Origin of the sequence: Acinetobacter sp. Brlt_5 (genome assembly GCF_051949055.1) — a bacterium.
Taxonomy (GTDB): Bacteria; Pseudomonadota; Gammaproteobacteria; order Pseudomonadales; family Moraxellaceae; genus Acinetobacter; species Acinetobacter indicus.
In genome coordinates this window covers 115,344-173,014 of the sequence record NZ_JAYJLP010000003.1, presented here as the reverse complement: position 1 = coordinate 173,014, position 57,671 = coordinate 115,344, and the positions used below count along the sequence as shown (strand labels likewise).

Here is a 57,671-nt window from a genome sequence, read left to right as displayed (position 1 = left end):
GCGGGCATTAACTTGCTGGAAGATCCTGAAAAATCCCGTAAGTTAATTTTTCCAACCACCCATAAACAGGTGCGTATTCTGATTTTACGTGCTTCTGATGTGCCGACCTATGTGGAAAATGGCGCAGCAGATTTAGGTGTGGCAGGTAAAGATGTCTTGATGGAACATGGCGCACAAAATGTCTATGAACCATTAGATTTAAAAATTGCCAACTGTAAACTGATGACAGCGGGTAAAGTCGGTATGGTTCGTCCAAAAGGCCGCTTAAAAATTGCGACCAAATATGTGAACCTGACCCGTCAATACTATGCCAGCCTAGGTGAACAGGTTGATGTGATCAAGCTTTACGGTTCGATGGAACTGGCACCGCTGGTCGGCCTGGGTGATTACATTGTTGATGTGGTCGATACCGGAAATACGTTACGTGCCAATGGTTTAGAACCACTGGAAGAAATCTGTAAAGTATCTTCCCGTTTAATCGTCAACAAAGCCAGTTTTAAACGTAAACAGGCGTTGTTAAATCCGATTATTGCCCAGCTAGAACAGGCTGTGGCTGATCGTGAACAGGCCAAACAGGCGTAAGTTGTTCAAATAAAAGACCGCTCTTGAGAGCGGTTTTTTATGGCGGTCTATGAGAACAGTCCTGTTAATACTTTTCTTCAATTTGAGCAAAAGTAATTTTCCATAAAAGTCCGTGGCCCAATGCGCGATTGATACCCACAAAAGCCTTGAAAACAGGTAAACTAATCTTTTCCATATCAACCTTGTGGGTAAATTGATGCGACGTTTATCGACTCAAGATCAGAACTTCAAGCAGGTGTTTGCTGACTTGTTGGCTTTTGAAACAGTGAGTGATCCAGAACTGTTAAAAACCGTAGACCAAATCATTGCTGATGTCCGTCAGCATGGTGATGCTCATGTTCTTAAATTAACTCAGCAGTTCGATCGACATCCCGCGCATCAATTTTCAGATCTAGAACTGACCCAGGACCAGCTTAAAGCCGCTTTTGATGGATTGAATCGTGAGGTGCGTGATGCACTGGAGCTGGCTGCAGCACGTATCCGTGAATTCCACCAGGCGCAAAAGCAAGATGGCTGGACCTATGTCGATGCCTTGGGAAATACCTTGGGTCAGAAAGTCACGCCACTGGACCGCGTGGGCATTTACGTGCCGGGTGGTCTGGCATCTTATCCATCTTCAGTACTCATGAATGCAGTGCCCGCGCATGTCGCGGGTGTGCCTGAAATTATCATGGTGGTTCCGGCGCCGAATGGTGAGTTGAATCCACTGGTTCTGGCGGCGGCCTATTTAGCGGGCGTGACACGTCTGTTTACCATTGGTGGTGCACAAGCGGTCGCGGCGCTGGCCTATGGTACAGAAACCATTCCATCGGTCGACAAAATTACCGGTCCAGGTAACCGTTTTGTCGCAGCAGCAAAACGTGCGGTATTTGGTCAAGTCGGTATTGATATGATCGCCGGACCTTCGGAAATTTTAGTTTATGCCGAAGGCGAGAATAATGCAGAGTGGTTGGCGATGGATTTATTGTCACAAGCCGAGCACGATACCGTCGCACAAGCAGCATTCATTACACCGGATGAGGAATTATTGAATGCAGTTGATGGCTGGATTGAAAAGCACCTAGAAGCATTGCCAAAAGCTGAGATCGCCCGTACCTCGATTGAAAACCGTGGTGCATTGGTATTGGTGAAGGATCGTCAGGAAGCGATTGAGTTAATTAATCAGGTGGCACCTGAACACCTGGAATTATGCATGGATGATCCGCAAGTGATGGCAGAAGATATTCGTCATGCCGGGGCAATCTTTATGGGACGTTATACCCCTGAAGCGATTGGGGATTACTGTGCTGGTCCAAACCACGTGCTGCCAACCTCAGGTACTGCGCGTTTCTCCTCACCGCTGGGTGTGTATGATTTCCAGAAACGTTCTAGCCTGATCATGTGTTCGCAAGAAGGGGTGAAAACTCTGGCCAAAACTGCGGATGTATTGGCGCAGCAAGAGAACCTGAATGCACATGCGAGATCAGCACGTTATCGTTATCAGTAATTAATGTGACTCTTTCCCATATAATTTTAAGCCCCTTCTCTTGCGCCATATATGGCTCAGGGAGAAGGTTGGGATGAGGGGATAAAGAAAATAAAACCTCTCCTTGTGCAGCAGTGCTGCTCATCTCCTAAAAGGAGAGGGAACTTTGAGAATTTAAAAATGAATTTCACAGCAGAACAAATGCGTTTCTGGAGTCCGGCAGTACGTGAATTAGAACCATACGTACCGGGCGAACAACCGAAAATCCAGAACTTACTTAAACTGAATACCAATGAAAACCCGTATCCGCCATCGCCAAAAGTGGTGGAAGCGGTGCAGAAGGTACTGGCAAACTCTGCGGATGCGTTGCGTTTATATCCAGACCCGGATGCCTCCGAGTTAAAACAGGCCATTGCCAAACAGCAGCAGGTGCCGGTTGAGCAGGTTTTTGTCGGCAATGGTTCTGATGAAGTGCTGGCACATATCTTTAAAGCCTTCTTTGTTCAGGATCTGCCGCTGTTGTATCCGGATATTACCTATAGTTTCTACCCGGTCTATAGCCAGTTTTTTGGGGTTAATACCCAGGTCATCCCTCTAAGTGACAATTTTGAAATTGTGGTGGATGATTATAAGCAGCCAAATGGCGGCATTATTATTACCAATCCGAATGCACCAACCAGTATTGATATGGGCCTGGCTGCCATTGAGGAAGTGCTTCAAGCCAATCCAAACTCAGTTGTGGTGATTGATGAGGCCTATGTAGACTTTGGTGCCGAATCTGCGGTCAGCCTGGTGGAAAAATACGAGAATTTAGTGGTATGTCAAACCACATCTAAATCGCGTTCTTTGGCTGGTTTACGGGTCGGTTTTGCGATTGCCCAGCCACATTTAATTGCTGCGCTGGAAGCGGTGAAAAACAGCTTTAACTCTTATCCAATGGATCGTTTCGCGATTGCAGCAGCTGTCGCATCGTTTGAAGATCAGGAATACTTTGAAGCGCAGAACCAGAAAGTGATTGCGAGTCGCGAAACACTGGTAGCTCAGCTGGCTGAGCTGGGTTTTAAGGTATTGCCATCGAGTGCCAACTTTATTTTTGCTTCACTGCCAAGTAAAGACGCGGGTGAATTGGCAGCTGAATTGCGTGAACGTGGCATCATTGTGCGTTATTTTAACAAGCCACGGATTAACCAATTCCTTCGGATCACCATCGGTACCGATGAACAAAACCAGCGTTTAGTGGATACTTTGAAAAACGAGATTTTGGCTTAAGTGAATCCACCCTAACCCTCCTTTGATAAAGGAGGGAACTCTTCCCTCTAGAAAAGGTGAGAAACAATGGTTCTCAAGGGGAGGGATTCATAAAAAAGCGACTCAATTGAGTCGCTTTTTTATTTATTCAGGTGTGTACCAGGTATTGAGTAAATCCAGCATCGCCGAAACCTTATCAAAACATTCCTGATATTCTGCATCACAATCAGAGGCAATGGTAATACCACCACCGGCCCATAACGAAACTTCGTGTTGATATTTTTGAATCGAGCGAATCAGAATATTCCAGGAACCGGTACCATCAAAATTAAAATAACCCATTGATCCGCAATAGGTCCCGCGTGGTGCACCTTCCAGCTCTTCAATAATCTGCATGGCACGAATTTTAGGGGCGCCAGTAATCGAGCCGCCCGGAAGTGCAGACAGCAATACATCTAGTGGATTGATCTCTGCTTTTAACGTCGCGGTGATTTCACTCACCATATGATGTACTTGTTTAAATGATTCAATATTGAATAACTTCGGCGTTTTTACTGAACCGGTTTCGGCATAGACACTCAGATCATTACGCAGTAAATCGACGATCATCACATTTTCAGCTTGATCTTTTTCAGAATTTTTTAAGGTCTGTTTAGATTGTTCATCTAATCGTGGATCTGTATAGCGTGGCATGGTGCCTTTAATCGGTTTGGTGAGGAGTTGCCGATGAGGCAGAAAATCAATAAATAATTCAGGTGAACAGCTAAGTAATTCAAAGTCATTTATTTTTAAATAACCAGCATAAGGAGCATGGGTTAGCGCCCAAAAATCTGCAGCGGTATTTAATAATAATCCTTCCGCAGAACCTTTAAATTCCTGGGTTAAATTAATCTGATAACAATCACCTGCAACAATATAATCCTGGACTTGATTAAAGGCCTGTTGATATTCAGTTTTATTCCAGCGTGCGGTACAGGCCTGAGTTAATTTAAATGAATTCTCCTGTTTTTGAGCCAACAAATTTTGAATATAAGTCAATAAAAATTCGGCTTGCTGCTCATCGCTGGTGAAATACCAGTGCCCATTTTCCAGAGTTAGAAAACTGTGAAATTGTCCTAGAAATAAACACGGTTGAGCTTTGCTTTGAGTATGAATGTGCTGTTGGGCGGCATAATCGTAGCTGATAAAACCGATCAGCCCACCTTTAAAATAACTGTCGCCAATACAACCAGTTGGCTGCAAAAAGTCATCTAAAGAAGGCGCTGCTGTTTCTTCAAGATAATGATTAAAACTGTGTTGCTTAAAATACTGCCATTTATTTTGTTGAATAAGGTAGTAATGTTTTGCCGATAAGCCAATAATCGGTTGGCCATTATTTTCTAAATAAACAAGATGTGAGAGTGAACCCAGCGCCTTTAAAATTTCTGCTGGGGTATAGGAGGATTCACAAAGTACTTGTTTGTAGAAAGATGAGGTGGCCATAAATTTGGAGAAAATCAACAATAAATATCTATTTTACCTGATTCTGCGCCAAGAAAATGCTTATGACCGTTTATCGGCAAGCTGAAAAATATGATCAATAGCAGTTGAACAAAAATTGACAGGGGGATAACTTTGTTAGTGCTATCCAGCCGCTCAAGGAAATACGTAGCAGGTTGCTAAAAACAAATAATCAACCCGCTGCACAAGAGTGGTAACAATCAAAAAAATAATACTCTTGGGAGAGTAAATATGAAAACATTTACTAAACTAGCTTTAGTATCTTCAATGGCATTAAGTGCAAATGCATTTGCAATGCAGGCAATGGATGATTCAGCACTTAGCGCAACCACAGGTCAAGATGGTTTATCGATTGGTATCGGTATTTCAAAAATTGAAATTGAAAAGCTCTTTATCCATGATAATGATGGTTTAAATGGTACCATTGATAATGCTGGTGCGATTGTTATTCAAGGGAATGGCATTGCTGGTGATGCGAATGAAAACTTTGGTATCGTCGTTGGTGCTAACTATGATGATGCAGGTGCTTATCTACTTGAATCTCGTAACTTGGCAGATTTAAAAATTGACTCTGATGCCGGTGCAGGTAGTGGTAACACAGCCTTTATTAACATCGCAGCTGATGTGTCTGGTCTGGATATTAAAATTGGTGAAATTGGTGTAACTGCTTCGGGTGTGCAAGGCAGCGCAAGCACAACCTCGACACTTCGCCGTGGTGGTGTAGATTCGAATTATAATGCCATTATTTCAGGCTTATCGCTTAAGACAGGCCCAATGTCAGCCAATATCCAGTTAGGTGCTGCGCCACAAGGGGCGATGATTAAACTGAATACTACGATGATTGGTGGTCTTGAAATTAATAATTTGGGTATTCTGGATAACTCAACGGCAAGTGCTGAGCGTGCAGCAGGTGAGATCTTTATTGAAAGTATTAAAATTGCCGATGCAGATGCTAATAACTTAACCATTACACAAGATGTGCGTGTTATGGGGGCAAGTGTCAGCAACCCGGATGACAAAGGTTATATCCAGATGATTAGCCATGGTGGTGCTAAAGATCACTATGTACAAGGTGTTCATTTAGGTAGCCGAGATGCTGCATCTATCGGTGATGTTGAAATTCAAGGTATGCAAACCTATTTCAGCCCAGCGGCTGGTCAATATCTTCCGGGGGCGGTTATCACTATTCGTGGTCACTAAGTCTTCTATTGAAAAAGCGCGTGTTTTCACGCGCTTTTTTTTACACAAAAACTGTAAAAGTTGGCAAAAATATAAAAAAATACTGTTTTTTTTCTAAAAAAAAGGTATCTTGCTAAATACATGGAAGTAGAGTTCTTACTCTAAAAATAAAAAATGAACTGGCAGAGCTGCCTGGAACTTGAAAAGTAAAAAATTATGTTAGAGATCGCATTAGGCTCGGCATTGATGTATTACGCTGCCACACAAGCCTTCGACTTAAAGGAACAACATCCGGAAACCGTACGCTATACGGAGACACTGGATTCCCGCAATTCTTCTTTTACCCGTATGCATCGTGAGCCTGTACGTATTCAACCTGCTTTACAAGATCAATTCCGGGGCATTGTACGTCAGGCTTATGACTATAGCTGTGGATCGGCCGCTTTAACCACGCTGTTAAATGGTTATGTCGGAACCCGATTGACAGAGCAGCAGACCATGAGTGGTTTGCTACGTTATGGGGAATATGAGCGCATTATTGAACGGCGTAGTTTCTCTTTGCTGGATATGAAACGTTTTGTTGCTGCATTGGGCATGGAAAGTGGCGGCTATCGTGGGGAATTTTCAGATCTGGTCAAGCAGGGCCAGCCCGCAATTGTGCCGATTTCCTATGCCGGTTTTAAGCATTTTGTGGTGTATAAGGCCTATAAGGATGGCCGGGTCTATGTGGCCGACCCGGCACTGGGGAATATCAGTTTTGATGAGCAGCGTTTTAAAGAGGTGTGGGAAAACAATACCTTGTTCCTGATTAATGTGGCGCCTGAATATCGTAAAGACTTCTTGGCTTTACAGGATAGTGATATGCGCCATGTTGAAGATGCCACTGTTAACCATCATGCCTTTGTCAATATTCAATATCCGCAATTCTATATGGACAAAATTGCTGATAAAGCCTCGACCATTCGTTTAGAACGAAACATGAATCCTGAGTCAGAGAATTTCGGCGAACATCAGTACAACTTTTTAAGACTCTATTATAAAAGTAAGTAAATATTTACTTTAAAAACGAAAAAAAAATTAAAAATTGGAAGGGAAGAAGATGAAATCTAAATGGATGAATAAAACCGTATTGGCCATCAGTATCCAAATGGTCTGGGGCGCAGCTGCTCATGCTGCAGAAGAGCCACAATTAGGACAATATGAAACAGTAGAAGAGCAGCAGCTTGCGTCAGAAGCCACAGCTCCAGCAGAAAACTCAAGCCCTGAAGAAGTTAGCACTGAAGCGGTTGCTGAGGCCAATATTGAAACAGCAACAGCGACTGCACCGAGTGCTGAGCAGGCTGCATCAACTGCGTTACAGCAGCAGGAAGGGGATGCTACCAAAGAAGCCAATCTGGAAGAAGTCTTTACCTCCAATGAACGCCAATATTCCTTAATCAAAAAAGGCAATATCTCATCTTATTACGATATTGATTATACCTATTATCGTGATACGCAAATTGATATGGAAATGGCGCAAGGCCAAATCTATCAGTTACGTGTTCAGGAAAATGCATCGCATGCATTGACCAATACTTTCACCGTTCAATATGGATTATTGGATAACCTGACCTTAACCGCCTCTTTACCTTTGGTGGCCAAGACCGATCAATTAAAAGATGCGAATACCGCGGGTCTGGGAGATATTTCTTTAGGCGCACGCTGGGAACTTTTCCCTTTAAAAGCCGGCCGTTTGCCACTAATTTTATTCGGAAATCTTTCGACCAAAACCGGTGATAGTCCGTATGAAATTAATAGCACTACCGAACTTGCGACCGGTAAGGGCTATTATTCTGCAGGGATTGGAGCCAGTACTCGTAAATATATCGATCCGGTGGTGTTGTTCGCTTCGGTCTCCGCCAATTATGGTTTTAAAGAGTCGGGCTTAAACCAAGTTCGTGGCCCACGTATTATTGAGGAATTTGAGCCGGGCATTAGTGGTGGTTTCGCCTTTGGTTTTGCCTATTCCTTTAACTACGATGTTTCAATGACCATGTCGTATCAGCAGAGTTTTAATACTGGCGCTGAATTCCTCTATCACACCGGCGAAAGCTATTCTCCGGCCGATCAGACCAGTTCTACCCTGGCCATTTCTTTAGGGGTGCGCGTTTCTCCTGAAACGATTGTCAATGGTACTGTTGGTATTGGTTTGACAGAAGATGCACCGGATGTGTCTTTAGGTCTGTCTTTCCCACTCGATATTCTGGGCTTTGGTAAGAAACTTCGCTAAGAGGCTGGTCGTATGAAAATAATTCGACTTCGCCCGTTAGTGTCTGCGCTGATCTTATCGGGCTGTTCGAGTGCTGCTTTTGCACAATTGGGACAAAACCTGTCTGTCGATATCCGTTCCTTGACCATGGGCAACGCGGTCACGGCAGATCCACCGGGCATTAGTGCCATTCATTTTAACCCGGCAGCCTTAACTAAAATTGAAGGCTTGCAAACCGATGTACAAGGGGTGCTGGCGCACTTTGATGTACAGCGTGAGTTTTCTGCGCCAGCCGACTATAACGTATTTGGTTATTCCGATGATCCACTGGTCTGTCATGATGGACCGGAAATTCTGGCTGACTTTTGTACCGACTTTAAAGGTGAAGTATCAGGTGATGTGGAATATGCATCGCTCTATGTGCCGGTACTGAAAAAGTTTGTTGATCTGGGTGAAGGCATGCCACTGGCCGCACCAACAGCAGGGATTGCCTACAATCCTCCGGGGTCTAAAACCACCTTTGCTACTGCGATGTATGCGCCGTTAATTGCCGGTTTTGGTGCTGAAGATGGCAATCCGGGTAACTTTATGGGACAGCAGGTGGCGCTGGAACGGATTACCTATCTGTCACCATCAATTGCCTATCAGGTCAATGATGAGCTATCAGTCGGGGCATCGGTGGGAATGTCCTACCAGGCCATTGCCATGAATACCGACTTGCGTTTCCCGAATGACCTGATCGGGATGCTGCGGATGATTGATGAAGTCGTCTGTACCCCGTTTAAAGAAAACTCCGATATTATTACCGATATTCTGTTGCTGGGGATTTGTAACGCACAGGAAGGCATGAATCCGTTTGGTCGTTTTGGACAAATGGATCTGGCCGTCGAGCAAAGTCTGAGCCCAAGCTATAACCTCGGGGTGTTATGGGAGCCACGTGAAGATTTCAGCTTTGGTATGGTCTATCAAAGCTCCGCCAAAATGCGGCTCAAAGGTAAATATCATATTGATAATGCCAAGGCGCCGAGTGAGCTGATTAAAGGCTTGATGTCTTCCCCAACCGGGCAAATTTTGGCGGCAATTTTAGGCTTCCCGAACTATATTCCGGCCAGTGAGTCAGGGCTGGTGGCGATGGATTTTGAATATCCAGCGCATTTCCAGGCCGGGATTAAATACAAGGTAATGCCAGATTTACAGGTGAACTTTGATGTCGGCTGGACCGATTATGCTGCTTGGGACAAGTTCAAGTTTGAATTTGACCGCCAGATTTCTGCCCTGAAAATTGCCAAATTATTGTCTGAACATGTCTCTGACAGCTCACTGGCCTTGCCGATGGGCTTCCAGTCACCATGGAGTTGGGGCATCGGGATTGAATATTCTGCTACCGACCGTTTAAAGCTGCGTGCCGGTTATGAACCACGAACCAGTGCGATTCCAGATGACAAGCGTAATACCATGGTACCCATTAATAATGCACGTCTGTTTGGTTTAGGTGTGGGCTATCGTTTTGATGCCGATACTGACCTGGATTTATCGATCGGCTTTCTGCAAAGCCGGGACAAAATTCCAGCCAATACCAGTAGCCTAGCCAACAAAGAAGGGGTGAATAACTTATTACTCAACCCGTATGCGGGACTGAATGTCAAAACCGCTAGCAACATTACAATTTTAGGTCTGAGCTATAGAACACGATGGTAAAAGTGACAAAGCGTTTATCTGGCTTGATTTGCCTGTCTTCACTCTGGGCGCTGTCTTTGGGCTCGGCCAGTGTAAGTTATGCCAATGAGTTTTATACCATTATTGGCCCGGATGGCCGGCCGATGGTGGTACAGCGTAAGGCCGAAACCCGGCCGGCCGCGAAAAAAGAAGCTGTGCCGGTAAACAAAACGCAGGCACAAAGTAGAGCATCGTCTGCTTTGAATCCGGCGCAGCCGCAAGCGCAAATTCCCGTTTCTGAACCTGTCAGAGCTCCTGCTGTTGCAGTCGTACCCACAGTTAGTACTGTACCGACTCAACCAGTCACTACGGTAAAACTCACAGAAAGTATCCCACAAAAAACACCAGATACAGCAGTTGTGGAACAGCCTGTCGTCACACCAGTTGTATCGGCAACCACAAAACCGGTATCAGCTTCATCATCTCCAACGATTACATCTGTCATCCCGCAAACTGAATCTCAGAAAGTATTGAAGACTGTGCAAGCTGATCAACCAGACCGTACTTCATCTTCCGGTTTTACCGAAATGGAAGGGGAGCAGTACGTCAATAATGAATACCTGGAACACAGTGAATTTAACCTGGAGGGGAAAAAGCGTTTTTATATGATGCCGGAAGGCGTAGTTGACAGTAAATTGGGCGGTGGTGCGACCCGGGTGCAGGTGGTAGAACGTGAAAAAGGAGTCGGACAATCGGTGCTGGATCGCCTGTTCAAGAAACGCCAGCCAGAAAGTGTCAAGCCAATGGTGCTGTCATCGACTTATTATCGTATTGCACAGGCCGATGCCATCAGCAGTTTAGGCCAGTCCTGTTTTAACAATAAAAAAATTAAACATGCCAAGACCCTGGCCGTACAGAAAGACGTCAATCTCTGGCCACGTGCACCATTAACAGATGAATTTGATTATGAGGTGGTGAAGCTGGAGGGAGATTTACGCCATCTTCAGGTGAATTCATACGCTTCTAAAACCCGGCAACCTACATTTTACTGGCCTTTTGCCGTTTTTCTGGATGCGCAAGGCTGTGTGATTGAAGGTGCAGGCGGCTACAAGAGCCAGGATACTCAATCCACCTTATTGCAACATGAGCAGGTGGAAGGGGTGATTCAATTGCCGGCTCAAACCCGTTATCTTCTTTTAACCCCGCTGGCATCGGCAATCGATATGGAAAACCGCCAGTTAAGTAATCAGGGCCAATTGAAAATTATTGCCTTAGATCAATAAAAAACATGAGACATCAGGATGAAGAAATCAAATATTTTAGCCTTGAGCAGTACCGCCTTGATGATGGCACTCAGTGGCTGTGGTGGTGAAAGTGCCAATGTCATTCCAGAGCCGAATATTGTGTCGGAAATTAATGGCAGTTGTGTTAGCGGGCAAAACTGTGTGGAGTTTGCCCTGGATTATCCGGTGGATGGCCTGAATTTCACCTGTAGCAGTGATCCAAGCAAAACCTATATTACCCTGATTGCGCCAACCACCAATGCCGCCACCGGTAAATGTAGTGCCGGTGATAAAGTCCATTTCTTTATTCAGGAAAAAACAGAAAAATCAATTAATCTGGGGACAGTAAGCCTAGCTGATATTGGTCTGGCCAATTCGGTCAGTGCCAGCTTGCCGCGTTTAACCCTGCTGGATATTGCCCGTGGCTTAACCGGACAGGCCGCAACCGAACTGACCCCATCGGATTCAACTGTTCAAGTGGCGCAGGCAATTACACGTATTTTACAGGCTTTATCAATTGAAAGTTCCAAGAACCAAGAACGGCCGACCATTGCCGGTGATGTGCAGCCACTTTATATTTCTGCGCTAAAAAAAGAACAGCTGGATGATATTTTGGGTTCGGTGACGTTGGAGGATTACCGTTCCGGTGCCTATGTCAGCAAGTTAAGTCCTTGGGTTGACTTGAGCACCGTCAGTGATGCGCAGGCCTTTGACGCGCTGAAAAACCTGGTTTATATGACCAACTCTGCCTCTTATCAGGCCAACTATCCGGTACTGGCTGTGGAGGGTTCGACCTTACCACAAGGTTTATATGGCTGTAATCAGGATGATTGTAAACAGAACTCGAATACCTTAAGACACCTGATTGGCCAGTTCCAGTTGATGACCGATCGCTCGGGTTATACTTTCGGTTATGGCATGCAGTGGCGTGGAACCATGTCGACCAGTAATGAAAACCCGTTATTGACCATTACGGCCGATTTCTTGAAACGTGTCCGTCCGGAACTGATGACCGCAGCGGCACAAAATAACTGGATTAATCCACTGAATGAAACGATCCAGGGGCCTTATCGTTTTAGCATCAACAGTAACCGGACTGAAGATTTTACCGTGACCCAGGGGAAACTGTATAACGATTATATGATTGCCGGCACCGAAGGTATTTATAAAACCCTGACCAAGTTCCCGACAGGAAAACCGGAAGAATATGGCCGCTGGACCCAGACCATTGGTACGGATCAGTTTAAGGGCTCACTGGATATCTATAAATATTTCCAGGTGAACTTCCTAGATAACCGGATCTTTACTTCGGCGAAAAATGTGGCCTTGGGTGAGCGTTATATTTTCCCGTTATATGCCACCCTGAATTTCAATTTTGCCAATAATGCCGCGCCAGTAATGAAACTCGGGATTGTGCTGGATGAGCAGGGCAATATCCGTACCGATATTGGCCCAAATCCGACCGCAACCGATCTGTCGGGAAGCTGTGCAGTCGCTACAGATAGCAGTACGCCAGAGATTGTGGATAGTAATAATGTCACGCAATATCGTATTGGTGTGCTGGGAGCAACCGATCTGAGCAATCAGGCGATTACCCTGCGGATGATTCTGGCCAATCCGGTCTTTAACCAGCTGAATGGTGCCGTAATTGGTCTGAATACCCGGGTTGACAATACCCAGGGCGAGCAGGCCATGGTGGTAGGTGGTGCGCGGCTGAATATGGGTAATCTGGTCAATCATACCTCGACCCGGATTAGCCTGAGTGACTTCTCCGGCAACAATACCGTGTCATGGAGTAACCTGTATACCTTGCAGCTCAAGACTTTTACCAATCAGGATAGCAACAATGCTACGGATGCCGATAAAGAACTGGCTAAACTCACCGGTGGAACCGTGAGCATCGAAGTGGCGGACTGTTATAACCCGGAACAGGTGCGTATCCAGTAACAGCAATATATTCATTAAAATACAAAAGCCCATCTACGGATGGGCTTTTTCTTGGCGGGGATATTTATTGTTAACCAGTATGATCCAAACGCGTACCCAAGGTTTCCAGGTGAGTCGGGAAATGCTGGTTTTTGCGGTCTTCAAAATAATGTCTTAAGGTATGTTCCACGCTTGGGAAGGCTAGTTCTGCCCATGGAATTTCATCTTCGCTAAACAGACGCGATTCAATAGTTTCTTCACCCGCCCCAAATTGACCTTCAATCAGCTGCGCTTTAAACAGCACATAAATCTGGCCAATCCGTGGAATGTTGTACATGCAGTACAGCTGCTCAATCTCGATTTCCGCTTCTGCTTCTTCACGGGTTTCACGTGCCGCGCCTTGTTCCATGGTTTCAAACAGTTCCATATAACCGGCAGGTAGGGTCCAGAGTCCATAACGCGGTTCAATGGCACGGCGGCATAATAACACCTGATCTTCCCACAGCACCAAAGCACCGCAAATCACTTTCGGATTCACATAATGAATACTGCCACAATGGCTGCAAACACGGCGTAACTGATGATCGCCTAAAGGAATTTTTTCCGTTGTTTTATGTCCACACGTTCCGCAAAAGTTCATATTCAGCATCAACGATAAAGTTGCTGATCAGCATAACTGAAAAAATGAACTTTGGCATCATTTCTATCCTTTTGCCCAGAATTTCAGCTATGATGAAAGTCAGGCAATCAGGATAATAAAAGATGGTAGAGCATTCATTGACACAGGAATTGCAACAGCGCTTACGCTTCTCGCGAAGTATGCGTGAGGCGCATGCGGCCGTGTTGATTGCGATTACCGATGAAGCTCAGCCGAAAGTCCTGCTGACCCGCCGCTCGGCCTATTTAAATAGCCATGCCGGTGAGGTGTCTTTCCCGGGCGGCAAGCGCGATCCACAGGATACCAGTAATATTGTGGTGGCACTGCGCGAAGCACAGGAAGAAACCGCGCTGAATCCTTTTGATGTGGAACTGATTGGCGATTTGCCAATGCAAAAATCGCGTAATGGCATGCTGGTCAAACCCATTGTCGGCCTGATTCCACCCGAGGTGCAGCTGTCAGCGCAACCGACCGAAATTGACCGTATTTTTTTCGTCTCTTTAAAAAATCTGATGGAAGCGCCGCCGGTGCCATATGAGGTGCGCTATGCCCATCAGTCCTTATATTTTCCCAGCATGCGTGTTGAAAATGAGATTGTCTGGGGATTAACTGCACGGATGCTGGTGGCTTTATTTCAGTATGGGCTGGATTATCAAAAAGAATGGCCATTTTTACTGAATTCACCGACGTTTCGATTTAAATCATCTAAATAGGGAATTTTAATGTTGTATAAATTTCAGGGCATTGCCCCAAAAGCATTACATCAACCATGGGATGGTTGGGTCGCCGAAACCGCAACGGTCATTGGTCAGGTCGAGCTGGGCCGGCAGGTGAGTATCTGGTTTGGCGCGGTGGTGCGTGGCGATAACAGCCTGATTCGCCTTGGAGATTTTAGTAATGTCCAGGAAAATGCAGTGCTGCATACCGATGCGGGTATTGAGATGCAGATTGGTAACTATGTCACTATCGGTCATCAGGCCATGTTGCATGGCTGTACCATCGGCGATAACAGCCTGATTGGTATTAACGCGGTGGTGCTGAATCATGCCGTGATTGGGAAAAACTGTATTATTGGCGCCAATGCGCTGATTCCGGAAGGCAAAGTCATCCCGGATAATTCGGTGGTGATGGGTTCTCCCGGCAAGATTGTAAAAACCCTGGATGAAGCAGGGGCAGCCCGCCTGAAACTGAGCGCCTTACATTATGCCGAGCACTTCAAGCATTTCCAGCAACTGGAAAAAGTCGAACTTTAAGATACCTAAAGGCCAGTTTGAAACTGGCTTTTTTTCTGTGTGAAAGCCGGTGAAGTTCTCGCCTAGTGTCTAGGAGTGGAGTATGATAACGGCCAGTTTTTAAAATTTAATTTTAAGGTTGTGCATGAAGTTACTGGCATTGGAAACTGCCAATGAGCAGTGTTCCGTTTCGATTGTAAATGACACGCAGGAACTGTTTTTTCAGTTGGATGAGCGCGCCAAGGCACAAACCCAAACCATTCTCCCGATGATTGAGCAAGGTTTTGCTCAGACCGAAACGGCCACTGCCGATTTAACCGCAGTGGCCTTTAGCCGTGGCCCGGGCTCGTTCAGTGGCGTGCGGATTAATGCCGCGGTGGCACAGGCACTGGCCTGGTCACATGATCTGCCGGTCATTCCGGTATCGACCTTGCAGGCACTGGCACAAGCGGCTTATCGGCTAGCAGGTTTAAGCGCGGTAACAGCAGTGCTGGATGCGCGGATGAATGAAGTCTATATCGCCAGTTTCCAGTTAGATGCAGAAGGCATTATGCAGCCGGTGAGCGAAGAACAGTTATTGGGCTATAGTGATGCGGCGGCCGTAGCGCAGTACCCATTGGTAGGCTCAGGTTCAACCTTATTGCAACAAGAACAAACACAATACAAAGACTTAAGTGCAACGGCGCAAGATATTGCTACCATTGCACGCGTATTGGCCCAACGTGAAGCATGGGTCAGTGCGGAATACGCATTACCGGTGTATTTACGGGATAATGCTTGGAAAAAAATTCCAGAACAAGGCAAATCATAACTAGGATTTTCTATGGATTTTTTACTGCTGCTGAAAGCGGCAATTATGGGAATTGTTGAAGGAATCACAGAATTCTTACCAATTTCCAGTACCGGCCATTTAATTTTGGCTTCAGAACTGATGAACTTCTGGACCAAAGAAAAAAGTGATGTTTTTGTAATTGCCATTCAAATGGGGGCAATTGCAGCAGTGATTTATGAATACTGGACCCGGCTTTGGGGCGCAGCCACCGGCATGTTCACCGGCGAAGAAACCGGACGCCGTCTGGGCTTTGGCCTGATTCTAGCCTCACTGCCGATTATGCTGATTGGTTTGACTTTCGGGCAAACCGTGAAAGCGATGTTGTTTAATGATATCGCCGTGGCCATTGGCCTGATTATTGGTGGTCTGATCATTATCTGGATTGAGAAACATCCACCTCAAGTACGGGCGCAGGAAGTTGAAGACCTGACCTATAAAGATGCGATCTGGATTGGTCTGATTCAGGTACTGTCTTTAATTCCGGGCACTTCCCGTTCGGGCGCGACCATTATTGGGGCGATGTTCCTGGGCGTATCGCGTAAAGCGGCGACGGAATTCTCGTTCTTTTTGGGGATTCCGGTGATTATTGGCGCAGGCTTGCTGGATTTATATCAAAGTTATGATGTCTTCCAGACCACGCAGGACTGGACCGTACTGAGCGTCGGGATTATTGTTTCCTTTATCTCCGCATTAATCTTAATTCGCGCGCTGGTGGCGTATGTGGCCAAACGCGACTTTATGATTTTTGCCTGGTATCGTATTGTGTCAGGCCTTCTGATTTTACTCTTTGCATATACAGGCTGGACCTTATGGTAAGCGAACTTCGCTGCTATACCGAACCCGCATTTTTTGAGAAAGCACAGCACTATCAGGCTGTGCTTTCTTCACGTGGGGTTACCCTTCAGATTGACGTCATCGACAAGCTGAATGCACGTTTTTTAAGACTGCATCCGGAGATGGCGCTCTGCGTTGATGCCGATGGCCTGTGGCTATGTGCGCTGGGCATGAAAATGCAACCGGACTGGCAGGCTGAAATTCCGCGTTTAAAACGCGCGTCATTAAAGTCAGAAATGCTGGCCCGTGCCTGTAACCTGGCGGAAAAACCGCAGCTGATTGATGCAACTGCAGGTCTGGGCCATGACAGTTTGCTGATGGCGCATCTGGGTGCTGAAGTAACGCTGGTAGAACGGCATCCGATTCTGTTTAGTTTATTGGAAGACAGCTACCAGCGCGCCCTACAGGACCCGTTTTTAAGCAAGGTTGCCGCACGCATCCACTTGGTCTTTTCTGATTCGGCTGATTACTTAAAAGCGCAGGCAGAAGCAGGGCAGGCTGTTGATGTGGTGTATCTGGACCCGATGTTTCCACAGCGTGACCAGAACCAGCAGGCGGTAAAAAAACAGGCACAAGTCAAAAAGCAGATGCAGCTGCTGCATTTGTTATTGCCGGAACATGGTGAAATGGATTTGGGCGATGCCTTGCTACCGCTGGCGCAAAAAATCGCCAAACGTGTGGTGGTTAAGCGACCACGTCTGGCGGTATATCTGGCCGGGCAAACACCGGATCATCAATGGACGGGAGATGCCTGCCGCTTCGATGCTTACTTCCAGCAGGATGCGACCAAAGTAAACGGGTAATCGCTTCAAAACTGGGCAAAGATTTGTTATATAGTTAAAAAAGAGCATTGATAATTATGACATCAGGCATAAACTAAGTCTGCACAAAGCGAGCCACTGCTAACGACAATCTTATGATCGACTTTAAACCCTCCATCAATTTTTGGCATGATTTTAAAAGCAACCAAACAGCGGGGATGTGGTTATTTTTTGGTTCGCGCCGATCTTTACAGATTGTCCGTCCTTCCATTTTGCAACTGATTTTCTGGGGTATTTTAGGCGGTCTGGCCAATACTTTATTTAGCTGGCTCAGTGCCGGTGAAACCGGTGATTTTAACCCGCAAGGTCTGGTCAGTTATGCATTGTGGCCGTTTATTGCCTTAATTGTCGGGATTTTCCTGTCCCAGCGCGTTAATAATCCACGCCTCATGCTGGTGCCGGCTTTACTGTGGCTGGTGTTAGATACCCACATCGCCTTATTGCAAAGCCTGATCCAATATCTGGGCATGATTGATGTATTGCCATATGTGTTCTATGACTATCTGCCGCTAATTTTTATGGTGCTGTTTGTCTGGCAGAGTCTGGCCGTGGTTTGGGTATTTTCCCGTGAACTGAAATGGCCGTGGTGGGAACGTGCGCTGATTGTTCTGGCCACGCTGTTTACCCTGGTGGTGTGGCAGATGTCGGTCAAGAGCCAGCCAATCTGGAAGGTGGAAGAGGTCCCGCCGACGTTTAGTGAAGAAGCCTTTTATGCACAAAGCAAGGTACTGAATCAGGCGCTGGAGAAGATTCAGTATGGCGAATTTGCGCAATCACACTGGTATTTTCTGGGGGTGGCCGGAGCCAGTTATCAGGATGTGTTTATGTCCGAAGTCGAGCGGATTCGGGAACAGTTCGATACTCGCTTTGGCACTTTTGGCCGCTCGATGATTCTGGTCAATAACCCGATGACGCGCAATGTCACCCCGATTGCCTCACGCACCAGTATGGAACTGGCGCTACGCCGTATAGGTAAGCAGATGAATCCGGAAAGCGATGTGCTGTTTTTATACATGACTTCACATGGCTTGCCGAACCAGTTTGAAATGGAAAATGCCCCGCTGGAACTGCAACAGGTTGATCCAAAATGGCTGCGCGATGCGCTGGATAAATCCGGTATCCGCTGGCGCGTAATTGTGATCTCGGCCTGTTATTCGGGCAGTTTTGTTTCAGCCCTGCAAAATGACAATACTTTGGTAATTACCGCATCGGCCGCAGATCGCGCTTCATTCGGCTGTTCCAACGAAGCCGATTATACCTATTTTGGCCGAGCCTTCTTTGATCAGGCCATGCGTGAAAATAACAGCTTTGCCGAGGCTTTTGCACAGGCCAAGCTGACCGTGGCAAAATGGGAGCAGGCACAAGGTTTTGAACCGTCTGAACCGCAATGGTCGATGGGCAAGAACATGCAGCTGATGTTGCCGCAACTGGAGCAGCGTTTATTCCCACAAGCCGTGGTCGCGCAGCCAAATGAAATGCCTTTAACTTTAGACAGCCCTTAAAACAGGATAAGACGATGGAATTAATACAGAACAATCGATGCTTTGATGGCGAACAGCGAATTTACCGTTTTAATTCCAGCAGCTTAAACGGGGAAAGCTGTTTTGGTATTTTTCTGCCGGCACAAGCCTTGGCCGGTCAGGACTGTCCGGCGCTCTTTTACCTGGCAGGTTTAACCTGTACCGAAGAAACTTTTGCAATTAAAGCGCATGCCCAGCGTCTGGCGGCACAGTTGGGCTTTATTCTGATTAGCCCGGACACTTCACCTCGCGGTGAGCAGGTGGCGCAGGGCGATCACTGGGATATCGGGCAGGGGGCAGGTTTTTATATTAATGCAACCCAGGCACCCTGGGCAGCGCATTACCAGATGGAACAGTTTGTTGCAGAAGAGCTGTATGCGCTGGTGTGTGAACAGTTTGCGGTGCAAACCGACAGCATTGGTATTTTTGGCCACAGTATGGGCGGCCATGGCGCTTTGACCTTGGCCTTTAAATATCCGGAAAAATTTAAATCAGTTTCTGCCTTTGCACCAATTTGTGCACCAAGCCAGTGCCCGTGGGGCGAGAAAGCTTTTAGTGCCTATTTAGGTGAGGATCGTCAAGGCTGGCAAGCGCATGATGCCACTGCACTGGTCCAGCAAAAAGGCAAGCAATTTGCCGATATTTTAATTGATCAGGGCTTGCAGGATCAGTTCTATAGCCAGTTGAATCCGGCGCTGTTCCAGGCCGCCTGTGCCCAGGCCGGACAGCCGCTGAGCTTACGTGAACATGCCGGCTATGATCATGGTTATTACTTTATTCAAAGTTTTATTGATGATCATCTGCAATTTCATGCAGTCCAATTACAATCCTAATATCATCCATCACGCAGAACACCGCTTTCGACCTGTTGCAGGGTGAAGGCGGTCTGTGATTTTTTGTTTTTTAATTTTTAACCGTGTCTTTATTTTAAAAAATAATTATAAGGCCTGATATGCAAAACCAAGATATACATCCGACTTTTACCGCAGAGGAACAAACCCAGCTGCCGCCAGCGCTTGTCGTTGATTCACCTGAACCGCAGCTGCTTGGACAGCGCCACCCTTTTCATTTTTATGGCACTGCCATGGAATATTTCGGCATCTGGATTGTCAATATTCTGTTGATTATTGTCACGCTGGGACTGTATGCGCCGTGGGCCAAAGTACGCCGCTTGCGCTATTTTTATGGCAATACCGAATTTATCCAGCGCCGTTTTGACTTTACCGGTGTGCCGAGCAAGATCTTAATTGGCCGGCTGATTGCAATTGGCCTGTATCTGGCCATTTCGCTGTTATCCAACTACTCGGTACGCGCCACCCTGATTGGGGTGCTGATTCTGTATTTGGCGGTACCCTGGCTGATTCGGGCCACCCTCCGCTTTAATGCACGTAACAGTAAATTTGGTAACAGCCGCTTTTTCTTTTCCGGCACTAGCAAGAAAGCCTATATCGAATTTTTAAAAGGGATTCTGGTGTATATCTTGACCCTGGGTATATTTTTCCCGGTGCTGATCTGGCTGTATAAGCGTTATTGCCTCGATCATCTTTATGCGGGGCAATTGCAGTTTAAATTACAGGCCGACTGGCCGGCCTATATGCGCGCCATGTATGTGCCGCTGTTTCTGTTTATCGGCTTGCTGGGGGCGGCAGCGCTGGTACTGGCCTTGCTGGCCGATTTTTCCAGTCTGAGTGCGGTGCAGTATGTCTGGATTTTTATGGGCATCTATCTGCTGGCGGCTTTATTCATCTGGCCGTTAATGCTGGCGCGGATTTTTATGACCAGCTGGAACAATACCACCCTCAGTCGTAGCCAGTTTCAGACCAGTTGCAACCAGTGGCGCTATGCCTGGATTGTGCTCAGCAACTGGATTGTGAAAATTTTAACCCTCGGCCTTATGACGCCGTGGGCGGCAATCCGTTTATATCGCTATCAGGTGGAGTCTTTAAGCCTGCATTTAAACAATGATCCGGACCTGCTGATGAACCAGTTACAGGGTGATCCAAGCGCGATTGCGGAAGAAATTAGCGATATCTTTGATATTGATGTGTCTTTATAAGGAAAGCCCTGATGCAACAGATGACGGTTGAAGCCGTGTTTTATGATGGTCAGAGTGCCAAGCCTTATACTGCTCAGGTATTGGCAGCTGATGCAGATAGTATCTGGGTCCAGTATGGTGAAAACTTTGCCTTGCAGCGCCGTTATCGTTATCAGGACATGCTGCTGATTGGTGCGTTGGGCCGTATCCAGCCGGTAATTGAACTCCAGGATGATGCACGTCTGGAGTTTCAGCAGCCTTTACCGGACTGGTTTCAGCTGAAGCAAAAGAATATCTATCAGTCGATCTGGAAGCTGGAGCGTACCCCCAGCCTGATTCTGTTTAGTACTGTTTTTATTGTAGCGCTGGCCTTTGCCACGGTGAAGTGGGGCATTCCGTGGGCCTCGCATGTGGTGGCCAATCAGTTACCGGAAACCACCCTGAACAGTGTCGGCAATGAAGCAGAACACTATGTGCTGGAGATGACGGGTCCAAGCCGTTTAAGTGCGGCGCGCCAGCAGGCAATTTTACAGCAGTATCAGGCATTGGTGGCAGAAGACCGGCCGGCGAAACTGCTGTTTCGAGAAGGGAATCGGTTGGGTGCCAATGCGGTGGCGATTCCCAACAATACTATTATTCTGACCGATGAACTGGTTGAGCTGGCACAGGATGACCGGGAAATTCTGGGGGTGCTGGCACATGAGCAGGGTCATCTGGTCGAGCGGCATAGTCTGCAACAGGCGCTGGCCAGTTTAGGTTTTGGGGTAATTCTGATTGCGATTACCGGTGATGGCTCCGATTTAATGACCAGCCTGCCTCTGGCTTTGGTAGGTGCCAGTTATTCGCGTAATTTTGAAGCCGAAGCCGATCATTATGCCTTAACCACCATGCAGCACAAGCAGGTGCCAACCATCCATTATGCCAACCTGTTACAACGGCTGGCAGATGAAAGCGGCGAAAGCGAGCAGGGTAAGTCGGTCTGGGATTTTCTGCAAAGCCATCCGGCCACGCAGGAGCGTATTGAAGCAGTCAAGGCCTTTGAAGCCAAGCAATCTGCCGAAGTAAAATGAGCAGATCTAAGTAGGTTTAATCGGCCTGCTGCCAGTCAGCACTTAACTGTTCCTGTCCCATGCGTTGCAGATGATCCAGCACCACCTGTTCCAGCCGGTTCAGGTCGGTGTGTTCATCTAAAGCAATAATTTCGGTATAGAGCGCATCAGATTGTGGCTGTAACACAATGGTCGCGCTTGGCATCAAAATACGCAGTTCCTGTGCTGTTTCCTGTACTTCAAATTTGTGTTTCCAGTGGTTACCCAGGCGTTTGGCCAGACGGGCCGCTTGTGTGGTGGCAATATGACTATAACGTTTCATGAAAAATCCTGTTTAGTAAGCCTTAAGCCTAAGAGAAAAGAGCGCCCAGACAAAGCCGCGTGTTGCAACACAGCGTTGTAGATTTGCAATCTTGCCGCAGGTGGCCATCTGCCGCCCCAGAGCCGGGGACAATTTGTTATAATGGCGCAGTCACTCAAATACTTAGCCAGGGTCTCCCATGTCCAAGCCATATTTAATTGCGCCTTCTATTCTTTCTGCAGACTTTGCCCGTTTAGGGGAAGAGGTAGAAAAAGTGCTTGAAGCCGGTGCTGATGTTGTCCACTTTGATGTCATGGACAATCACTATGTACCCAACCTCACCTTTGGTGCAGGTGTATGTAAGGCCCTGAAAAATTATGGGATTCAGGCGCCAATTGATGTGCATTTAATGGTCTCTCCGGTGGATCGCATGATTGGCGACTTCTTGGAAGCCGGTGCCGATATTATTACCTTCCACCCGGAAGCTTCGGACCATATTGACCGTTCGCTGCAACTGATCAAGTCGGGCGGTGCCAAAGCGGGTCTGGTTTTTAACCCGGCAACACCACTGCATTATCTGGATTATGTACTGGATAAAGTCGACCAGATTTTATTGATGAGTGTGAACCCGGGCTTTGGTGGCCAGAAATTTATTCCCATGACCCTGGAAAAATTACGTCAGGCGCGTCAGATCATTGATGCTTCAGGCCGTGATATTCGCCTTGAGGTTGATGGTGGTGTTGGCCCGGCCAATATCCGTGAAATTGCCGAAGCCGGTGCCGATATGTTTGTGGCCGGTTCAGCGATTTTTGGCAAGCCGGATTATAAAGCTGTGATTGATGAGATGCGTGCCGAGCTGGCCAAAGTCGGTGCCGTGAATACCTAATAAAACTGGATAAGTTATCCGCGCCCTGTGGATAACTTTGTGATTAACTCTATGGATATCTATGTTGATAACAGTATGGATAACCGGATTAATTTATAAACAGTTGTACATCAATCGTTTACCAATTAGACATAAAATGTATAAAAAGGACTCAAATGAGTCCTTTTTATTTGAGCAAAAGCACTAAAATTCCTGCTTTTTTATTCAGCTCTGCTTAAGAGTTATACTGCACAATAAATAACTTTATTATTTTATTGATATGCAAAACAATCTTCCCGGCAGCAGCAATTTAAAATTTAAAGTATTGTGTATAACTGTGAATTTCTCTATGCTGGTTTGCACAGGCGTTCAGCTGTTTTAAGCAGCTTCAACGCTGGGGTTTGGTCTTATGGGGTGAGGAAATCCTGTTGCATACACAGCGCAGACAACCGGTGTGGTTCAGCTATCTGATGGCATTTGTCATGGGATGGAGCAGTCTTGTGCTGGCGGTTGTACAACCAGCACATGCGGCCATGCAACTGTCCAACTCTGCCATGATTACCAGTGTGAAATCATCCCTTTCATCACCTGCTCCTTGTCATGCTGAAAAGGCAGATTCTCCTGTAGAGCAGCATCACCCAAGCCATCACGGCGACAGTCCATCTGCACAGTTATCCGACTGCGAGCCGGGGCATCATCCAGAGCAGCATTTAAACTGTCAGGATTGTCCACCCCTACATTGCCAGCCGGGTCTGAGCTATCTCAAGATTGCGCTCCCTGTGCTGGAACAGGCAAGCCCGACCTTTGAGTCTGAGCCGCACTTTCATCTCTATCATGCCCAGCATTTACCCGGTTACTGGCAGGAAATCCTGCGTCCACCGAAAACCTTATCCTGACTTTAAAAACTTTTCTTTTTTTATTGTTTTAAGGATAAATCATGTCAATTCAATTGCGTCAGGCCATCGTGCTTGGCTTATGTCTGTGCGCATCGTCCTGGGCGATGGCCGCAGTCCGGGAATATCATCTGTATATTGATGAGCAGCCGGTCAAGCTGACCGGAAAAACTGTCAAAAAAATAAGTGTGAATGGCCAATTCACGGCTCCCTTGCTTGAATTTGAGGAAGGTGATGAAGCGGTGATTCATGTGTATAACCAGCTTCTAAATCGTGATTCTTCCATTCACTGGCATGGTCTGTTATTGCCGGGTTTAATGGATGGCGTGCCGGGCTTTAACGGTTTTCAGGGCATTGCGCCGAAGGGACATTTTACTTATCGCTTTCAGCTACGGCAGCAGGGCACCTACTGGTATCACGCGCATTCCAAAGGTCAGGAACAGGATGGGCTGTATGGCCCGCTAGTCATTTACCCCAAAGGCAAACAGCCTGTGGCTGCGCATGAACAGGCCGAGCGGGATTATGTGGTGATGCTGTCCGATTTTCACGCATCTTCCAGCGACACGATTTTAAATAATCTGAAAAAGTCGGCCGAGTATTATCAGAACCAGCGTGAAACCCTGGCCGAGGTGTTGCAGCAGGTGAAACAGCAGGGCCTGAAACAGACCTGGCAGCAACGTTCCATGTGGAACCAGATGCGTATGCTTAGAACCGATTTGTCGGATGTCACCGGTTATCAGTTTTTAATCAATGGCAAAACACCGGAACAGGCCTGGACCGGGCTGTTCCGACCGAATGAAAAAGTGCGTTTACGTTTTATTAATGCCTCGGCCATGTCGTTTTTTGATGTACGCATTCCGCAGCTCAAAATGACCGTCATCAGCGCTGATGGCCAGCCGGTCCAGCCGGTGCCTGTAGATGAGTTCCGAATCGGGACGGCTGAAACCTATGATGTACTGGTGGAACCAAAAGCCGGCCATTACCAGATTGAAGCAGAATCAATTGACCGTTCAGGCTTTGCCATTGGTAGTTTATTGCAACAGGGTATGCAACCACCGCCACTGCACATGCCAACCGCACGACCACGTGCGGTATTGACCATGGAAGATATGGGACATGCTGCTCATGGTGCAGAAAGTACTGCGCCACATGCGGTACATAGTGCGTCATCCACATCTTCGACCTTGCAGCATCCATCGATGACACATGCTGCCATTAAAGAGACTGAATCTTTAACGGTAGCCGAAGATCATCCTGCAGTGCATTCATCGCATGCAACGCAGGCGCAGTCAAAATCTTCGGCCAGTTCGGTTCCTCAAGGTTGGGCCAATGCCTCAACACCCGCCGGACATAAAGCACTTCGCTATGCGGACTTAAAAGCCTTAAAGCCGCAGCCGGATACGCGCGCGCCGGTGCAAGAGCTGGTGATTCGTTTGGGCGGCACGATGGAACGTTATATCTGGACCATCAATGGCAAGAAATTTAGCGAGGCTGAACCGTTGCAGGTGGCCTATGGCGAACGGATTCGGCTGAAATTTATCAATGACAGCATGATGGCGCATCCGATGCATTTGCATGGCATGTTTATGCAGCTGGAAAATGGCCAGGCCGCTGCCGACCTGCCAAATAAACATACCCTGATTGTACCGCCTGGAAAAACCGTGAGCGCGTTATTGACCGCCGATGAGCTGGGGGAATGGGCAATCCATTGTCATCTGCTGTATCACATGAGTTCGGGCATGATGAATAAGTTAGTGGTGGCACAGGTGATGCCAGAGGAGACGGCTTCATTACCCGCAGCTCCATCTGCGCTGCCAGCTGCTGTTCAGTCTTCGGGAGATGCACATGCACATCACTAATTTTGCCCGTTTCAATTTGTTGGGAGCCATGCTGTTTGCGACACCGATGTTATCGGCGCAGACACAGCACCCATCTTCTCACGCTACAGAACATGAAGTTGTACCGCAGACGTCAGTAAAATCTGTCGATAAACATGCACAACACAAGCAGATGATGCAGGCTGAACATCAGCAACATCAGCAACATCAGCAACATCAGCAACATCAGCAACATCAGCAACATCAGCAACATCAGCAACATCAGCAACATCAGCAACATCAGCTCATGAGCATGCCTCATCTGGTGGAGAAGGCTGCAACGGGAACAACGCATGATCACCGACAGGAGCATGGCGGGCAGTGGTATCAGTCCAGTATGCTGGAATCAAAATGGATGCAGCATGCGGGTGGACGCGGAGTGTGGCAGTCCGAGCTGGAAAGCCGGGTCGGAACTGATGAGAACAAGCTGTTTTTCAAACTGCATACCCAGCAGGCCGAGTCGCAACAAGCTGAATATGAGGCACAGGTTTTATATAGCCGGATGATTTCTGATTTTTGGGATATCCAGGCTGGTGTAGCCTATCAGCAGGAGGATCAGACTTCGGCACAGCAATCGCGTGGTGTGGTTGGCCTGCATGGGCTAGCGCCGTATTTCTTTGAAACCGAGGCCTATCTGTCCCTTGCCGAAGATCAGCAGGTGCAGCTGAGTCTGGATACTGAGCGGGATTTTTTGCTGACCCAGAAACTGATTCTGGCGCCTTATTTGCAGGCCAAGCTGGTACTTTCAGATGAATCGGAACAGGCGCAGAAAACTGGTTTAAACCAGCTGCAGACCGGGCTTCAGATGCGTTATGAAATCAGCAAAAAAGTCATGCCGTTTGTAGATGTGGCCTATGGCTATCATAAAGGGCTGGCCCAGACAGCTGAGCAGGATGCGACGGAGTCGGAACAGGGCTGGCAATATGGTGCCGGATTACGGTTGAAGTTTTAAAGCATTTATCCATACACTGGATGGGCTTTGGTTCATCCTTTTGCTTGCTGGAGAAACGACCTATGCTCCAGTAAGCAATTTATTCACTCAAGTGAATAAGTTTGAATCGCCTTATCTGGGTTGTGATTTTCAGTCCCTCTTGAGCTGAAGCTTATTCCCCTTCAACGGCGTTCTACTGGCAGGCGGTGGATTTTTGCTATACTGATACCGTAATTTTGGAGGAACGACCTCCCTTAAAGACGTTGTCTTTAAGAAAAATCGTCAGGACGGCCTGACTCTATCTGAATAATGGAGGAGGGCGTGATGGCCTGGATCGTATTAATTTTTGCCGGTATTTTTGAAATTGTCTGGGCTTATTTTATGAAGCTTTCAGATGGTTTTACCAAACTTACCCCAAGCATTCTGACCATTTTCTTTATGGTGCTCAGTTTTGGCCTGCTGGCCTATGCCATGCGCAGTCTGCCACTGGGCGCGGCCTATACCATCTGGACCGGGATTGGCGCGGTCGGTTCTTTTCTGGTGGGTATTTTGGTACTGGGCGAGCCGGCATCGGCCATGCGTATGCTGGCGGCAGTGTTAATTATTTCCGGTCTTGTGCTGATGAAACTTTCATCGGCATAATCAAGCTAGACTAAACTGAACAGGAGAAGGAGATGAAACTTACATTTATGTATATGCCTTCTCCGGTCGGGCGTTTAAAACTGGTGGCCACAGACAGCGCGCTGGTCGCCGTGATCTGGGACAATGAAAATCCCAAACGGGTCCGGCAGGCCGAGCTGGTAGAGCAGCTGGATCATCCGATTTTGCTCGATGCGCAACAACAGTTGAATGAATATTTTCAGGGCCAGCGTCAGACTTTTGAACTGCCTTTAGATTTTGAAGGCACAGAATTTCAGAAAAAAGTTTGGCAGGCACTGCTGAATATTCCTTTTGGCGAAACCCGCAGTTATCGGCAAATTGCTGAGCAGGTCGGCAGTCCCAAAGCGGTACGGGCTGTCGGTGCGGCCAATGGCCAAAATCCAATTTCAATTATTGCACCCTGTCATCGGGTGATTGGCAGCGGCGGTAAACTGGTTGGCTTTGCCGGCGGATTAGACAATAAAGAGATTCTGTTAAAACTGGAACAACAACAAAAATAAATATAGATATTTTATGGTGTTGCATCACTTAGTGCAGGCCAATAAACAGCTTAAATCAGTAAGCATCCGTTGATTAAAAAATAGATCACCAGATTGAACATCTTCAGGTAGATAGAATCTTTCTGTATCCACCTGATAACGAAAATTAAACCAGCATTATCATTCCTGAATGAAACACCGTTTTATGCTAGAGTCGGGTCAAGATCATCACCATTAAAATAAAACCGAAATGCATGATGTAAATATTTTGAGTATGTTGATTTCACAGCTGTGGTGGCTGTTGCTGGTTCTGCTGGGCTTGAGCCTGCTGCGGGTGTTCCTGCCGGACTTAAAAGGCAAAATCGGGGAGTGGGCTGTTCAGCGACAGGCCAAGCAACATCTGGATGAGCGTTATATTTTACTTAATGATTTGACCTTGCCCGATCAGGATGGTGGCACCACACAAATTGATCATGTGCTATTAAGTCCTTTTGGCGTCTTTGTGATAGAAAGCAAAAACTATAAGGGCTGGATTTTTGGCAGTGCGCGGCAAAAAATGTGGACCCAGAAAATTTATAAAAAGAGTTATAAATTCCAGAATCCCTTGCATCAGAATTACAAACATACTCAGGTGTTGAGTCATCTGCTGGCTGATCTGCTGGAGCCGGAACATTTACATTCAATAGTGGTATTTATGCCGGGCTGCGAATTTAAAACAGAGATGCCAAAGCAGGTATTTCAAGGGACAGGCTGGGTAAATTACGTACAGGAGTTCCAGACCGAAGTCATCTCCGCCATGCGCTTAAAACGTTTGCAATTACGACTGGAAAAAGAAGTACTGGACCCGTCCTGGCAAACCCGGCGCGCGCATGTGGCGCAGCTTAAATCCAGACATCATCAAGACTGAACCCAAGTATCGTGTTGAGCTGAGTCGTCTACGCTTACCAAACTCTCCTGAACTGTTGAATAAGCACTATATTTTTCTGGCTCTGAGCTTGCTAGATTGGTGGATATTAGCCAATTTTTGCCAGATGTTCAGGCCGGAACAGGAGCGTTCACGATGTCAGAGCCTTATCTACCGTATACCCCGCAGGTTGAACAGGAACAGCCGAATGAAAGCCGCTTGATTGAAGATATTATCGAGCATATGGCCCAAGCCCGACAGCAGGTGTTTGACAAGCATCGCCATGCAGTCCGCGATGCGCATGCCAAATCACATGCATTTCTGAAAGGTATTTTGACCGTGCCAGTGTTGCCACCACATTTGGCGCAGGGAATTTTTGCCGAGCCTGGACATTATGATGTGATGGTGCGTTTATCGGCTGCACCAGGAGATTTACGCAGTGACCAGGTGCCGGTGCCGCATGGCTTTGCCTTAAAAATCCTGAATGTGCCGGGCGCACGCTTACTGGTCGATGACCCGAGTGATAGTAAAAATCAGGATATCCTGATGGTGAATATTCCGGTGCTGGCCTTTGGCACGCTGCGTAAATACCAGCAGATGCTGCCTCTGGTGACACGCGCGGAACAGGCACCCGATCCGATGTTAAAAGGCATGCGCAGTATGGCGCGCAGTTTAAATGCACTGGTAGATAAAGCCGGTTTAGAAGTGCCGGTGACTTTAAAAGGCTGGGCGCGCAGTCAGAACCATATTCTGGGCGAGACCTATCACACCATGGCCGCGCTGCGTTATGGCGACTATATGGCAAAACTCAGTGTGGCGCCGGAATCGACTTCGGTACGCCAGCTGACCAATATCCCGATGCAGATTAGTCATGACTCCAGCATCCGGGATCTGGTCCGCGATTTCTTTAAGCACCATAGCGCCGATTATGTATTGCGTGCGCAATTGTGTACCAGCCTGGAGCGGATGCCCATTGAAGATGCCTCGGTATTATGGCCGGAAGAAGAATCTGCGCATCAGACCATTGGCACTTTGCATTTTCCCAAACAGGACAGCTATAGTCCGGAGCGGCGGGTTTATGCCGATGATGTGTTGTCGTTTAACCCGTGGCATGGCGTGCAGGCGCATCAACCTTTGGGTTCAATTATGCGGGTACGTAAACAGGCTTATGAACGTTCCGCCTCGTTCCGGCACCGGATGAATACCCAGCCGCGAGCCGAACCGCAGCAGCTGGATGATATGCCGGATTAAAGGGCTTCAGATTCAGGCCGAAAAAATACCTGCCATGGGGCAGGTATTTTTTATAGCAGGTATTTTTTATATTAAGGATTAAAAGCGTTTTGGAATCTTCTGACCATTCGGTACCGGACTTTCTGCCTGTTTTAGTACCCCAAACAGCCAGGTTTCAGCATAATTCACAGCGGCTTGCAGTTCATCACCTAGTGCTAAACGGCCGGCAATAAAGCTGGCCAGCGAGCAGCCCGAACCGTGGTATTCGCCTTCTAAACGCGGGCAACGGGTTTCTGAAATCAGTTCACCATCTATATATAAAGCATTGCGGATGTGATCCGGGGTATCTTCATGGCCGCCTTTAACCAAAACCGCCTTGGCACCCATCGCAAACAGTTTCTGGGGGGCCAGTTCCAGATCATCTTCACCGGTCAGGGCACGCAGTTCTACCGTATTCGGGGTCAGTAAGGTTGCCAGTGGAATCAGCTCGACAAAGGCCTTGACCAAAGTCGCCTGATCACCCAGAGAGCCACCGCTGTTGGCGACCAGAACCGGGTCCAGCACATAGTAATAGTCCGGATGTTCTCTCAAGAAATCTGCCAGCGCTGCAATATTGTCGGTGGTGCCGAGCATTCCCGATTTAACACAGCGAATTGGCAGATCGTTCACCACGGCATTGGCCTGGGCCAGTAGCAATGCTTTGGAAGTGGCTTCAAAGCCAAACACCTGCTGCGAGTTTTGCACCGTGAGGGCGGTACAGGCAATGGCCGCATGTGCGCCACTTTGACCAATCGCTTCAATATCAGCCTGTAAGCCCGCGCCCCCAGAGGGATCTAAACCAGAAAAGCAAAGTACCGTTGGACGCACATCCATATCCTTCAATCATGAATTTACGTTAGTATAGGCAACTTTGAATCAAGTCTCGAGTGTATTTCACGGTCGAAGGGGGAGAAAAATTCATGATTAAACATCTGCTGATTGATTTGGATGGCACCCTGACCGATCCAAAAGTGGGTATTACCACCTCGGCGCGTTATGGACTGGCAAAAATTGGTCATCCACTACCAGAATCTGAAAATATTGACTGGATTATTGGTCCGCCACTGAAAGCTTCACTGGCAAAAATTTTACAGGTTGAACCGAATGATGTGCTGGCGGAACAGGCACTGATGGGTTATCGCGAGCGTTTTGCCGTGACCGGTTTATATGAAAATAAGGTTTATCCGACTGTGGCGGAAACCTTGCAAACCTTGAAACTCCAGGGCTATCAGCTGTTTTTAGCCACGGCCAAGCCGACCATTTATGCACGGCAGATTCTGGAGCATTTTGAGCTGGAACAGTATTTTACCGGCATTTATGGCAGCGAGCTGAATGGTGATCGGACCCATAAAGATGAATTAATTGCCTATATTCTGGAGCAGGAACAGCTGCAGGCCAGCCAATGTCTTATGGTCGGCGACCGGGAATATGATGTGCTGGGGGCGCGACATAACGGCATCGAAGCGGTCGCGGTCGAATATGGTTATGGCACGATGCAAGAGCTGGATCATGCTGCACCAAAAGCCCGTATTCAGCAGTTTTCCCAGTTGCCGAATGTGGTGGCTGACTTAAATAGTGCATTGGCATCCTGTCAGGCTTAATATAAAAAATCCATTCGGCTGATGCTGTATTCATCAGCCGGTGGCTGGATTTTCCATGCGCCTAATCACATCGACGGATCTATCGACTCTCTGAAACATCAGCCTTCAATATTTAAATACAGACTTTCTTTAACTTCTTCCATTACCACATAACTGTGTGAAGAGGCTGAGGCCGGCAATTTTTTCAGTAAATCGCCAAGTAAACGCCGGTAGGCGCTCATTTCTTTGAGCCGTGCTTTAACCAGATAATCAAACTCGCCGGAAATCAGATGACACTCGAGCACTTCCGGAATATCCACCAGATCTCGCGCCACCTGATCAAACACATCGCCAGATTTGGCCGACAGTTTAATCTCCAGAAATACCAGCAGTTTCTTGTCCACCAGTTCAGGATTCAGGCGGGCATAATAGCCCATAATAATGCCATCGCGTTCCAGCCGTTTAACCCGTTCCGAGCAGGGCGTGGTGGATAAATTGACCTTGGCCGCCAGCTCACTAATCGCAATCCGGCCATTGTTTTGCAGGATGTCCAAAATCATGCGATCAATCCGGTCTAATTTACGCATCTAAAAATTCCTTTATTCCAAAAAATATCCTGAAAAAATGGGCGGATTATCTGAAAATACCCACTAAAAATAGCAAAATTCACTATTGATCCGAAAATATACTAGTTAAATAAACTGGAATGTATTTGAGGTCAAGTCTATGCGTGTAATTGTGTTGGGAAGCGGTGTCATTGGGGTGACCAGCGCATATTATCTGGCGCAGCAGGGTGCAAGTGTGACGGTGCTGGATCGTCAAACCGGGCCGGCGGAAGAAACCAGCTTCGGGAATGCCGGACAGGTTTCACCGGGCTATTCAACGCCGTGGGCAGCGCCGGGGATTCCATTTAAAGCCGTGAAGTGGATGTTCCAGCATCATGCACCTTTGGCCGTGAATTTGGATGGCAGTATGTGGCAGTTACAGTGGATGGCGCAAATGCTGAAAAACTGTAATGCGCAGCACTATGCTATTAATAAAGAGCGGATGGTGCGGGTAGCCGAATATAGCCGCGATTGCCTGAGACAGTTACGCCAAGACACCGGAATCAGCTATGAAAACCGCTCTAAAGGCACGCTGCAGCTGTTCCGTAAAGATGCCCAGCTCGATGCCGTACAGCGTGACATTGAAGTATTAAAAGAAAGCGGTGTGGAATATGAGCTGTTAGACCGTGATGGTCTGGCCCGGGTTGAACCGGCTTTGGCTGCGGCCAAAGATAAACTGGTTGGTGGCTTGCACTTGCCTAATGATGAAACCGGCGACTGCTATCTGTTTACCAATGCGCTGGCCAAACTGGCACAGGAGATGGGTGTTGATTTCCAGTTTAACCAGAATGTAGAAAAACTGCTGGTTGAAGGCGACGAGATTAAAGGCGTGCTGGTCAATGGCAAAGTGCTGACCGCAGACCGTTATGTATTAGCTTTTGGCAGTTATTCACGTGAATTCCTGAAACCGCTGCATCTGGACCTGCCGGTCTATCCGGTGAAAGGTTACTCGCTGACTGTGCCAATTGTCGATCCAGCCATGGCGCCACAATCAACAGTTCTGGATGAAACTTACAAGATTGCGATTACCCGTTTTGACCAGCGGATTCGTGTCGGTGGTATGGCTGAATTAAGCGGCTTTAACCTCGGTCTGAATCAGGATCGTCGTGCCACGCTGGAAATGGTCACCAAAGATTTATTCCCGGGTGGTGATTTACCGCAGGCCAGCTTCTGGACCGGTTTACGTCCAATGACGCCAGACAGCACCCCGATTATTGGCGGCACCCGCTATAAAAACCTGTTCCTGAATACCGGCCACGGGACTTTAGGCTGGACCATGGCCTGTGGCTCGGGCAAGTTAATCAGTGATCTGGTGATGCAGCAGCAACCGGAAATTAGCACTGAAGGCTTGTCGTTACAGCGTTACGCCGCTTAAGGTATTGATTCAAGGAAGAACGATGTCTAGACCAATTCAGGCAGTGGTGCATCTCGATGCACTGCGCCATAACCTGCAGATTGCTCGGCAGTATGCCGGGGATAGCCAAGTTTATGCCGTGGTCAAGGCCAATGCCTATGGTCATGGCATCGAGCGGGTCTATCCGGCTTTTCAGTCCGCCGATGGTTTTGCTTTGCTAGATCTGGCCGAGGCATTGAGATTACGCCAGCTGGGCTGGCAGGGTGATATTCTGTTGCTGGAAGGCATTTTCTGTCTGGAAGATTTATCAGTCTGTCAGCAACATCACTTAAGTTTTAGCATTCACAGTGCCCATCAAATTGACTGGTTACAGCAGTTCCAGCGCCAGCATCCGGAAGCACGTTTTCATGTCTATCTGAAAATGAACAGTGGCATGAACCGTCTGGGTTTTGCACCCGCCGCTTACCGGGGCGCCTTTGCCCAGTTACAGGCACTGGAAATTGTAAGCTCTATTACCCACATGATGCATTTCTCCGATGCCGATGGCGAACGTTTTGGTGCGCCGGGCATCGACTATCAGCAGCAGTGTTTTGAACAGACCATTGCCGGCCTGCCTGGCCAGCGTTCACTCTGTAATAGCGCGGCATTGCTGCGTCATGCGCCGGCCCTGCATAGTGATGTGATGCGTAGCGGCATCATGTTGTATGGCAGTTCGCCCGATTTTCCACAGCATACGATTCAGGACTGGAACCTGAAACCGAGCATGAGCCTGCGCAGTGAAATTATTGCTGTCCAGCAGCTGAAGGCTGGAGAAAGTATTGGCTATGGCTCCAGCTTTGTTGCTGAACAAGCCATGCGGATTGGCGTAGTGGCCTGTGGCTATGCCGATGGCTATCAGCGAATTTCTCCAAGCGGTACACCGGTACTGGTCAATTCGCAGCGCAGCCAGACACTGGGTCGGGTCAGTATGGATATGCTGGCGGTCGATCTCAGTCATCTTCCTGACGCCGATATTGGCGCTGAAGTGGTGCTATGGGGCTATTCCAGCAGTGGTGCCATTTTGCCAGTCGATGAGGTCAGTCAGGCAGCCGGTACCGTTGGCTATGAGCTGATGTGCGCCATCACCGCCCGGGTGCCGTTTGTGGTGCAGGCATAAAATTTTATTCAACAGGATCACAACATGAGTTCTCAAGATATTCAACGTATTCACAGCACTGAAGTGATGAGTGCGGCAACGGTATTTAATCAGGTGGTCTATCTGTCGGGTCAGATTCCGAAAACCACTGCCGGGCAGGACATCACTGCGCAAACGCAAGAAGTGCTGCAGACCATTGATACGCTGCTGGCCGAAACCAATAGCGATAAAAGCCGGATTTTATCTGCGCAACTCTTTTTAAAGAATCTGTCCGATTTCCAGACCGTGAATGCGCTCTGGATTGAATGGTTGCAGGGCCATGCCACACCGGCACGCGCCACCATTCAGGCGGAACTGGTCAACCCGGACTGGCTGATTGAAATTGCAGTGACCGCTGCACAGAAATAAGCCATCTGGTTTGGTTTTCTCTCCCAGCCACTGACGCTGCGTACAGCCCAAGATAGGATTTGTTGGGATGTACAGGACCATCATTGCAGGATGACGTATGCACAGCCTGCGCTGATGGCAGGGTCAGGGCACAATAAGGATATTGAACATGACTTCCTCTCGTCACGATGACGTTCATTCGTCGCCACATGAATTACAACGCAAACTCTCCAACCGGCATCTGCAGTTAATTGCCATTGGTGGCGCCATCGGCACCGGACTGTTTATGGGCTCCGGCAAAACCATTGCCTTGGCCGGCCCGTCCATCCTGTTTATTTATATGATTATTGGCCTGATGTTTTTCTTCCTGATGCGTGCATTGGGGGAAATCCTGCTGTCCAATCTGCACTATAAATCCTTTATTGATATGGCGCATGACCTGATCGGGCCGGGTGCGGGCTACTATATTGGCTGGTCCTACTGGCTGGGCTGGATTCTGGTTGGAATTGCCGATCTGGCAGCCATCATCAATTATCTCGGTTTCTGGCTGCCACCAGATACCACGTTTACTCCCATGGGGCAGGCGCTGATCAGTGTTGGTTGTGTGCTGTTTGTACTGGGACTGAATTTGCTGACGGTCAAACTGTTTGGTGAAATCGAGTTCTGGTTTGCCCTGATCAAGATTCTGGCCATCTTAGGCCTGATTGGTATTGGTGGCTATATGGTCTTTAACCAGTTTGCCGCGCCAGATGGCACCACTGCCAGTTTTCAGCATGTCTGGTCGCATGGCGGCATGTTCCCGCAAGGCGGTAACGGTTTTCTGGCCGGTTTCCAGATTGCGCTGTTTGCCTTTGTCGGGGTGGAGCTGCTGGGCACCATGGCGGCTGAAACCAAAGATCCGGAAAAGAATTTACCCAAAGCAGTCAATGCAATTCCGACCCGGATTATCCTGTTTTATGTGCTGTCTTTATTTGTGGTGATGTCGGTGACGCCGTGGAACCAGATTCCGGCAGACCGTAGTCCGTTTGTGTCGTTGTTTTTACATGCCGGTATTCCCACCTCTGCGATTATTATGAATCTGGTGGTGTTATCTTCGGTGATGTCTTCCATGAACAGCGGTGTGTTTTCGACCAGCCGCATGCTGTTTGGCCTAGCGCGTGGCCGGCAGGCGCCACAGGCGTTGGCGACCTTGTCAAAACGGGCAGTACCGGCCAAAGGTCTGCTGTTCTCCTGTCTGTTTATTATGGCCGGTGCAGCCTTGCAGTATTTTGTGCCCAATACCGTTGAAGCCTTTACCTTGGCCAGCTCGCTGTGCGTGATTCTGTTTATTAGCATCTGGGGCATTATTATGGTGTGTTACCTGCGCTATCGTAAACTGCAGCCGCAGTTACACGCTGCTTCACGCTTTAAAATGCCGGGTGGGGTGCTGATGAGCTATGTGGTGTTGGCCTTCCTGCTGTTTGCACTGGTGATTCTCAGTCTGGAGCCGGATACGCTGAAAGCACTGCTGGTCAGTCCGTTGTGGCTGGTGATTTTAACCGTGACTTACTATGGTCTATATAAACCGCGGCTGCGTAAATACCAGCAATATGCCCAGACCGAGCAATATGCCAAGTCAGAAACCCTTCGCTAGCCCACAAAAAAGCCTCGTATCAAACGAGGCTTTTTTTATCTGTTCTTCGATGGAGCTAGAACACAGGTTTCACCACCACCAGAATCACAATTGCAAATAACAGCACTGTCGGCATTTCATTGAAAAAGCGCCAGAATTTGTGTGACTTGTAATGGGCATTGCCAATCAGTTTCAGACGGTAATAACCGCAAACCAGATGGTAAATCACCAATAATCCGACCAGTGCCACTTTCAGGTAAAACCACAAGGCATCGTGGTAGTTCCGGGTGGCATCCCCCCAATCTACCAGAAAGTGGGCGGTAATTAGGGTGGCAATCATGGAAGGCCACATAATTCCGCGGTACAACTTGCGTTCCATGACTTCAAAACGCTGATGACTGACCGCATCTTCACTCATGGCATGGTAAACATATAACCGTGGCAGATAGAACAGTGCAGCGAACCAGCACACCACGGCAATAATATGTAATGCTTTTACCCATAAAAAAGCATCAGAAGGTGCATCCATCGAAAATCCTATTTAGGGATTATGCATCCCATTTCTTGAAAATCAGACAAGCGTTTACGCCGCCAAAACCAAAACTGTTACTCATCACAGTATTCAATTTTGCGTCACGTTTTTCAAGTACGATATCAAAGCCTTTCGCGCCTTCATCCAGCTCGGTCACGTTGATGTTTGGCGCAATAAAGTCGTTTTGCATCATCAGGACAGAGTAGATCGCTTCCTGTACACCGGCAGCACCCAGGCTGTGACCGGTCATAGATTTGGTCGAGCTCAGGGCTGGTACCTGGCCTTCACCAAAGGCACGTTCCATGGCTTTCAGTTCAGTCACGTCACCTGCAGGGGTAGATGTACCGTGTGTGTTCACATAGTCAATCGATTCAACACCATGCTGTTTGGCTTCATCCAGCGCCATCAGGATACAGCGTGTTGCACCTTCACCGCTTGGCGCAACCATGTCAGCACCATCCGAGTTGGCTGCATACGCGACCACTTCTGCCAGAATGTTGGCACCACGTGCTTGTGCATGTTCCAGCGATTCCAGTACCAGGAAGCCACCGCCGCCGGCAATCACGAAACCATCACGGTCTGCTGAATATGGACGAGAAGCAGTTTCTGGGGTGTCATTGTATTTGGCACACAGCGCACCCATCGCATCAAACAGCAGGCTTTGTGACCAGTGATCTTCTTCACCACCGCCAGCCAGCATAAGATCCTGTTTACCCAGTTGAATCAGGTTGTAGGCATAACCAATCGCATCGGCAGAAGTTGCACATGCGCTGGTAATCGAGTGCGCAACGCCTTGCAGTTTAAAGGCAACGCCCAGGTTGGCCGTAATGGTGTTTGACATGTTACGTGGTACAAAGAATGGGCCAATTTTACGCGCACCTTTTTCTTCCAGTAATTCCACCATTTCAACCACAGATGCAGTCGAGTTGCCGCCTGAACCACCGGCAATACCGTAACGCGGGTTACCAGCTAAATCTTCAACTTTCAGGCCGGCATGTTCAATGGCTGCTGCCGCTGCGTTATAGGCATACATTGCACACACGCCCATGAAGCGTTTTAAACGACGGTCGATATTGTCAAAATTCTGTTCTGCAGCTGCACTGACATGGCTCTTAAAATTCAGTTCAGCATAAGTCTGGTTAAAACGTGTGCCTGAAATACCATTTTGCAAAGAGTGGGTTACATCTTCTAATGTATTACCAATGCACGAATTAATGCCCATGCCAGTGATTACAACACGTTTCATCTACAGTTCCCTTATGGTGATATTATCGGGTCTAACCCTGGAGATTGTCGGCGCAAATGCCGGTGTCCAGTGCATTTCCCAAGTTTTTCAATTGGATTCATAATAACAGAAAGAATTTTGAATTCTTATGGCAAATCCTATGCCTCTTTGGGAATGACCAGATTTGGGGAGCAGACTACGTGAACATAACCAAAAGAAACACAATAAGGTTGAGATAAACGCAGACTATACCTAGTATTTAGCAATAAATCTTAAGAAAGAAAATGAGGAGCAAGAATGACAGATTCTAATAATAAGCAATCAGGCGGATTCCTCTCGAGTGCGTTTGGAGTGGCTAAAAAGCTCAGTCATACCGGCATTGACCTGGTTCAGCATGTGGCGCCCGGTTCGACCAGCAAAGAAGAGGCGGGTAGCAGTCACGGGCGGGTGGTGGAAGGCAGTGCCAGCCCGGTATTCGGCCGCCATTCATCGCGTTATGACAATCCGCAGCAGGTGCTGAAGGCACACTTGCCACAGGTTTCACGTCAATTGCTAGGTCGTCATTATAATAAGGTCAATAATCTTGCCCATTTTGTGGCGCCTCAGTTTTCTGACAAGGTGTCGGATTACTTCTTTCACCAGCTAAATACCTTTACCTCCAATATCAGTTCGGTCGATGCAGTTCTAGATGAAGCCGGGGTACGTGACTTAGAAGAACTGACCCAGGATGTGAACCGTTCCAAACGCATCAGCCAGGCGCTGGCAGAGCAGAATAAATGGCTGGCCTCGATTCAGGGCGCGATCACCGGGGCTACCGGCGTGATTGGAACCGCGGTAGATGTGCCGGTTTCGATGATCATGTCGTTACGTACCATCTATCAGGTTGGGCGTTCGTATGGCTTTGAGCTGAATAAAGAAGAAGGCCAGGCCATTGTGCAATATATTTTCAAACAGGTTGATCTGGGCCTGATTGCCGAAAAGCAGGCGGTCTTGCTGGGTATTAAAAGCGTGCTGAACATGCTGCAAACCCATGATGTGCATCAGCTGCAGCAGCTGGTTGGTTCCAGTAATGACATGGAAGTGCTACGTAAATATCTGGTCAATGAGCAGGGCGAAATGAAGTGGCAGTGGATGAACTCGATGCCGAAGTTCTCGCTGTTAAGCAAATTAACCCCGGTGGCGACAGCCTCGGTCAGTGCCGCCTATAGCTGGAAGCTGGTCGAACATGTGCACCAGAAAGCGCAGGAAGTGTTCTCGCATGCCCGTGAATATCTCATCCAGCATAAGGGCAGTCAGCTATCCCCGGTCGATGCCTATGAAAAAGCCGCAGCCTTACTGGCACAAGCTGCACCGAAATTACTGGAACAGCCAGCTACAGCTACACCGGCCGTCGAGGAGCTGAAGCTGGATCAGGATATTGAGCTGCAGCAAAACAGCACCATCTCTAAGGTGAAAATCCAGAAAAAATCGGCAGAGGAAAAACCGGAGCCGGAACAGGTCGATCAGGATATCCAGCAGGGCCTAGAGCAGCTGGCCGATAAAATGGTTGAACCGAATGCTGCGGTAGAGCCGCAAAAACCGGCAATTCCACCGGAATCGATTGAGCCGGAACCTGCAGATGATGACGAGTTTGACGACACGCCACCGGCAGTGGAGGAGCCACCAGAAACGGAGACTGAACCGCAAAAAGCAGACGCTGAGAAACCGGTAGCGAAGAAGGTTACAAAAAAGCAAAAAGCGCAATAAGGTGCTAATACCTTAAAAAGCAGTAAAATCAGCCTTTAATGCGGGAATAGTCAATATTTGCCGGTCTGTCGAATATTGACCATTTTAGTATCTTGACTTACAATTGCATGCCCTCAAAAAGTAGTATGTTTTTGGGGCTTTTTATTAACGGGAGAATTGCCACATGGCAACAACAAATCAGTTGATCCGTAAGGGTCGTACGACTTTAGTTGAAAAATCTAAAGTTCCTGCGTTGAAGGCTTGTCCACAACGTCGTGGTGTTTGTACACGTGTTTACACAACTACACCTAAAAAACCTAACTCAGCAATGCGTAAAGTTTGCCGTGTTCGCTTAACTTCAGGTTTCGAAGTTTCTAGCTATATCGGTGGTGAAGGCCATAACCTGCAAGAGCACAGTGTTGTTCTGATCCGTGGTGGTCGTGTTAAAGACTTACCAGGTGTACGTTACCATACCGTTCGTGGTTCTTTAGACTGTGCTGGCGTGAAAGATCGTAACCAGTCACGTTCTAAATACGGTACTAAACGTCCTAAGAAATAATCTTTCGAGATTAAGCTCTTAGTTCGTTAGAACTGCAATCCTTTATCGTCTCGCTTGTCTGATTTCTGCATTTATTTTGTGAATATTCAAGCGACGTATAGTAAGGCCAGCGAATGCATACGACACTTTATGCTACTGCTGGATTAACCTGAAGTGTCATATTTATAGGTAGTTTTAAAATGCCAAGACGTCGCGTAGTCGCTGCTCGTGAAATCCTTCCGGATCCTAAGTTCAGCAGCCAAACAATCGCTAAATTCATGAACCACGTAATGCAAGATGGTAAAAAATCTATTGCTGAAAGTATCGTTTACGGTGCTTTAGACCGCGTTCAAGAAAAAAACAAAGTAGACCCAGTTGAATTTTTTGAAGCTACGCTTGAAAAAGTTCGTCCTATGGTTGAAGTAAAAGCACGCCGTGTTGGTGGTGCTACTTATCAAGTTCCTATGGAAGTACGCCCATCCCGTCGTACTGCTCTAGCGATGCGTTGGTTAGTAGATGCTGCTGCTAAGCGTTCTGAAAAAACTATGGCTTTACGTCTTGCTGGTGAGTTGCTTGATGCAGCTGAAGGTAAAGGCGCAGCGGTTAAAAAACGTGAAGATGTGCACCGTATGGCTGAAGCCAACAAAGCCTTCTCTCACTACCGTTTCTAAGCGGATAAAACAGGACCTAATCAGGAGGGTGATGAATTTAGTTGTCACTAGTTTGTCATCAAAGCGCTTTAAGTTGCTATGCAGCTTAAAGCGTCCTGTTTTAAACAACAAAATTTAGGAATGCTAGAAATCATGGCACGTCAAACCCCAATTTCTCGTTACCGTAACATTGGTATCTCTGCGCACATTGACGCAGGTAAAACAACCACTTCTGAACGTATTTTGTTCTACACAGGTGAGAGCCACAAACTAGGTGAAACTCACGAAGGTTCAGCAACAACTGACTGGATGGAACAAGAGCAGGAACGTGGTATTACCATTACTTCAGCAGCTGTAACATGCTTCTGGAAAGGTATGGCTAACCAGTTCGACCAACACCGTATTAACGTAATTGACACCCCGGGACACGTTGACTTCACAATCGAAGTTGAGCGTTCTATGCGTGTTCTTGACGGTGCGTGTATGGTTTACTGTGCTGTAGGTGGTGTACAACCTCAGTCTGAAACTGTATGGCGTCAAGCAAACAAATATAAAGTACCTCGTTTAGCGTTCGTGAACAAAATGGACCGTACAGGTGCAAACTTCTTCCGCGTTGTTGAACAAATGAAAACTCGCTTGGGTGCAAACCCAGTGCCTATCGTTGTTCCAGTGGGCGCAGAAGACACATTCACAGGTGTTGTTGACTTAATCGAAATGAAGTCAATCATCTGGGATGAAGCTTCACAAGGTATGAAGTTTGAATACGGCGACATTCCTGCTGATCTGCAAGATACAGCTGAAGAATGGCGTACTAACATGGTTGAAGCTGCTGCAGAAGCATCAGAAGAACTCATGGACAAGTACCTAGAAAATGGCGAACTTTCTAAAGAAGAAATCGTTGCTGGTTTACGTCAACGTACATTAGCGGGTGAAATTCAACCTGCAATGTGTGGTTCTGCATTCAAAAACAAAGGTGTTCAACGTATGTTGGACGCAGTAATTGAATTCTTACCTGCACCAACTGACGTTGAAGCGATCAAAGGTATCTTAGACGACAAAGACGAAACTGAAGGTTCTCGTGAAGCGTCTGACGATGCTCCGTTCTCTGCGCTTGCGTTCAAAATCATGAACGATAAATTCGTTGGTAACTTAACGTTCGTACGTGTTTACTCTGGTGTTCTTAAAGCGGGTAGCCCGGTTTACAACCCAGTGAAAATGAAGCGTGAGCGTATTGGTCGTATCGTACAGATGCACGCAAATGACCGTCACGACATCGAAGAAATTCGTGCAGGTGACATCGCAGCGTGTGTAGGTCTTAAAGATACAACCACTGGTGATACATTATGTGACGAAAACCACGTAATTACACTAGAGCGTATGGAATTCCCAGAGCCAGTAATTGCATTGGCTGTTGAACCTAAAACTAAAGCTGACCAAGAAAAAATGTCAGTTGCTTTAGGTCGCTTGGCGAAAGAAGATCCATCATTCCGCGTTCGTACAGACGAAGAATCTGGTCAAACGATCATTGCGGGTATGGGCGAGCTTCACCTTGACATCATCGTTGACCGTATGAAGCGTGAATTCAACGTAGAAGCGAACATTGGTAAACCAATGGTTGCATACCGCGAAACGATCAAAAAGACGATTGAGCAAGAAGGTAAATTCGTACGTCAAACTGGTGGTAAAGGTAAATTCGGTCACGTATTCGTACGTTTAGAGCCGCTTGATCCTGAAGCTGGTAAAGACTACGAATTCGCTGAAGAAGTTGTAGGTGGTGTAGTACCTAAAGAATTCTTCGGTGCAGTAGACAAAGGTATCCAAGAACGTATGAAGAATGGTGTCTTGGCTGGTTACCCAGTTGTAGGCATTAAAGCGACATTATTCGACGGTTCTTACCACGATGTCGACTCTGACGAATTATCGTTCAAAATGGCGGGTTCTTACGCATTCCGTGACGGTTTCATGAAAGCAGATCCTGTTCTTCTTGAGCCAATCATGAAAGTTGAAGTAGAAACTCCAGAAGACTACATGGGCGATATCATGGGTGACTTAAACCGTCGTCGTGGTATGGTTCAAGGTATGGACGACTTACCTGGTGGTACTAAAGCAATTCGTGCAGAAGTTCCACTTGCAGAGATGTTTGGTTACGCAACACACATGCGTTCTATGTCTCAAGGTCGTGCGACTTACTCTATGGAATTTGCTAAATATGCTGAAACTCCACGTAACGTGGCTGAAGGCATCATTGCTAAGTTCCAAGCTGGCGGCAAAAAAGGTGACGACGAGTAATCTTTCGATTACTATATTGCCTAACTAAATTTATAGTTAAAATCTAATACTCATGCAGGTTTACTGCATGAGTAATCTACAAAGGAAGATGAACATGGCTAAGGCTAAGTTTGAACGTAATAAGCCACACGTTAACGTGGGCACAATCGGTCACGTTGACCATGGTAAAACAACTTTAACAGCTGCAATCGCAACTGTATGTGCACGTAAGTTTGGTGGTGAAGCGAAAGATTACGCTGCAATCGACTCTGCTCCAGAAGAAAAAGCACGTGGTATTACAATTAACACTTCTCACGTAGAATACGATTCTCCAACTCGTCACTACGCTCACGTTGACTGCCCAGGTCACGCCGACTATGTTAAAAACATGATCACTGGTGCTGCTCAGATGGACGGTGCGATCCTTGTTTGTTCAGCGACTGATGGTCCAATGCCACAAACTCGTGAACACATCCTTCTTTCTCGTCAGGTAGGTGTACCTTACATCATCGTATTCTTAAACAAATGCGATATCGTAGACGACGAAGAGTTAATCGAATTAGTTGAAATGGAAGTTCGTGAACTTCTTTCTACTTACGACTTCCCAGGCGACGACACTCCAGTAATCCGTGGTTCTGCTCTTGCAGCACTTAACGGTGAATCAGGTCAATATGGCGAAGACGCTGTTGTAGCTCTTGTTGAAGCACTTGACTCTTACATTCCAGAGCCAGTACGTGCAATCGACCAAGCATTCTTAATGCCAATCGAGGACGTATTCTCAATTTCTGGTCGTGGTACAGTTGTAACTGGCCGTGTTGAAACTGGTATCGTTAGAGTTGGTGAAGAAGTTGAAATCGTTGGTATCAAAGATACAGCGAAAACAACTGTTACTGGCGTTGAAATGTTCCGTAAGCTTCTTGACGAAGGTCGTGCTGGCGAGAACTGTGGTGTTCTTCTACGTGGTACTAAGCGTGAAGAAGTTCAACGTGGTCAAGTACTTGCTAAACCAGGTTCAATCAAGCCGCACACTAAATTCGACGCAGAAGTATACGTACTTTCTAAAGACGAAGGTGGCCGTCACACTCCATTCTTAAATGGTTACCGTCCACAGTTCTACTTCCGTACTACGGACGTAACTGGTGCGATCCAGCTGAAAGAAGGCGTTGAAATGGTTATGCCAGGTGACAACGTTGAAATGTCAGTAGAATTAATCCACCCAATCGCAATGGACGCTGGCTTACGCTTCGCGATCCGTGAAGGTGGTCGTACTGTAGGTGCTGGTGTAGTTTCTAAAGTAACTGCATAATCACTTCTATAGTGTGAAAAAAGCGTCCCAAAGGGACGCTTTTTTTATCTTTGCAGATTAAATTGTCTGACAATTTAACTGCAAGCTGTCCTAAACTGATATTCGCCTGACCTTAACTGCACTTATCTCCATATCAGAACCACGTAAGATAAAGCTGAAGAAAATAAATAAAAGTTTCAGGTGAGACGCTTCACTTGAAAGGAGTTGAGGTCATGAATGCTAAAGTAAATATTACCAACCGCGCAGGTGCCAGTTTCCCAGTACGTCGTATGGCGTTTGAGTTTGATCAGGTTCCAGAATACTGGATGCAAGGTTCGGCTGGCCTGACGCATTTTATGACCGCTTTATCTGCCTTGTTTCCAGCCGGTGAAAAATTCTTTATTGATAGTGTACGTGCAGTGCGTTACCACCCGGCAATTAAAGATAATCAGGAGCTGCAAAAAGAAATTTCAGCCTTTATTGGCCAGGAAGCCATGCATACCCAGGAGCATGTTGGCTTTAATGCCTCGGCACAAAAATATGGCCATGATGTAGAACGTTTAGATCGTTATACCGATAAAGTGATTCAAGGCGCGCGTAAGGTATTTGCCGGTGTCGGTAAACCCTTTGGCATTACCCAAGAAATGGTTGATTTGACTGCAACCACCGCACTGGAACATTTTACCGCGACCATTGCCACCCAGTTGCTGCGTAATTCGCATATTCAGGAACTGATGAGCGATGACACCATGAAAACCATGTGGCTGTGGCATGCGATTGAAGAAAACGAGCATAAAGCGGTAGCTTATGATGTGTTTGAGGGTGTATTCGGCCAAGGCACCAAAGCCTATTTACTGCGCACCAGCTCACTGGTTGCCGCCATGCTGACCTTATTTGTGGTGCAAAACTATTTCCTGTTCCGTCTGTTAAAAGAAGACAAACAGCTAAATCTGGAGGCGTTCAAGGCCATTTATACCTATGCTTATAGTCCCTCTAAGGGCATTATTACCGGTATGGGCCGTGAGATGCTGGCATATTTCCGCCCGGGCTTTCATCCGAACGATTTAGATACCGTCAGTCTGCTGGACACATGGAAAGCCAAATTGGGCTTCTAACGGTGTTGACTCTTGGGGGCAATGAAAATTGCCCTTTTTTTTGCTCGATTTTTTATCCAGAGCTCTTATAATGCGAACTTTGTTTTGACCGATGATGAACGAAGATGATTCGTTTAATGCAACACGCTGATATTCATAGTGTATTTAACATTGAGCAACAGGTACAAAGCCATCCCTGGAGCTTGAAACAGTTTGCTGAAGCGGTAGACAGCTATCAATGTACCGTAATCGAGCAGCAAGGACAGCTGGTCGGGTTCTGTATTTTGCAGCCGGTGCTGGATGAAGCCAACCTGTTGCTGATGGCGGTTGCGCCTGACCAGCAGGGGAAGGGACTAGGTTATCAGCTGTTGGAGCATTCGATTGCGCAGTTGCCGAATCAGCCGGTACAAATTTTTCTGGAAGTGCGTGAAAGCAATACCGCGGCTATCCGTCTGTATGAAAAAGCTGGCTTTCATCAGATTGATGTGCGCAAAAATTATTATCCAAATCCGGATGGCACACGTGAACATGCGGTTATTATGGTTAAAGCCTGTAGTGATGATTTTGCCGCGCTCTTCTCATCACCTTAATTTTTAAAATTATTGGGTTTTATTTGATAATCGAATTATTCCAACCACTGGGCAGGGTGGTCATGAGAGAGTTTCCCAATTGCCGGATTTCTTCGCTGCTTAAGCTGCGGTTGAGCCGGCGCCATTGGCCATCAATCAGCAATTCCAGCGGTACATACTGCGATTTATAATTCATTTTATTGGAATGCGGCACCCAATAGCCTAAATAAACATAAGGCAGTCCGAGTTTCTGGGTGTGTTCAATCTGCTTTAAGATCGCAAATACGCCCAAGGAGCGGCGGTTTTCATCCGGATCAAAGAAGGTATACACCGCAGACAGGCCATCATCGAGCAGGTCGCAGGTCGAGACCGCAATTAGCCGGTCTTGGTGCCAAAGCTCTAAAAAGAAACTGTCGGTGCAGCTGTGCACCAGAAATTTTTCAAACTGATCCTGACTTGGCGGATACATATCGCCATCGGCATGGCGTTCATTAATATAACGCTCATACAGCGCATAATGCTGTTCATTGGCTTCTTGGGTAGAGCGGATGGTGACGTGCAGGTCCTGATTGCGTTTCCAGGCTTTTTTCTGGGTGCTGTTCATTTGAAATTCGTGTACCGGCACGCGCGAAGACAGACATTGACGGCATAAATGGCATTCCGGCCGATAGACAAAGTCACCGCTACGACGAAAGCCCATGCGTGACAGTTCAGACAGGGTCACCACATCAATCCGGTGCGCCGGATCTAAAAACACCATGCGAGCAGATTTATCATCCAGATAACTGCAGTTATGCGGCGGCGTAATATAATATTGTAATTCGTTGAGCAGGGATTTCGGTTGATATGAATTCATGGCAATCCCTCTTTATTTATTCATCCAGTGAGTCGTTTTGCGCTATTGTTTTACTTGAAAATACACCCTCCTGGTATTTTTTCCAATCTATCGCCGGCTGTTTTACAACATCTTGTAACGATTTTAAGTATGCTTGGCGAGTTATTGTACAGGCGCCCAGACTTAATAGATGGTCATTGACCAGCTGGCAGTCAATCCAGGGCAGGGCGTTGTCGCGGCCAATCAGCATTAAGGTATAAAACGCCATTTTAGAGACATCTGTGCGCTGGCTAAACATTGACTCGCCAAAGCAGCCGCGGCCAATGGTGACGCCATACAAACCACCGACCAGCGCATCCTGCTCCCAGACTTCGACACTATAGCCATAACCGGCCTCAAACAGGTCAATATAGCCCTGAATGATGTCTTCGGAAATCCAGGTGTCATTGGCATAAGCCCGTGGCAGCGAACAACAGCGAATCACCCGTTCAAAGGCCTGATTGATGCTAATCCGGTAATCACCTTTTTTCATGTTACGCAGCAGTGACTTGCTTGGATGATAATCCTGAGGGCGGATAATGCAGCGCGGCTCGGGACTCCACCAGCAAATCGGATCACCGTCGGAAAACCACGGAAACAGGCCGTGGGTATAAGCTTCAAACAGGGTCGAGGGGGACAGGTCTGCACCAATACAAATCAGTCCTTCACCCTGTGGATCAGCTTCATCAGGATGGGGGAAAATAAATTGTGAGGGTGCAAGTGCGGTCATACAGCTACTCTGAATCGAAACAGATCTCTATCATACATAAAAAAGCCGCCCGGATTGGGCGGCTCGTGCTTTAGGCAAAATTATTCACCTAGGGCATCCAGATATTTTTCAGCATCTAGGGCTGCCATACAGCCTGAACCAGCTGATGTAATCGCTTGACGATAGACGCTGTCTGCCACGTCACCGGCTGCGAATACGCCCGGTACAGAGGTTTGGGTTGCGTTACCGGCAGTACCACTTTGAACCTGAATATAACCATCACGCAGGTTTAACTGGCCTTCGAACATGCCCGTATTTGGCTTGTGACCAATCGCCACGAACATACCAGATACATCTACATTCTGGGTTGAACCATCGACAGTAGATTTCAAACGTACGGCAGTCACACCAGATTGTGCATCACCCAGGACTTCATCGACCTGGTTGTTCCAGAGAATGCTGATTTTGCCTTCTTTTTCTTTGGCAAAAATATGATCTTGCAGAATTTTCTCTGAACGCAGGCTGTCACGGCGGTGTACCAGGGTCACGTGAGAGGCGATATTGGAAAGATACAGCGCTTCTTCAACTGCGGTATTACCACCACCGACTACCATCACGTTCTGGTTTTTGTAGAAGAAACCATCACAGGTGGCACAGGCACTAACGCCTTGGCCCATGAATTTGGCTTCAGATTCCAGACCGAGGTATTGAGCCGTAGCACCGGTGGCAATAATTAAGGCATCACAGGTGAACTCTTCCATATCGCCTTTAAGGACGAATGGACGCACGCTTAAATCGACTTCATTGATATGGTCATAGACAATTTCGGTGCCGAAACGTTCCGCATGGGCCTGCATACGTTCCATGAGCGCTGGTCCTGTCAGACCTTCCGGATCACCCGGCCAGTTATCTACTTCTGTTGTCGTCGTAAGTTGACCACCGAGTTGTAAACCTGCAATTAAGGTCGGTTTTAAATTGGCACGTGCAGCATAAACAGCAGCACTATAACCTGCAGGTCCTGAACCTAAAATAATCAAACGTGAATGACGAGCACCCATCTGTAGCATCCTTTTATTATTGAGCAATTTATGGAATTATACGTGAAACTGTATAACAGTTGTGTGAGATTCAGTGGATATTATTGATCATAGAAATCGATTTAAGCTATATAGAAAAAGTTAACAACTGACTTCAATAATCTTGCATCTTTTTTGCTGCAACAGGTGCATAATATCTATTTTATGGCCATGCCAAACTGGCGGGTTGCACAAGAACATTTATGAAAAATTGGTTACAGGACAGTATATGACTGCGGTGTCGGGTGCTTATGCACAGCGCTTAATAATGACATTATTTTTGGTCTCATTCGGGATTTATTTGTTCCTTGCGACAGTCACCTATACCCCTTTTGATCCGGGCTGGATGCATTTGTCTAGTGATACCCAGCAGGTGTCCAATGCCAGCGGGGTCGCCGGCGCATGGATTGCCGACCTGTTGTTCGGCTTTTTGGGCTGGGCCAGTCTGCTGATTCCGCTGTACCTGTTTATTGAAGCCATTCAGGTGTGGTGGCCGCGCAGTTTCCTGAACCGTCCTTTCCGTTATGCGGCGCAGTTCTTTATTTTGCTGGCCACTGCCAGTCTGTTGTACCTGTTCTGGCAAGTACCGGCCGATACACTGGACAATGCTTCTGGCGGGATTATTGGTTATGAACTGGGGCAGAGCCTGTCGCAGCTGCTCACTATTTATGGCGCGGCCTTTTTCCTGCTGGTGTTCTGGGGTGTCCTGTTTACACTGGCCTTTGGGATTAAATGGAACCGGACCTGGGTGACTTTAAAAGCCACGCCAGCTTATTTACAAGACCTGTTTTACCGTGATGTGCCTAAAGCTGATCAACCGGCACCGGTCGTTAAAAAAACAGTGGTGGCTGCTGCGCCAGCCGCAGCCGAAGTGGTTACACCGGCACCAGAACATCGTGAAGTCGAAGAAGCTCCGGTGGCACCAGCGGTGTCCCGTCATGAACAGGTGGCCGAGCGTCTGTTTGATGATATGGTCGAGCGTGAACAGCAGCGTTCTGCAGAGCAGGATCTGCTGGATGAAGAAGAGCAGGCCTTTGAACAGACGGTTGAAAAAGCCCATCGCCTGACCCAGGACAGTCAGCGTGTGGTGGCAACCGGTGAAGTTTGGCGTGCGCTGAATGATGATGCTGACCAGAAGCACAGTCAGGATATTCATGAGCTGTTACGTGCTTCTCAGGATCAGATTCCGCACGCACCGAAAGATCATTTTAATGCAGTGGTCCAGCCCGTGCATGATGCACCGCCTGCATCGAATACGCCGCAGTCTAATATTGACTGGGATGATGACGAAATCTTTGACGAATTGCTGGCTGCTGTACCGAATGGGAAAGCTGCTCAGGATCTGCATAGTCCATTTAATAGTCAGTCGCAGCCTGAACCTGCACCGCACATCCAGCCGGTGCCAGACGTACAAGCGGTTGAAATGCCATCGGCTGCCACAGCGCAGTATGCAAGCCCGAAAAACCGTCTGAGTGATGAAGAATTTGAAGGGCTGGATGATCTGCTGATTGATGATCTGAAGCCAGAAGCACCTGCCCCAAGAACTACCAGCAGTTATGCGCAGTCTTCGGCTTTTGTACAGGCGCCTATTCAGCATCAGGCTGCGGTAAGTGCCACAGCGGCTGCACCAGTGGTCAATGACGCGGTGAAAGAAGCCCTATCGAAAGAAGAATTCATTGAGGCGTGGCATGAAACTGCAGGCAAACCGCAAGAAGAAGATGAATTTGACTTTGATGCGCCATTAACCGATGCCATGGGCCGTCCAATGTCGCGTGCCATGCAGGTCGCAGAGAAACGTCGTGATTTATCACCATTGCCGGGTCTGGAGCTACTGGATAAGGTCGATCCAAATAAAAAGGTCAACTTCACCGCAGAGCAGCTGGAGCGTTTATCTGAACTGCTGGAAATCAAGCTGCAGGAATTTAATGTCAAAGCCAAAGTGGTGGAAGCGCAGCCGGGACCGGTAGTTACACGTTTTGAGCTGGATCTGGCGCCGGGGGTAAAAGCCTCGAAAGTCACCAATATTTCCCGTGACCTGGCCCGTTCCATGTCGATGGCTTCGGTGCGTGTGGTCGAGGTGATTCCGGGCAAACCGTATATCGGTATTGAGGTGCCAAACAGTACCCGCGAAATGGTGCGTCTGATTGAGCTGGTGCAAACCCCGAAATTTGAAGATCAGGATGGCATCCTGTCGATGGCGATGGGTAAAGATATTTCTGGTAATCCGGTGATTACCGAACTGGGCAAAGCGCCGCATATGCTGGTTGCGGGGACCACCGGTTCGGGTAAATCGGTGGCGGTGAACTCGATGATTCTGTCGATGTTGCTTAAATACAAGCCGGATCAACTGCGTTTAATTCTGATTGACCCGAAACAGCTGGAACTGGCCAACTATAACGATATTCCACATTTGTTAACGCCGGTGGTAACTGACATGAAAGATGCGGTCAGCGCCCTGAACTGGTGTGTCAATGAAATGGAACGCCGTTATAAGCTGATGTCATTCCTGAAAATCCGTAAACTCAGCGACTATAATCGCAAGGTTGAAGAAGCACTGGCTAATGGCGAGGACCTGATTGATCCGACCTGGAAACCGGGCGATTCAGCAACCCAGGAACGTGCACCGCGCTTGACGCCGTTACCATCAATTGTGATTGTGGCGGATGAGTTTGCCGACATGATTATGCAGGTCGGTAAAAAAGCCGAAGAAATGATTACCCGTCTGGCGCAGAAATCACGTGCAGCTGGGATTCACTTATTGCTGGCTACCCAGCGTCCATCGGTGGATGTCATTACCGGTCTGATCAAGGCCAACATCCCGACTCGCGTGGCCTTGCGCGTGAACTCAAAAATTGACTCACGGACTATTCTGGATGCTGGCGGGGCAGAAGACCTGCTCGGTCATGGTGACATGCTGTTCCTTGGACCAGGTAAAATTGAACCGGAACGTGTGCATGGTGCCTTTATTTCCGATGATGAAGTCAACCGGATTTGTGATGCCTGGCGTGAACGGGGTTCACCGGATTATGTCGATGAAATTCTGACTCCATTTGATGAAGAACCAGCGTCACGTGGTTTTGAAGATGGTGGTGATGGCGGATCAGACCGTGATGCGCTGTATGACCAGTGTGTGGCCTTTGTGCTGGAAACCCGTAAAGTATCGGTATCGTCTTTACAGCGTAAGTTTAGCCTCGGTTATAACCGTGCGGCGCGTATTGTCGATCAGATGCAGGAGCAGGGTATTGTCAGTGAACAGGGTCCGAACGGCAAGCGTGAAATTCTGGTTTAAGCTGTTCTCGATCTTTATAAACAAAGCCCACCAATAGGTGGGCTTTTTATCGGCAGTGCGACTTAAGCAAATTTTGCCAGTACTGCCAAGAATTCTGCGCTTTGTCGCGGGAATTCTGCAATCACGTCATGAATGCGCTGTCCTTCAGGATTGGTGGCATTTACATCACGGCCATCGGCAACAAACTGGGTCAGTAAGCGCTCATAGTCTGTTGGGCGCATATGTTTAAATGCATGGTAAAGCACATGGAAATCAGCATTCACGCCATTCGGAGGAAGCTGATTCAGGTAGGCAAATACACGCTCATCTGACCATTCTTCATTGAATGTTGCTGGTTGAGACAATGCCATCGCAATCTCCTGGAATAGTTTTTCGAAATGAAAAAAAGGCAAAATATGAGTTCGCAAGAGGCAAAGTGTCTTTGTGCACTTTATCTTGAAGCACAGCTTCTCGTCTTGCGGCTGGGCAAATCCTTAAAGCAATGCTTTAAGTTTGCTATTTCCGCCTCATATTCTGCCTTGATTCAATTTGCTTGACTAATCAAAAATCAGATTATCGCTCTTCAGGCAAATTGATATTCATTTCAAGCATTTCAATGTTGGCTTCAGAACGTACCGACATTTGAATGTGCTGTTCATCGACACCGCGGACATAGCGGTTCACGACCTGCATGATTTCTTTTTTCATCTGGTCAATTTTGTCCTGGCTCAGGCGGCGGCCTAAACCATTTTCAGAAGCAACAATGACTTTTAAACGATCCTTGGCGGTTTGAGCACTTGATGCTTTTTCTTCGCTGCTAAATAATTTACTCCAGAATCCTGCCATAATTACGCTCCAAATAATCGTGCTAACCAACCTTTAGGTTTAGCAGTAATGTGACGGTATGGACGCTCTTCACCCAAGAAACGTGCCACCAGGTCATCATACGCCTGACCCGCTTCAGTTTCGCTATACAGAATGACTGGCTTACCTTCGTTAGATGCTTGCAGAACGCTTTTACATTCTGGAATTACACCTAAAGTTGGTACACGTAAAATATCTTTTGAAATATCGTCAATGGTGAGCATTTCCTGTTTATCGGCACGTTCCGGATTGAAACGTGTGATACATAAATGCTTACGGATACGTCCTTCGTTTTGTTCTACTTTTTTGGTTTTGCTGTCGAGCATGCCAATAATACGATCCGAGTCACGTACTGAAGAAATTTCAGGGTTGGTCACAATAATCGCTTCATCGGCATGGTACATGGCTAAAATGGCGCCACGCTCAATCCCTGCTGGTGAGTCACAGATAATGTAATCAAACTCTTGAGCAAGCTCATCCATGACACGTGCCACACCTTCATCGGTCAGGGCATCTTTATCACGAGTTTGAGAAGCAGGTAAAATATAAAGGTTTTCAATATCTTTATCGCGAATTAATGCTTGTTGTAAACGCGCTTCATTATTTAAAACATTCACAAAATCATAAACAACGCGACGTTCACAACCCATGATCAAGTCCAGGTTACGCAAACCCACGTCAAAATCGATAACAACAGTTTTGTGGCCACGTAGGGCTAAACCTGTTGCAAAAGATGCACTCGTTGTAGTTTTACCTACGCCACCTTTGCCTGATGTTACGACAACAATTTTCGCCACCGAATCCACTCCTGTTATGGTTTAAATCCCCCTTTTGTGTATGGGGTTTTTTGGTGTTTATTTATACATTAAAATTCCAGAGCTTCAAATACAAGCTCTTGGTTGTCATTTAGGTAAATATGTACCGGTTTTTTCGTTACGTGCGGGGGAATATCGTCCGCCACACAGTAAGTGCCTGCAATAGATACCAATTCTGCTTCTAGGGAATGACAGAAAATTCGTGCTGAACTGTTCCCACCTGCGCCGGCAATGACTCTACCACGAACGCTACCATAAATATGTATATTTCCTGAAGCAATCACTTCCGAACCGCTGTTAATACCAGCTTTCAAGATAATATCGCCCTGGTTCTGGACCAGACATTGACCGGTACGCAGAATTTCATCGTGATAAGAGGTCACATGCGAAATTCGTGCCGCTGCAGCTTCTACCACCGCGGCTTCTGCGGCAGGCGCTTCAGGTTCTGCCGGAGTTTCAATGACCTGTTCCTGGGTGGCTTTGATCTGTTGTAACTGACGATCTTGCGGAATTACCGGGAACTGGATGGCACGCGCCTGTTCCGACAGAATGCCTTCTACCACGGCCAGTGGCTGTACATTCAGATCAATCAGCAGTTGAATCAGGGCAATTAACTCCTGATCTACCGAACTTTCAATCACCGCCGGAATTTGGGGTGGAAACCCTTTTTGTAACATTGGGCTCAATTGCTGGCGGATCGCATCATGATCATCTGTATCTAAGCTAATGCGAATCGCATTGACCATTCTGCCTTTTATCCGTATGTCAGCCATAATGATTCCTTAAGACTTCTGACCTGTTCATTGTTGTCGAAGTAAATGTTGTAAATAGAGCAAATCCTAGAACAATTCGGCCGAATACTCTAGCCGAAGGTTTAAATATTTTTATTGCTGGTTATTCTTTGTCAGTTTCCTGCTCATTCAGGATCTGTTGCCACTTTTTCACTTTCACCTGTTTGCGAATGGCTTCCAGGGTTTCAAATACCGCAGATTCCACCAACGCATCAATATGCGGATTATGTTCAATCTCGATCTGGCTGACTTTGTCGGCAATATGCGCATAGGCCACATTATCTGGCAAGCTGTCATGATGGGCAAAAGGCTGAATCATCCCTTGGGTAATATTTTCGCCCAAACGTTGGCCAATGCTTTGAATCTGCCGTTCCATACGTCCACCGACAATTGGCAGCAGACGCAGTAACTGGGTCAGCTCCGGGGTATCTTCAATGGCCTGACTCACCACCTGACCGACATTTTCGGCAATGCTCTGACGCTGGCTCTGCAATTCTTTACCCAAAGATTGCTGCAAGATGTCGGCCAGTGCTGCGGCCAGCAGTTTGCGGTGCTGCTCGACCAGATCATCAATAAACTGGCGATGACCAGTGCTGCTGCTCAGTTCACGTTGCAGGTTATTGACAATGGTCAGCACAATCCGGCTCGACAGTTCTTCCATCACCAGGTTGTAATAAAAGTTGGCGCGTCGGAAGATGCTGTCCGGAATAACCTTGTAGCCATGACTATACAGGTTATAGCCAATCGCCACGGCACGTAATAAACGCAGAAAACGCAGCTGTGGCAGAATCGACAGCACTTCATACCAGTGCACGAAAGGGAAGAACCACCAGCGGGCATGATGCCGGAAAATAATCGCCAGGCCCCAGCGTACCAGTAACTCGATAATCAGGAAGGTGGTAAACCAGCCTTCGGTAATAATTACCCAGGGACGCAGTTCCGTGCGATAAAACTGCAATACCTCTGGCAGCTGAATAAAGTTGAAGAGCCAGTCACCAAAATCACTCATCAAAATGGCATTGGCACTCAGGCAGAACAGGTTGATGAGAATTAACGCCATCATAAAGATGTCGTATACCAGCACCACTTTCCAGCTCCATGAGTCCTTTCTGACAAAGTGAAAGGAAGATTTGATCACCGGTTCTTCGCGTTTCTTCATAATGCTTTTGGTACTCGCTTATTGCTCAGCAAATTTCTGTTTCATCTCATGAATGAGCTGATCTTTCTCTGTCCAGAGTTGATGCACCCAGTCCTGAAAACGTTCCCGATAGGCGGCATCTTCTTCATAATCGCCACCCAGCACCCAGTCTGGAATGTCAATTTTCCGCAGATTGACCGCAATACGCGGCACTTCGCCCAGCCAGAATTCGCCATAGCCCGGTGCGCCGTCCGGATACACAATGGTCATATCTACCAGCGCATCAATTTCATTGCCCAGAATATTCAGCGCCAAGGCCAGACCGCCAGCTTTGGGTTTCAGCAGATGCTGATATGGTGATTGTTGCTGATCATGTTTTTCCTGGGTAAAGCGCGTGCCTTCCAGATAGTTGAGCAGGGTAAACGGCTGGCTGAGCAGCTGTTCGCAGGATTTACGCGCTTCCAGCATGTCGCGGTCTTTTAGCGCCGGATTTTTGGCAATCTGTTCTTTGGTATGCCGCTTCATCATCGGGAAGCCCAGAATTTTAAAGGCCTGTCCGACAAAAGGAATGAAGATCAGTTCCCATTTGGTAAAGAAACGGGTCAGTGGCATACGGGTTAAACCGAAATACTGGTTGACGGTGGTATCGACCCAGCTCTGGTGATTACAGGTCATTAAATAACGGCCCTGCATGCTCAGTTCCAGACCATCTTCAATACTGATGTCCCAGTGGGTATTCGGTAATACATGGTCAATCAGCCAGTTGTTGACACTCAGCCAGCTGTTGGTAATCTGGATATTGGTCTGGTCGACCTTGGCCGATTTCTTGAACAATTTGGTCAGGCCCAAAGCCAGTACCGGCGGTCCATGTAAAAAAGTGCTGCCGGTGATCACTGAGCTGACCGTAAGCCCTTTTGTGATTTTTTTTAAGAGCGGTTGCTTATTGGTTTTAGATGACATAAACAGTCCTGAATATAAAAACAACTTATACGAAGTTCTGCCCAATATAATTGTTGTTTTTAAAATAAAAAAGTGTTGAAGTGAAACTGTGTAGGAATTATGGTGAACTTATGCGTAGAACAACATGAGATTATTGCAAATTGTAAATAAAAGTTTATTTATTAACAAAAAATCAATGGTCTAAGCACTTTATTTCATCCAAACTTTCCCATATACGAAAAACACAAGTAAGGAGGCATGCGATGCGTGCACTAGCAATTTCAGCAGTAGTCGGGGCAATGGTATTAACAGGTTGTCAAACCACTGGTAATAACCTGGGCGGCGTAGAATATGACAAAACCGCATTAGGAACCATTATTGGTGCGGCAGC

The 57,671-nt window shown here is 47.4% G+C and carries 56 protein-coding genes (2 of these 56 cut by a window edge); 40 read left to right on the top strand and 16 right to left on the bottom strand.

Annotated features, from left to right (window positions below; all coding sequences use genetic code 11):
- From hisG to hisC, 3 genes are all read left to right on the top strand, one after another.
- Nucleotides 1-582: the 3' portion of an ATP phosphoribosyltransferase gene (hisG, locus tag VF685_RS04005; protein ID WP_005179926.1), read on the top strand. 120 nt of this gene lie to the left of the window's left edge; the window shows 582 of its 702 coding nt (coding positions 121-702); the start codon falls outside the window, past its left edge; its stop codon occupies nucleotides 580-582.
- Nucleotides 583-766: 184 nt separating this feature from the next.
- On the top strand, nucleotides 767-2,068 hold the full coding sequence (gene hisD / locus VF685_RS04000) for a histidinol dehydrogenase (protein WP_440203557.1): 1,302 nt from the start codon (nucleotides 767-769) through the stop codon (nucleotides 2,066-2,068).
- A gap of 159 nt (nucleotides 2,069-2,227) precedes the next feature.
- Complete coding sequence (gene hisC / locus VF685_RS03995) at nucleotides 2,228-3,316, top strand: histidinol-phosphate transaminase (RefSeq protein WP_286385424.1); 1,089 nt, start codon at nucleotides 2,228-2,230, stop codon at nucleotides 3,314-3,316.
- 123 nt (nucleotides 3,317-3,439) lie between these two features.
- Here hisC and VF685_RS03990 read toward each other — a convergent pair whose 3' ends face one another.
- A complete protein-coding gene (locus VF685_RS03990) occupies nucleotides 3,440-4,777 on the bottom strand; it encodes an anthranilate synthase component I family protein (protein ID WP_286385423.1) in 1,338 nt (445 codons plus the stop codon).
- Nucleotides 4,778-5,026: 249 nt separating this feature from the next.
- On the opposite strand from VF685_RS03990, the gene filA reads away from it, so the two are divergent.
- The 6 genes from filA (at nucleotide 5,027) to filF (ending at nucleotide 13,108) form a co-directional block, all read left to right on the top strand.
- The gene (gene filA / locus VF685_RS03985) at nucleotides 5,027-5,995 is read left to right on the top strand and encodes a putative pilus system protein FilA (RefSeq protein ID WP_168383804.1); all 969 of its coding nucleotides are present in this window, start codon (nucleotides 5,027-5,029) and stop codon (nucleotides 5,993-5,995) included.
- Between the two features lie 195 nt (nucleotides 5,996-6,190).
- Entirely contained in the window at nucleotides 6,191-7,024 is an 834-nt protein-coding gene (gene filB / locus VF685_RS03980) for a putative pilus system C39 family peptidase FilB (protein WP_045795549.1), read from the top strand.
- A gap of 49 nt (nucleotides 7,025-7,073) precedes the next feature.
- Nucleotides 7,074-8,243 (top strand): putative pilus system protein FilC, encoded by a 1,170-nt coding sequence (gene filC / locus VF685_RS03975; protein ID WP_440203556.1) that lies wholly within the window; start codon nucleotides 7,074-7,076, stop codon nucleotides 8,241-8,243.
- Nucleotides 8,244-8,255: 12 nt separating this feature from the next.
- Nucleotides 8,256-9,920 (top strand): putative pilus system OmpP1/FadL family transporter FilD, encoded by a 1,665-nt coding sequence (gene filD, locus VF685_RS03970; RefSeq protein WP_016659496.1) that lies wholly within the window; start codon nucleotides 8,256-8,258, stop codon nucleotides 9,918-9,920.
- Nucleotides 9,914-11,161, top strand: a complete 1,248-nt coding sequence (gene filE / locus VF685_RS03965) for a putative pilus assembly protein FilE (protein WP_005179905.1) — start codon at nucleotides 9,914-9,916, stop codon at nucleotides 11,159-11,161. Before filD ends, filE begins: the two co-directional genes overlap by 7 nt.
- 18 nt (nucleotides 11,162-11,179) lie before the next feature.
- On the top strand, nucleotides 11,180-13,108 hold the full coding sequence (gene filF, locus VF685_RS03960) for a putative pilus system protein FilF (RefSeq protein WP_286385420.1): 1,929 nt from the start codon (nucleotides 11,180-11,182) through the stop codon (nucleotides 13,106-13,108).
- Nucleotides 13,109-13,178: 70 nt separating this feature from the next.
- Here the strand turns inward: filF and VF685_RS03955 are convergent, their stop codons facing one another.
- On the bottom strand, nucleotides 13,179-13,727 hold the full coding sequence (locus VF685_RS03955; RefSeq protein ID WP_104470910.1) for an NUDIX hydrolase: 549 nt from the start codon (nucleotides 13,725-13,727) through the stop codon (nucleotides 13,179-13,181).
- Between the two features lie 122 nt (nucleotides 13,728-13,849).
- Here VF685_RS03955 and VF685_RS03950 point away from each other — a divergent pair, with 122 nt between their 5' ends.
- The 9 genes from VF685_RS03950 (at nucleotide 13,850) to VF685_RS03910 (ending at nucleotide 22,089) form a co-directional block, all read left to right on the top strand.
- Nucleotides 13,850-14,458: a CoA pyrophosphatase gene (locus VF685_RS03950; protein WP_286385419.1), complete on the top strand. Its 609-nt coding sequence runs from the start codon at nucleotides 13,850-13,852 to the stop codon at nucleotides 14,456-14,458.
- A 12-nt stretch (nucleotides 14,459-14,470) separates the two neighbouring features.
- Entirely contained in the window at nucleotides 14,471-14,998 is a 528-nt protein-coding gene (locus tag VF685_RS03945; RefSeq protein WP_163143421.1) for a gamma carbonic anhydrase family protein, read from the top strand.
- Between the two features lie 124 nt (nucleotides 14,999-15,122).
- Nucleotides 15,123-15,788, top strand: a complete 666-nt coding sequence (gene tsaB / locus VF685_RS03940) for a tRNA (adenosine(37)-N6)-threonylcarbamoyltransferase complex dimerization subunit type 1 TsaB (protein ID WP_104472531.1) — start codon at nucleotides 15,123-15,125, stop codon at nucleotides 15,786-15,788.
- Between the two features lie 12 nt (nucleotides 15,789-15,800).
- Complete coding sequence (locus VF685_RS03935) at nucleotides 15,801-16,625, top strand: undecaprenyl-diphosphate phosphatase (RefSeq protein WP_156188809.1); 825 nt, start codon at nucleotides 15,801-15,803, stop codon at nucleotides 16,623-16,625.
- Nucleotides 16,619-17,446 carry a class I SAM-dependent methyltransferase gene (locus VF685_RS03930; protein ID WP_168399290.1) on the top strand — a complete coding sequence of 276 codons (828 nt, stop codon included), beginning with the start codon at nucleotides 16,619-16,621 and terminating at the stop codon, nucleotides 17,444-17,446. Before VF685_RS03935 ends, VF685_RS03930 begins: the two co-directional genes overlap by 7 nt.
- Before the next feature lie 113 nt (nucleotides 17,447-17,559).
- Complete coding sequence (locus VF685_RS03925) at nucleotides 17,560-18,966, top strand: C13 family peptidase (protein ID WP_180006995.1); 1,407 nt, start codon at nucleotides 17,560-17,562, stop codon at nucleotides 18,964-18,966.
- A 14-nt stretch (nucleotides 18,967-18,980) separates the two neighbouring features.
- Complete coding sequence (gene fghA, locus VF685_RS03920; RefSeq protein ID WP_168391235.1) at nucleotides 18,981-19,817, top strand: S-formylglutathione hydrolase; 837 nt, start codon at nucleotides 18,981-18,983, stop codon at nucleotides 19,815-19,817.
- 119 nt (nucleotides 19,818-19,936) lie between these two features.
- Nucleotides 19,937-21,040: a YjgN family protein gene (locus VF685_RS03915; protein ID WP_286385414.1), complete on the top strand. Its 1,104-nt coding sequence runs from the start codon at nucleotides 19,937-19,939 to the stop codon at nucleotides 21,038-21,040.
- Nucleotides 21,041-21,051: 11 nt separating this feature from the next.
- On the top strand, nucleotides 21,052-22,089 hold the full coding sequence (locus VF685_RS03910; protein WP_104484568.1) for a M48 family metallopeptidase: 1,038 nt from the start codon (nucleotides 21,052-21,054) through the stop codon (nucleotides 22,087-22,089).
- 16 nt (nucleotides 22,090-22,105) lie between these two features.
- On the opposite strand, the gene VF685_RS03905 is transcribed toward VF685_RS03910, so the two are convergent.
- Nucleotides 22,106-22,390: a DUF2218 domain-containing protein gene (locus VF685_RS03905; protein ID WP_104472524.1), complete on the bottom strand. Its 285-nt coding sequence runs from the start codon at nucleotides 22,388-22,390 to the stop codon at nucleotides 22,106-22,108.
- A gap of 178 nt (nucleotides 22,391-22,568) precedes the next feature.
- On the opposite strand from VF685_RS03905, the gene rpe reads away from it, so the two are divergent.
- The 8 genes from rpe (at nucleotide 22,569) to VF685_RS03865 (ending at nucleotide 30,229) form a co-directional block, all read left to right on the top strand.
- Nucleotides 22,569-23,255 (top strand): ribulose-phosphate 3-epimerase, encoded by a 687-nt coding sequence (gene rpe / locus VF685_RS03900; RefSeq protein WP_075175405.1) that lies wholly within the window; start codon nucleotides 22,569-22,571, stop codon nucleotides 23,253-23,255.
- Between the two features lie 407 nt (nucleotides 23,256-23,662).
- Complete coding sequence (locus VF685_RS03895) at nucleotides 23,663-24,130, top strand: hypothetical protein (protein ID WP_216069951.1); 468 nt, start codon at nucleotides 23,663-23,665, stop codon at nucleotides 24,128-24,130.
- Between the two features lie 41 nt (nucleotides 24,131-24,171).
- Nucleotides 24,172-25,986 carry a copper resistance system multicopper oxidase gene (locus tag VF685_RS03890; RefSeq protein ID WP_440203555.1) on the top strand — a complete coding sequence of 605 codons (1,815 nt, stop codon included), beginning with the start codon at nucleotides 24,172-24,174 and terminating at the stop codon, nucleotides 25,984-25,986.
- Nucleotides 25,973-26,956: a copper resistance protein B gene (locus tag VF685_RS03885; RefSeq protein WP_440203554.1), complete on the top strand. Its 984-nt coding sequence runs from the start codon at nucleotides 25,973-25,975 to the stop codon at nucleotides 26,954-26,956. The genes VF685_RS03890 and VF685_RS03885 overlap by 14 nt, the downstream gene beginning before the upstream one ends.
- Before the next feature lie 303 nt (nucleotides 26,957-27,259).
- Nucleotides 27,260-27,577, top strand: coding sequence for a DMT family transporter (locus VF685_RS03880; RefSeq protein WP_168396519.1), 318 nt, complete (start codon nucleotides 27,260-27,262; stop codon nucleotides 27,575-27,577).
- Nucleotides 27,578-27,609: 32 nt separating this feature from the next.
- The gene (locus tag VF685_RS03875; RefSeq protein ID WP_286385409.1) at nucleotides 27,610-28,095 is read left to right on the top strand and encodes a methylated-DNA--[protein]-cysteine S-methyltransferase; all 486 of its coding nucleotides are present in this window, start codon (nucleotides 27,610-27,612) and stop codon (nucleotides 28,093-28,095) included.
- 229 nt (nucleotides 28,096-28,324) lie between these two features.
- Nucleotides 28,325-28,981, top strand: a complete 657-nt coding sequence (locus tag VF685_RS03870) for a nuclease-related domain-containing protein (RefSeq protein ID WP_016659479.1) — start codon at nucleotides 28,325-28,327, stop codon at nucleotides 28,979-28,981.
- Between the two features lie 153 nt (nucleotides 28,982-29,134).
- Entirely contained in the window at nucleotides 29,135-30,229 is a 1,095-nt protein-coding gene (locus VF685_RS03865) for a catalase family protein (RefSeq protein ID WP_180088670.1), read from the top strand.
- Nucleotides 30,230-30,307: 78 nt separating this feature from the next.
- On the opposite strand, the gene VF685_RS03860 is transcribed toward VF685_RS03865, so the two are convergent.
- Complete coding sequence (locus tag VF685_RS03860) at nucleotides 30,308-31,075, bottom strand: hydroxymethylpyrimidine/phosphomethylpyrimidine kinase (protein ID WP_286385433.1); 768 nt, start codon at nucleotides 31,073-31,075, stop codon at nucleotides 30,308-30,310.
- A 92-nt stretch (nucleotides 31,076-31,167) separates the two neighbouring features.
- On the opposite strand from VF685_RS03860, the gene VF685_RS03855 reads away from it, so the two are divergent.
- Nucleotides 31,168-31,848, top strand: a complete 681-nt coding sequence (locus VF685_RS03855) for an HAD-IA family hydrolase (RefSeq protein ID WP_045795528.1) — start codon at nucleotides 31,168-31,170, stop codon at nucleotides 31,846-31,848.
- A gap of 98 nt (nucleotides 31,849-31,946) precedes the next feature.
- On the opposite strand, the gene VF685_RS03850 is transcribed toward VF685_RS03855, so the two are convergent.
- Entirely contained in the window at nucleotides 31,947-32,414 is a 468-nt protein-coding gene (locus tag VF685_RS03850; RefSeq protein WP_005179867.1) for an Lrp/AsnC ligand binding domain-containing protein, read from the bottom strand.
- Between the two features lie 139 nt (nucleotides 32,415-32,553).
- Between VF685_RS03850 and VF685_RS03845 the strand changes: the two genes are divergently transcribed.
- The 4 genes from VF685_RS03845 (at nucleotide 32,554) to VF685_RS03830 (ending at nucleotide 36,941) form a co-directional block, all read left to right on the top strand.
- Nucleotides 32,554-33,807 (top strand): D-amino acid dehydrogenase, encoded by a 1,254-nt coding sequence (locus tag VF685_RS03845; protein ID WP_075167990.1) that lies wholly within the window; start codon nucleotides 32,554-32,556, stop codon nucleotides 33,805-33,807.
- A 22-nt stretch (nucleotides 33,808-33,829) separates the two neighbouring features.
- On the top strand, nucleotides 33,830-34,942 hold the full coding sequence (gene alr / locus VF685_RS03840) for an alanine racemase (RefSeq protein ID WP_180007006.1): 1,113 nt from the start codon (nucleotides 33,830-33,832) through the stop codon (nucleotides 34,940-34,942).
- 24 nt (nucleotides 34,943-34,966) lie between these two features.
- Nucleotides 34,967-35,329 carry a RidA family protein gene (locus tag VF685_RS03835; protein WP_005179861.1) on the top strand — a complete coding sequence of 121 codons (363 nt, stop codon included), beginning with the start codon at nucleotides 34,967-34,969 and terminating at the stop codon, nucleotides 35,327-35,329.
- Between the two features lie 148 nt (nucleotides 35,330-35,477).
- The gene (locus VF685_RS03830; protein ID WP_045795523.1) at nucleotides 35,478-36,941 is read left to right on the top strand and encodes an amino acid permease; all 1,464 of its coding nucleotides are present in this window, start codon (nucleotides 35,478-35,480) and stop codon (nucleotides 36,939-36,941) included.
- Nucleotides 36,942-36,996: 55 nt separating this feature from the next.
- Here the strand turns inward: VF685_RS03830 and VF685_RS03825 are convergent, their stop codons facing one another.
- A complete protein-coding gene (locus VF685_RS03825) occupies nucleotides 36,997-37,449 on the bottom strand; it encodes a CopD family protein (RefSeq protein ID WP_005179856.1) in 453 nt (150 codons plus the stop codon).
- A gap of 19 nt (nucleotides 37,450-37,468) precedes the next feature.
- Nucleotides 37,469-38,698 (bottom strand): beta-ketoacyl synthase N-terminal-like domain-containing protein, encoded by a 1,230-nt coding sequence (locus VF685_RS03820; protein WP_005179853.1) that lies wholly within the window; start codon nucleotides 38,696-38,698, stop codon nucleotides 37,469-37,471.
- Between the two features lie 276 nt (nucleotides 38,699-38,974).
- On the opposite strand from VF685_RS03820, the gene VF685_RS03815 reads away from it, so the two are divergent.
- From VF685_RS03815 to rimI, 7 genes are all read left to right on the top strand, one after another.
- On the top strand, nucleotides 38,975-40,423 hold the full coding sequence (locus VF685_RS03815) for an EcsC family protein (RefSeq protein ID WP_286385402.1): 1,449 nt from the start codon (nucleotides 38,975-38,977) through the stop codon (nucleotides 40,421-40,423).
- 163 nt (nucleotides 40,424-40,586) lie between these two features.
- The gene (gene rpsL / locus VF685_RS03810) at nucleotides 40,587-40,961 is read left to right on the top strand and encodes a 30S ribosomal protein S12 (protein WP_002050319.1); all 375 of its coding nucleotides are present in this window, start codon (nucleotides 40,587-40,589) and stop codon (nucleotides 40,959-40,961) included.
- Nucleotides 40,962-41,140: 179 nt separating this feature from the next.
- The gene (rpsG, locus tag VF685_RS03805) at nucleotides 41,141-41,611 is read left to right on the top strand and encodes a 30S ribosomal protein S7 (RefSeq protein ID WP_005179845.1); all 471 of its coding nucleotides are present in this window, start codon (nucleotides 41,141-41,143) and stop codon (nucleotides 41,609-41,611) included.
- 132 nt (nucleotides 41,612-41,743) lie between these two features.
- Complete coding sequence (gene fusA / locus VF685_RS03800) at nucleotides 41,744-43,879, top strand: elongation factor G (RefSeq protein ID WP_286385431.1); 2,136 nt, start codon at nucleotides 41,744-41,746, stop codon at nucleotides 43,877-43,879.
- Nucleotides 43,880-43,973: 94 nt separating this feature from the next.
- Complete coding sequence (gene tuf, locus VF685_RS03795; protein ID WP_440203559.1) at nucleotides 43,974-45,164, top strand: elongation factor Tu; 1,191 nt, start codon at nucleotides 43,974-43,976, stop codon at nucleotides 45,162-45,164.
- Between the two features lie 212 nt (nucleotides 45,165-45,376).
- On the top strand, nucleotides 45,377-46,258 hold the full coding sequence (locus VF685_RS03790) for a metal-dependent hydrolase (protein WP_045796116.1): 882 nt from the start codon (nucleotides 45,377-45,379) through the stop codon (nucleotides 46,256-46,258).
- A 104-nt stretch (nucleotides 46,259-46,362) separates the two neighbouring features.
- Complete coding sequence (gene rimI, locus VF685_RS03785; protein ID WP_005179835.1) at nucleotides 46,363-46,827, top strand: ribosomal protein S18-alanine N-acetyltransferase; 465 nt, start codon at nucleotides 46,363-46,365, stop codon at nucleotides 46,825-46,827.
- Between the two features lie 19 nt (nucleotides 46,828-46,846).
- Here rimI and VF685_RS03780 read toward each other — a convergent pair whose 3' ends face one another.
- The 3 genes from VF685_RS03780 to trxB form a co-directional block, all read right to left on the bottom strand.
- Nucleotides 46,847-47,662, bottom strand: a complete 816-nt coding sequence (locus VF685_RS03780; protein ID WP_005179833.1) for an arginyltransferase — start codon at nucleotides 47,660-47,662, stop codon at nucleotides 46,847-46,849.
- A gap of 16 nt (nucleotides 47,663-47,678) precedes the next feature.
- Nucleotides 47,679-48,410, bottom strand: coding sequence for a leucyl/phenylalanyl-tRNA--protein transferase (aat, locus tag VF685_RS03775; protein ID WP_005179830.1), 732 nt, complete (start codon nucleotides 48,408-48,410; stop codon nucleotides 47,679-47,681).
- Between the two features lie 80 nt (nucleotides 48,411-48,490).
- On the bottom strand, nucleotides 48,491-49,447 hold the full coding sequence (gene trxB / locus VF685_RS03770) for a thioredoxin-disulfide reductase (RefSeq protein ID WP_016659465.1): 957 nt from the start codon (nucleotides 49,445-49,447) through the stop codon (nucleotides 48,491-48,493).
- Between the two features lie 247 nt (nucleotides 49,448-49,694).
- Between trxB and VF685_RS03765 the strand changes: the two genes are divergently transcribed.
- Nucleotides 49,695-52,754 carry a DNA translocase FtsK gene (locus tag VF685_RS03765; protein WP_163145481.1) on the top strand — a complete coding sequence of 1,020 codons (3,060 nt, stop codon included), beginning with the start codon at nucleotides 49,695-49,697 and terminating at the stop codon, nucleotides 52,752-52,754.
- A 62-nt stretch (nucleotides 52,755-52,816) separates the two neighbouring features.
- On the opposite strand, the gene VF685_RS03760 is transcribed toward VF685_RS03765, so the two are convergent.
- From VF685_RS03760 to VF685_RS03735, 6 genes are all read right to left on the bottom strand, one after another.
- Entirely contained in the window at nucleotides 52,817-53,104 is a 288-nt protein-coding gene (locus VF685_RS03760; RefSeq protein WP_045796110.1) for a PA4642 family protein, read from the bottom strand.
- 202 nt (nucleotides 53,105-53,306) lie between these two features.
- Entirely contained in the window at nucleotides 53,307-53,579 is a 273-nt protein-coding gene (minE, locus tag VF685_RS03755) for a cell division topological specificity factor MinE (protein ID WP_005179812.1), read from the bottom strand.
- Between the two features lie 2 nt (nucleotides 53,580-53,581).
- Nucleotides 53,582-54,394 carry a septum site-determining protein MinD gene (gene minD / locus VF685_RS03750; protein ID WP_005179808.1) on the bottom strand — a complete coding sequence of 271 codons (813 nt, stop codon included), beginning with the start codon at nucleotides 54,392-54,394 and terminating at the stop codon, nucleotides 53,582-53,584.
- 68 nt (nucleotides 54,395-54,462) lie between these two features.
- Nucleotides 54,463-55,185 (bottom strand): septum site-determining protein MinC, encoded by a 723-nt coding sequence (gene minC / locus VF685_RS03745; protein ID WP_005179806.1) that lies wholly within the window; start codon nucleotides 55,183-55,185, stop codon nucleotides 54,463-54,465.
- 121 nt (nucleotides 55,186-55,306) lie between these two features.
- Nucleotides 55,307-56,362 carry a preprotein translocase subunit SecA gene (locus tag VF685_RS03740; protein WP_164845006.1) on the bottom strand — a complete coding sequence of 352 codons (1,056 nt, stop codon included), beginning with the start codon at nucleotides 56,360-56,362 and terminating at the stop codon, nucleotides 55,307-55,309.
- A gap of 18 nt (nucleotides 56,363-56,380) precedes the next feature.
- On the bottom strand, nucleotides 56,381-57,301 hold the full coding sequence (locus VF685_RS03735) for an acyltransferase (RefSeq protein WP_005179793.1): 921 nt from the start codon (nucleotides 57,299-57,301) through the stop codon (nucleotides 56,381-56,383).
- A gap of 242 nt (nucleotides 57,302-57,543) precedes the next feature.
- On the opposite strand from VF685_RS03735, the gene VF685_RS03730 reads away from it, so the two are divergent.
- On the top strand, nucleotides 57,544-57,671 hold the 5' end (the start) of the coding sequence (locus VF685_RS03730) for an OmpA family protein (protein ID WP_075168088.1). The gene runs 523 nt beyond the window's last position; the window shows 128 of its 651 coding nt (coding positions 1-128); it begins with the start codon at nucleotides 57,544-57,546; its stop codon lies off the right edge, out of view.

What these genes read in the sequence shown, in the direction of transcription:
- hisC (WP_286385424.1), top strand. Translation starts at nt 2,228, where the DNA reads ATGAATTTCACAGCAGAACAAATGCGTTTCTGGAGTCCGGCAGTACGT.
- VF685_RS03990 (WP_286385423.1), bottom strand. Translation starts at nt 4,777, where the DNA reads ATGGCCACCTCATCTTTCTACAAACAAGTACTTTGTGAATCCTCCTAT.
- filA (WP_168383804.1), top strand. Translation starts at nt 5,027, where the DNA reads ATGAAAACATTTACTAAACTAGCTTTAGTATCTTCAATGGCATTAAGT.
- filB (WP_045795549.1), top strand. Translation starts at nt 6,191, where the DNA reads ATGTTAGAGATCGCATTAGGCTCGGCATTGATGTATTACGCTGCCACA.
- filC (WP_440203556.1), top strand. Translation starts at nt 7,074, where the DNA reads ATGAAATCTAAATGGATGAATAAAACCGTATTGGCCATCAGTATCCAA.
- filD (WP_016659496.1), top strand. Translation starts at nt 8,256, where the DNA reads ATGAAAATAATTCGACTTCGCCCGTTAGTGTCTGCGCTGATCTTATCG.
- filE (WP_005179905.1), top strand. Translation starts at nt 9,914, where the DNA reads ATGGTAAAAGTGACAAAGCGTTTATCTGGCTTGATTTGCCTGTCTTCA.
- filF (WP_286385420.1), top strand. Translation starts at nt 11,180, where the DNA reads ATGAAGAAATCAAATATTTTAGCCTTGAGCAGTACCGCCTTGATGATG.
- VF685_RS03955 (WP_104470910.1), bottom strand. Translation starts at nt 13,727, where the DNA reads ATGAACTTTTGCGGAACGTGTGGACATAAAACAACGGAAAAAATTCCT.
- VF685_RS03950 (WP_286385419.1), top strand. Translation starts at nt 13,850, where the DNA reads ATGGTAGAGCATTCATTGACACAGGAATTGCAACAGCGCTTACGCTTC.
- tsaB (WP_104472531.1), top strand. Translation starts at nt 15,123, where the DNA reads ATGAAGTTACTGGCATTGGAAACTGCCAATGAGCAGTGTTCCGTTTCG.
- VF685_RS03935 (WP_156188809.1), top strand. Translation starts at nt 15,801, where the DNA reads ATGGATTTTTTACTGCTGCTGAAAGCGGCAATTATGGGAATTGTTGAA.
- VF685_RS03930 (WP_168399290.1), top strand. Translation starts at nt 16,619, where the DNA reads ATGGTAAGCGAACTTCGCTGCTATACCGAACCCGCATTTTTTGAGAAA.
- VF685_RS03925 (WP_180006995.1), top strand. Translation starts at nt 17,560, where the DNA reads ATGATCGACTTTAAACCCTCCATCAATTTTTGGCATGATTTTAAAAGC.
- fghA (WP_168391235.1), top strand. Translation starts at nt 18,981, where the DNA reads ATGGAATTAATACAGAACAATCGATGCTTTGATGGCGAACAGCGAATT.
- VF685_RS03915 (WP_286385414.1), top strand. Translation starts at nt 19,937, where the DNA reads ATGCAAAACCAAGATATACATCCGACTTTTACCGCAGAGGAACAAACC.
- VF685_RS03910 (WP_104484568.1), top strand. Translation starts at nt 21,052, where the DNA reads ATGCAACAGATGACGGTTGAAGCCGTGTTTTATGATGGTCAGAGTGCC.
- VF685_RS03905 (WP_104472524.1), bottom strand. Translation starts at nt 22,390, where the DNA reads ATGAAACGTTATAGTCATATTGCCACCACACAAGCGGCCCGTCTGGCC.
- rpe (WP_075175405.1), top strand. Translation starts at nt 22,569, where the DNA reads ATGTCCAAGCCATATTTAATTGCGCCTTCTATTCTTTCTGCAGACTTT.
- VF685_RS03890 (WP_440203555.1), top strand. Translation starts at nt 24,172, where the DNA reads ATGTCAATTCAATTGCGTCAGGCCATCGTGCTTGGCTTATGTCTGTGC.
- VF685_RS03885 (WP_440203554.1), top strand. Translation starts at nt 25,973, where the DNA reads ATGCACATCACTAATTTTGCCCGTTTCAATTTGTTGGGAGCCATGCTG.
- VF685_RS03880 (WP_168396519.1), top strand. Translation starts at nt 27,260, where the DNA reads ATGGCCTGGATCGTATTAATTTTTGCCGGTATTTTTGAAATTGTCTGG.
- VF685_RS03875 (WP_286385409.1), top strand. Translation starts at nt 27,610, where the DNA reads ATGAAACTTACATTTATGTATATGCCTTCTCCGGTCGGGCGTTTAAAA.
- VF685_RS03870 (WP_016659479.1), top strand. Translation starts at nt 28,325, where the DNA reads ATGCATGATGTAAATATTTTGAGTATGTTGATTTCACAGCTGTGGTGG.
- VF685_RS03865 (WP_180088670.1), top strand. Translation starts at nt 29,135, where the DNA reads ATGTCAGAGCCTTATCTACCGTATACCCCGCAGGTTGAACAGGAACAG.
- VF685_RS03855 (WP_045795528.1), top strand. Translation starts at nt 31,168, where the DNA reads ATGATTAAACATCTGCTGATTGATTTGGATGGCACCCTGACCGATCCA.
- VF685_RS03850 (WP_005179867.1), bottom strand. Translation starts at nt 32,414, where the DNA reads ATGCGTAAATTAGACCGGATTGATCGCATGATTTTGGACATCCTGCAA.
- VF685_RS03845 (WP_075167990.1), top strand. Translation starts at nt 32,554, where the DNA reads ATGCGTGTAATTGTGTTGGGAAGCGGTGTCATTGGGGTGACCAGCGCA.
- alr (WP_180007006.1), top strand. Translation starts at nt 33,830, where the DNA reads ATGTCTAGACCAATTCAGGCAGTGGTGCATCTCGATGCACTGCGCCAT.
- VF685_RS03835 (WP_005179861.1), top strand. Translation starts at nt 34,967, where the DNA reads ATGAGTTCTCAAGATATTCAACGTATTCACAGCACTGAAGTGATGAGT.
- VF685_RS03830 (WP_045795523.1), top strand. Translation starts at nt 35,478, where the DNA reads ATGACTTCCTCTCGTCACGATGACGTTCATTCGTCGCCACATGAATTA.
- VF685_RS03825 (WP_005179856.1), bottom strand. Translation starts at nt 37,449, where the DNA reads ATGGATGCACCTTCTGATGCTTTTTTATGGGTAAAAGCATTACATATT.
- VF685_RS03820 (WP_005179853.1), bottom strand. Translation starts at nt 38,698, where the DNA reads ATGAAACGTGTTGTAATCACTGGCATGGGCATTAATTCGTGCATTGGT.
- VF685_RS03815 (WP_286385402.1), top strand. Translation starts at nt 38,975, where the DNA reads ATGACAGATTCTAATAATAAGCAATCAGGCGGATTCCTCTCGAGTGCG.
- rpsL (WP_002050319.1), top strand. Translation starts at nt 40,587, where the DNA reads ATGGCAACAACAAATCAGTTGATCCGTAAGGGTCGTACGACTTTAGTT.
- rpsG (WP_005179845.1), top strand. Translation starts at nt 41,141, where the DNA reads ATGCCAAGACGTCGCGTAGTCGCTGCTCGTGAAATCCTTCCGGATCCT.
- fusA (WP_286385431.1), top strand. Translation starts at nt 41,744, where the DNA reads ATGGCACGTCAAACCCCAATTTCTCGTTACCGTAACATTGGTATCTCT.
- tuf (WP_440203559.1), top strand. Translation starts at nt 43,974, where the DNA reads ATGGCTAAGGCTAAGTTTGAACGTAATAAGCCACACGTTAACGTGGGC.
- VF685_RS03790 (WP_045796116.1), top strand. Translation starts at nt 45,377, where the DNA reads ATGAATGCTAAAGTAAATATTACCAACCGCGCAGGTGCCAGTTTCCCA.
- rimI (WP_005179835.1), top strand. Translation starts at nt 46,363, where the DNA reads ATGATTCGTTTAATGCAACACGCTGATATTCATAGTGTATTTAACATT.
- VF685_RS03780 (WP_005179833.1), bottom strand. Translation starts at nt 47,662, where the DNA reads ATGAATTCATATCAACCGAAATCCCTGCTCAACGAATTACAATATTAT.
- aat (WP_005179830.1), bottom strand. Translation starts at nt 48,410, where the DNA reads ATGACCGCACTTGCACCCTCACAATTTATTTTCCCCCATCCTGATGAA.
- trxB (WP_016659465.1), bottom strand. Translation starts at nt 49,447, where the DNA reads ATGGGTGCTCGTCATTCACGTTTGATTATTTTAGGTTCAGGACCTGCA.
- VF685_RS03765 (WP_163145481.1), top strand. Translation starts at nt 49,695, where the DNA reads ATGACTGCGGTGTCGGGTGCTTATGCACAGCGCTTAATAATGACATTA.
- VF685_RS03760 (WP_045796110.1), bottom strand. Translation starts at nt 53,104, where the DNA reads ATGGCATTGTCTCAACCAGCAACATTCAATGAAGAATGGTCAGATGAG.
- minE (WP_005179812.1), bottom strand. Translation starts at nt 53,579, where the DNA reads ATGGCAGGATTCTGGAGTAAATTATTTAGCAGCGAAGAAAAAGCATCA.
- minC (WP_005179806.1), bottom strand. Translation starts at nt 55,185, where the DNA reads ATGGCTGACATACGGATAAAAGGCAGAATGGTCAATGCGATTCGCATT.
- VF685_RS03740 (WP_164845006.1), bottom strand. Translation starts at nt 56,362, where the DNA reads ATGAAGAAACGCGAAGAACCGGTGATCAAATCTTCCTTTCACTTTGTC.
- VF685_RS03735 (WP_005179793.1), bottom strand. Translation starts at nt 57,301, where the DNA reads ATGTCATCTAAAACCAATAAGCAACCGCTCTTAAAAAAAATCACAAAA.